Raw genomic sequence first — 57,671 nt, forward strand, 5'->3', positions numbered from 1 at the left:
GTTAATTGTTAAAGAACTCAATTCGGTTACTGCTTTCGCGCTATCGACAAAGCGTTGTGTTTGTCAGCTGCGAAGAAGGAAGAGTATGAAGCAATCCACTACGTCTGTCAACTCCTTCTTTTTCTCTACTTCACTCTGCATTTGCATGCGTCGTTCAGCGAGGGGGCGAATTATAGCCAAGGCCCGCAGTCGCCGCAAGGGCTATTTCAGGGACTGATCAATATTGCCTTGTGCTATCGTAGCGCTGGCAACTACGCCGCCTCTTCTATCTTGATCCCATGCCTATCCCACACATCTTCCCTACTGCCAATCCCGCCCTGGCCAGCGAACTCGAACACGCCATCAACAGCAAGACCAAACCCCTGGGTAGCCTGGGACTACTGGAAACACTGGCGCGCCAAATCGGACTGATACAGCAAAGCACACAACTAACCCTGCGCGATCCCGCCATCATCGTGTTTGCAGCGGATCACGGCGTGGTGGATGAAGGCATTTCCGCCTATCCACAAAGCGTGACCTGGCAAATGGTGGAAAACTTCCTGGGCAATGGCGCCGCCATCAATGTTTTCGCCCGCCAGAACAATAGCGCCTTATATATAGTCGATGCGGGCGTAAAGCACGACTTCGGCCCACGCGATGGGTTGATCGACCGCAAGCAAGGCCCTGGCACGCGCAACTTTGCCCAGGAACCCGCCATGAGCCACGAACAATGCCTGGCCGCCCTGCAGGCGGGCATGGATCTGGCCGCCACCTTGGACGGCAATGTGCTGGGCTTTGGCGAAATGGGCATCGGCAATACGACCGCCGCCGCCGCACTGATGCACAAGCTGACGCAAACGCCCGTCGTACACTGCGTGGGTGCAGGCACGGGCCTGTCTGCCGAAGGCATCCTGCACAAGCAAAAGGTGATCGAAGCAGCCGTCGCGCATCATGCAGGCGTTAGCGATCCGCTCGACGTGCTGGCTACCTTTGGCGGTTTCGAAATTGCCATGATGGCTGGCGCCATGTTGAAGGCCGCCGAGCGGCGCATGATCTTGCTGATCGACGGTTTTATCGTCAGCAGCGCATTATTGGTGGCGGCACGGCTGCAACCAGCCATCCTCGACTACTGCGTGTTTTCACACTGCTCCGATGAAAACGGCCATCGCCACTTGCTGGCCAGCCTGGCTGCACGGCCGCTGCTGCAGCTCGATTTGCGCCTGGGAGAAGGCACCGGTTCCGCGCTGGCCTTGCCGCTGCTGCACGCGGCCGTCAATTTCATGCGCGAGATGGCGACGTTTGCCTCGGCCCAGGTCAGCGAAAAGTCCACGCCAGACTGAACATGGCCAATCCCGTTTCTGCCGCCCTCCACCAGTGCCGATTGTTCTTTATCGCTCTGCAGTTCTTCACGCGCTTGCCGATACCGCGCTGGGTAGGTTTCGAGCCTGACTGGCTGCAGCACGCGTCGCGCTACTTTCCGCTGGTGGGCCTGGTGGTGGCGGCAATTTCCAGCGCCGTGTATCTGCTGGCCAGCTGGTGCCTGCCTTCGGGCGTGGCCGTGCTGCTGGCCGTCGCATCGGGCATCTACCTGACGGGCGCCTTCCATGAAGATGGCTTTGCCGACATGTGCGATGGTTTCGGCGGCGGTTATACGCGCGAGCGGGTACTGGACATCATGAAGGATTCGCGCATCGGCGCCTATGGCGCCATCGGTATCGTCTGCCTGCTGGCCATCAAATGCGTAGCACTGGCCTCATTGCCGCCAGCGATGGTAGTGGCAGCGCTACTGATCGCCCATCCACTATCACGCCTGGCCGCTGTCTCGCTGATCTGGTGCATGGATTATGCGCGCGATGAAGGCAAGGCCAAGCCGATGGCGCAATCGATGAGTACGGGCGAATTTATCATCGCCGCCATCTGCGGCCTGCTGCCCGCCATCGTGTGCGGCGCAATGGGGCTACTCGCCTGGAGTGCACTGCTCACCGCCGTACTGGTAGCGGCCGGCGCCGCCTGGTGGCTGGGCCGCACATGCCAGCGCCGCATCCAAGGCTACACGGGCGACTGCCTGGGCGCCGTGCAGCAAGTGGCCGAAGTGCTGATTTACCTGGCCATCCTGTCCGGCTTCCAGCCAACAGTACACTTGTATTAGCATGCGCCTGATTCTTGTCCGCCATCCTGCGCCGCAAGTGTCCAGCGGTATTTGCTATGGCCGCAGCGACGTGGCGGTAGCGCCCCATGAAAGAGAAAAGATCCGCGCCATTCTGCGGCATAACCTGCCGCCTGATATACCGATCTATACCAGCCCCTTGCTACGCTGCGCCGACCTGGCACAACAATTAGCTGAAGACTTGCCAGCCAGTACCCTGCATATCGACGCCCGCCTGGCAGAGTTGGATTTCGGCGACTGGGAAATGCTGTCCTGGGAAACCATTCCTCGCGCAGAAATCGATGCCTGGGCAGCCGACATGGCGCACTATCGGCCCGGTGGCGGTGAAAATGTGCTGGACATGACAGCCCGCATTCTGGCCTTCCTGCACGATCTGTTGCGCGAACAACACGCCGAGGCGATCCTGATTTGCCATGCCGGCACCATCCGCCTGTTATGCGCGTTGCAAGGGGGGTTGTCATTGGAGGAAACGGCCGCGCTGGCCGCTTCCTCCGCCCACAAAATCGGCTATGGCGCGGCAATGACTGTCATCTTTGATGATTAAGTGTCAAGTCTGACATTTCAGACCCACGGCACCCCACGTATAATGAAGGGGTTTTGGTGCCCGCGCTCATGTCCATGAGCGCAGTTAAACGGGAAACACGATACCGCCAGCGCGGTGAACGTGTGCTGCCCCCGCAACGGTAAGCAAGTGTCATTCATCTCAACAGGATGTAAATGACTAGCCATCCCTGACAACCACTGTGCCTATGACGGCATGGGAAGGTGGGATCGCCATACTTGCCAGCCCGGATACCGGCCAGAACAGGTGGAAGTGTGCGAACGGGAATATTCACGATCTGAATGGCCATGGCCATCTTCGATGATCATTCCCAGTTTCCCGCTTCTGTTCAATCTGGCCAACGGGGACCTGGGCCGGTTGCAAATTACTTACTGAAAATTATCATGACTCATGCTGTTTCCCGCCATGCGGCGCTCACGTCGCTGGCGCTAGCCATTGCTGCGCCTGCCGCCTTCGCCCAAACCACGCCCGACACTTTCGACCCTGTTGTCGTTACCGCCAACCGCTATCCGCAGCACCTGAGCGAAGTATTGAGCGATACCGTGACCATCAGCTCGGAAGAAATCGCGCGCTCGGGCGCCGGTTCACTGATCGATCTGCTGCAAAAACAACGCGGCATCGAGGTGACCCGCAACGGCGGCCCAGGCACGGCATCGAGCGTCTTTATTCGCGGTGCAAACAGTAACCAGAATATCGTACTGGTCGATGGCGTGCGTATCGGTTCATCCACCCTGGGTACCGCCAACTGGAGCGCCCTGCCGCTGTCGAGCATCGATCACGTTGAAATCGTCTATGGCCCAGCCAGCACCATGTACGGTGCCGATGCTATCGGTGGCGTGATCCAGATTTTCACTAAAAAAGGTGATGGTCCGGCACGCTTCTCCGCTTTCGCCGGCTACGGCAGCTACAACACCCGCCAGGCAGAAGCAAGCGTGGCTGGCAGCGCCAGCAACTTCAATTACTCCCTGACCGCAGGCAAGGAAAAATCGGACGGCTTCTCGGCTTCCAAGCTGGGCGCATCGTCGTTCACCTACAACCCGGACAAGGACGGCTACGACAAACAAAGCGCCAGCGGCCAGTTCAGCTACCAAATGGCCAAAGGCCAGGAAGTCGGCCTGGTCTTCCTCAATTCGCAACTGAAAGCACAATACGACGCAGGCCCAGGCTACGATGCACGCAGCAACCAGAAGCTGGAAAACGTTTCGGTCTTCACGAAGAACCAATTCCTGCCTAACTGGACCAGCGAACTGCGCTACGCTGAAGCACGCGACAAGTCGGGCGACGACAGCAGCGCGGCATCGTATGGCAAGAGCGAAATCGACACCAAGCAAACCGATATCACCTGGCAGCACGATATCCGTATCGGCAGCGACAACCTGCAATTGCTGGCGGACTATCGCAACGAAGACGTGACGTCGAGCAGCACGCCAGAAGTGAGCCGCGGACGCAATACCAAGTCCTACGCCGCTTCGTACAATATGGTACGCGGCGAGCACCTGGTCAGCATCAGTGCGCGCAACGACGATAACTCGAAATTCGGCTCCCATAACACTGGCAGCGTCGCTTACGGCTACCGCTTCAGCAATACCCTGCGCGCCAACGCCAGCTACGGCACCAGCTTCCGCGCCCCGACTTTCAATGAACTGTTCTACCCAGGCTATGGCCTGGCGTCGAACAAGCCTGAAACAGGCCGCAATGCGGAAATCGGCCTGCACTACAACGATGGCGTATCGCAGCTGAGCGCAAGCTACTACCACAACAAGGTCACCGACCTGATCGTCAATACCACCCCATGCCCTGATCCGACCTTCAACGGTGCGTTTGGTTGCGCCTATAACGTCAACAAGGCATTGCTGGAAGGCCTGACCCTGGCCGGCAGCCGCAAGTTCGGCGCGTTCAACGTCAGCGGCAACATCGACCTGCAAGACCCACGCGATGAAACCAAGGACAAGCAGTTGCAGCGCCGCGCCAAGAAACACGCTACCTTCAACGCCGACTATACCGCCGGCCCGCTGACCGCTGGCACAGAATGGCAGTTGTCGGACAAGCGTTTTGACGACGCCGCCAACAAAACTACACTCGGTGGCTATGGCTTGCTGAACCTGTACACCACCTACCAGTTCGCACGCGACTGGTCGGTGCTGGCGCGCTGGAACAACATCACCAACAAGAACTACGAACTGGCACGTTTCTATGCAACGCCACGTTCGAACTTGTTCGTCGGTGTACGCTACGGCATGAAATAAACACCTTGTAATGAGGTAAGCTGCGGGCGGTGGCATACTGCCATCGCCCGCAGCTGCAGTTCCCGATTTAAAGGCAGTACATGCATCCATTTTTTCGCAATCTGCGCCACCGCGCCATCCTGATACTCACGATGCTGAGCGTGTGCGCGATGGCCAGCCTGATTTTCTCCGGCATGACCGGCTCTGTAGCGATTCCGCTCGCCGACCTGCCTTCCGCCCTGCTCCACTTGATCCAGGGCAAAACCGATACCCTTGCCGCTACCCTGCTCGACCTGCGCCTGGGCCGCGCGCTGACCGCCTTCGTCACCGGCGCGGCGCTGTCGCTGGCCGGGGTGATGATGCAGGCCTTGCTGCGCAATCCACTGGCCGACCCGTATGTGCTGGGCATTTCAGCCGGCGCTTCCGTGGGCGCACTGGCTGCCCTGTTGTTCATGTGCGCGCTGTGGATGGTCGATGCGGCCGCCTTCGCCGGCGCCGTCGGTATTTCCATGCTGCTGTACCTGTTTGCCCGGCGCGACCTGCGCGGCGGTACGGCGGCAGAAGGCGGCACTTCGCTATTGCTGCTGACAGGCGTGATCCTGTCGTCGGCCTGCATGGCCATCGTCACGCTGATGCTGTCGATCGCGCCCGAGAGCCGCTTGCGCAGCATGGTGTTCTGGATGATAGGCGACCTGTCCGGCGCACCGGTGCGGCTGATGCCCTGGCTGGTACTGGCCGCCGCCCTGGTCTTCGCACTGCGCAGCGCGCGCGCCATGAATGTGATGGCCCTGCATGCGGAAGCGGCCAGCACCCTGGGCGTGCGCGTGGGCGCCCTGCGCAAAGGGCTGTTCTTTTGTTCAGGCCTGCTGACGGCCAGCGCCGTTACCAGCGCCGGCAGTATAGGTTTCGTCGGCCTGATCGTGCCGCATGCGCTGCGCTTTGCCTTCGGCCCCGACCACCGCCTCTTGACCCCGGCCGCGGCACTGGTTGGCGGTACTTTCCTGGTACTGGCAGACACCCTGGCACGCACCGTGCTGGCGCCGCTGCAGCTGCCCGTCGGCGTCATCACGGCGATGATAGGTGCCCCCGTCTTCCTGTACCAGCTGCACCGCTTGCGCCGTGGATGACACAGAGAATGAGCAAGCTATGATACGTACAGACCAACTGAATTTGAACGCGGGCACGCGCACGCTGGTGGACAAGCTAAACTGGGTCATCAACGCAGGCGAATGCTGGAGCGTGATCGGCCGCAATGGCGCCGGCAAGAGCACCCTGCTGCGCACCCTGGCTGGATTGCGTGAGCCAGACGCCGGCCACGTCACAATACAGGATCGCGCATTGAACGACTGGCCGTTGGCGGAACTGGCGCGCGAGCGGGCCTTTCTGGCGCAAGCGCGTCACGACGCGTTTTCGTATAGCGTGATCGAGACGGTGCTGTCGGCACGCCACCCTTATCACGACAACCATTACTGGGAAGGCAGCGACGACCAGCAGATCGCCCTCGCCGCCCTGGCTTCGATGGAAGTCGACCACCTGGCCGCGCGCGATGTGCGCAGCCTGTCGGGCGGCGAGCGCCAGCGCGTGGCGATCGCCGCCATGCTGGCCCAGGACACGCCACTGCTGCTGCTGGACGAACCGGCTAATGCGCTGGACCTGGCGCACCAGGTCAGCGTGATGGGCTTGCTGGCAAAATTGTGCCGCGAGCAGAACAAAACCGTGGTGATGGTGGGCCATGACCTGAACCTGGCGCACAGCGTCTCAACCCACGCGCTGCTGCTGATGGAAGATGGCGGCTGGCTGGCCGGCCCCGTGGCCGAAGTGATGCAGGCGTCCATCCTGGGTCACTACCTGGGCCACCCGATCGACATCATCGAACATGGCAAACGCAAGATATTCATACCGAAAGAGGACATAGCATGAGCGAGAACAAAATCATCGACGCCGAGACGGCGGCAATCAACGAACGCCACCGCGTGCGCATGGAACGCAAGAAGGCCATCATCGATGCAGCCATCGCCAAGGCCGACAAGGAAATCGGCATCATCATCGTCAACACGGGTAATGGCAAGGGCAAGAGCTCCAGCGGTTTCGGCATGGCGATACGCGCCATGGGCCATGGCATGAAAGTAGGCGTGGTGCAGTTCATCAAGGGCGCCATGTCCACCGGCGAAGAAAAATTCCTGCGCCGCTTCCCCGACGAAATCAGTTTTCACGCGATGGGCGAAGGCTATACCTGGGAAACCCAGAACCGCGAGCGCGACATCGAAAAAGCGGAACTGGCGTGGGAACAGGCAAAAACTTTTTTGGCTGACCCCAGCTACGGCCTGGTGCTGTTCGACGAACTCAATATCGCCCTCAAATACAAATACCTGGACGTACACAAGGTCATCGCCGACTTGCTGGAACGCCCGGCCATGCAGCACGTCGTCATCACGGGCCGCGGCGCGCCCGAAGAACTGATCGCGATTGCCGACACCGTCACCGAAATGGCCGTCGTCAAGCACGCCTATGCGGCAGGCATCGGCGCGCAAGCCGGCACCGAATGGTAACAGCAGCATGACGCGCACCCTGGTCTTCGGCGGCGCCCGTTCCGGAAAGAGCGCCTACGCCGAACAGCTGGCCCGCAGCTCGGGCAAGGAAGTCATCTACATCGCCACCGCGCAAGCCGGCGATGGCGAGATGGCCACACGCATCATCCACCACCGCCTGCAGCGCCCGGCCGAATGGATCACCTTGGAAGAACCGCTCTGCCTGGGCGAAGTCATCCTGCAACAAGCACACCCCAAGCGTTTGCTACTGGTCGATTGCCTGACTCTCTGGCTGACCAATCTGCTGTTTTCCAATGGCGAGACGTATCCGGAGGTGGGCGATATCGTCCTGCCCGAACGCTTTCACAGTGAGCGCGCATTGCTGCTGTATGCGCTGGCCGACCTGGAAGACACTGGCTGCGACATTGTGCTGGTATCGAATGAAGTCGGCATGGGTATCGTGCCCTACGGCGCCATTTCGCGCTGCTTCACCGATGAAGCGGGACGCTTGAACCAGGCGGTGGCGGCCATCTGCGACAAGGCCGTGTTGGTGGCGGCCGGCTTGCCGCTGCATCTGAAGGGTGGCCCATGCTGAGTGGCCTGTCCCTGCCCATGCTGGCCGCGCTGATGACGGCCGGCGTACTGCTCGACATCCTCCTCGGCGAGACGCGCCGCTGGCATCCGCTGGTCGGTTTTGGCCGCCTGGCCAACGCCATCGAACGTTTGCTGAACCGGGGCCGCGCACGCTTTATGCGCGGTGCGCTGGCGTGGACGCTGGCCGTACTGCCGATGACGGCGCTCACCGCCTGGCTATGCGGCTGGGCTGGCGCAGCGCTGCACGTATTTTTGCTGTATCTGTGCCTGGGACTGCGCAGCCTGCGCGACCATAACCAACCGATCGCCGATGCGCTGGCCCAAGACGACCTCGATAACGCGCGCCTGCTGACGGCGCGCATCGTCAGCCGCGATACAAATAACGCCGATGCGGCCAGCCTGGCCAAGGCCAGCACCGAGTCCTTGCTGGAAAACGGCAACGACGCCGTCTTTGGCACCCTGTTCTGGTTCGCGGTGGCGGGCGGCCCTGGCGCCGTGCTGTTCCGCCTGGCGAATACGCTCGACGCCATGTGGGGCTACCGCAACGAACGTTTTGACTGGTTCGGCTGCTGCGCCGCCCGCATCGACGATCTCCTCAACTACCTGCCAGCGCGCTTGACGGCCCTGTCCTATGTTTTGCTGGGTAAAACCATGGCGGACAAAAAACGCGCCTGGCTTTGCTGGTGCACGCAAGCACCTGCCTGGGGCAGCCCTAACGCAGGACCTGTGATGGCCAGCGGCGCTGGCGCCCTCGGTTTGGCGCTCGGTGGCGACGCCATCTACGACGGCGAGCTGGAAAGCCGCCCGCCATTGGGCATTGGCCGCCCGGCCGAAGCACGCGATATCGACCGCGCCTGGCGCCTGGTGGCCGAAACAGCCGTACTTTGGCTGATCTGGATGGGATTGCTGGCGGGCCTGGTTTATTTGCGCGGGGCAGTTCATGCTTGAACATGGCGGCAATCTGCGCGACGCGGCCCGCGAATATGGCCGGCCGCTGGCAGACTGGATCGACCTGTCGACCGGCATCAACCCGCACTGGTATGCAGCGCCAGCACCGAACGCCAACGCCTGGCACCGCCTGCCGGAAGCCGACCCGGCGCTGGCCGCCGCTGCTTGCGCCTATTATGGCGCGCCGGCCATGCTGCCGGTGGCAGGTACGCAGGCAGCCATCCAGGCCCTGCCCCGCTTGCGGCCACCATCGCGCGTGGTCGTGGCCGCACCGTCGTACGCCGAACATGCGCACCACTGGGGCCAGCACGGCCACCAGTTGCGGCAAGTGCCGTATGCGCAATTGGCCGGTGCCGTCGACAGCTGCGATGTACTGGTGATCTGCAACCCGAACAATCCCACCGGAGAACGCATCGCGCCCGAGCTACTGCTGGACTGGGCCGGCAAGCTGGCGACACGCGGTGGCTGGCTGGTCGTCGATGAAGCGTTTGGTGATACGGAATCGGCAGCCAGCCTGGGGCAGCACACCAACAGGCCTGGCTTGATCGTACTGCGTTCAGTCGGCAAATTCTTTGGCCTGGCCGGACTGCGCCTGGGCTTTGTCGCCGCCCATCCTACCTTGCTGGCAACGCTGGCCGACTTGCTGGGACCGTGGACGGTCAGCGGCCCTGCGCAGCAAGTGGCGCTGGCGGCGCTGTCGGACACGACATGGCAGGTGGCGATGCGGAGCCGCTTGCAGCAGGAAGCTGCGCGGCTACGGCAATTACTGGCTGCGCATGGCATCAGCAGTCAGGGCACGGATCTGTTTCAATGGTGGCCCGAAACGCATGCCGAAGACTTTTGGCGGCACATGGCGCAGCGCGGTATCTGGGTGCGGCTATTCCGCCATGCCGAACGCGGCATCCGCCTGGGTTTGCCACCGAACGACGCCGCCTGGTTAAGCCTGGAACAGGCACTCACCGCATGGAACAAGGACAACACATGAAACGCTCACATCTCGCAGCCCTGCTGGCCACTCTGACTACGTTCGCCTCGCTCAACGCGCACGCCGCCATCACGGTGCGCGATGACGATGGCAATGCCGTCACCATCGACAAGCCGGCGCAACGCATACTGGCGCTGGCGCCGCACATCACAGAATTGCTGTTTGCTGCTGGTGGCGGCGACAAGATCGCCGGCGTGGTCAGCTACAGCGATTATCCGGAAGCGGCAAAAAAACTGCCTCAGGTAGGCGATAACCGCCAGTTCGACATGGAGCGTATCATCGCCATGAAGCCCGACCTGATCGTGGTCTGGATGCATGGCAGCGCCGAGCGCCAGATCGCCATGCTGCGTCAATTAAAAGTGCCGATCTTTCACAGCGAACCGCGCAAGCTGGCCGACATTCCAGACAGCCTGGAGCGCCTGGGCCAGCTGATGGGCACGGAAAACGTGGCCAAGCCCGTCGCCGCCCAGCTGCGCAGCAAACTGGCCAGCCTGACGGCGCACTATGCGCAGCGCCCGCCCGTGCGCATGTTTTACCAGGTGTGGGACAAGCCGCTATACACATTGAGCGGTGCCAGCATCGTCAGCGACGCCATGCGCGTGTGCGGTGCGCAAAATATCTTTGCGACCTTGAAGGTGGTGGCGCCCGTCGTCACACAAGAAGGCGTGCTGCAGGAAGATCCGGAAGCGATTTTCGGCACCAGCGAAAAGAGCGATCCGCGCAGTGAAGGCGGACTGGCGATGTGGCGCGCCTTCCCGTCGATGAAGGCCGTGCGCAACAATAACCTGTTCCGCCTGAACGGCGATTTGCTGAACCGCGCCGGTCCGCGCATGATCGACGGCACGGCCGCCCTGTGCGAAAAAATCGAACTGGCGCGCCAGCACCGCACCAATCCGACGGCACAAAGCGCACCATGAGCAGACCATCGTTATTTTCCACCCTGATGGTGCAGGGCACGACCTCGGATGCAGGCAAGAGCACCGTGGTTGCCGCCCTGTGCCGGCTGCTGAAACGCCGTGGCATCTCCGTAGCGCCGTTCAAGCCGCAAAACATGGCCCTGAACAGCGCCGTCACGGCCGATGGCGGCGAGATAGGCCGCGCCCAGGCCTTGCAGGCGCTGGCCGCCGGCATTGCGCCACACACGGACATGAATCCGGTGCTGCTGAAACCGTCGTCGAACACAGGCGCACAAGTCATCATCCATGGCAAGGTGCGCGCGGAAATGAACGCGCGCGATTATCAGCAATACAAAACCGTGGCCATGGGCGCCGTGCTGGAATCGCATGGACGCCTGCGTTCACAATACGAGGCTATCATCGTCGAAGGCGCGGGCAGCCCGGCTGAAGTGAATCTGCGAGCGCGCGATATTGCCAACATGGGTTTTGCCGAAGCCGTCGATTGCCCGGTGATCCTGGTGGCCGATATCGACCGTGGCGGCGTGTTCGCCCATATCATCGGCACGCTGGCCTGTTTGTCCGACAGCGAACGGGCGCGCATCATCGGCTTCGTCATCAATCGCTTCCGTGGCGATATCTCGCTGCTCACGCCCGGCATCGACTGGCTGGAACAGCAGACGGGTAAACCGGTACTGGCCGTGCTGCCGTATCTGCAAGGCTTGTTCCTCGATGCGGAAGACGCCGTCGAAGCGATGCAGGCAGAACGGGGCGCGTTCAAGGTGGTCGTGCCGCAACTGCCGCGCATCAGCAACCACACGGATTTCGACGCCCTGCGTGCCCACCCAGGTATCGACCTGCAATTCATCCAGCAGGGACAAACGATACCGCCATCCGACCTGGTCATCCTGCCCGGCAGTAAAAATACCCGTGGCGACCTCGATTGGCTGCAGCAGCAAGGCTGGCCGGCGTACCTGGCCAAACACCTGCGCTATGGCGGCAAGGTGATCGGCATTTGCGGCGGTTTTCAGATGCTGGGACTGGCCGTGCACGATCCGCTGGGCGTGGAAGGCGCAGCCGGAAGCTCGCCGGCACTGGGCTTGCTGGAGATGGCCACTGAACTGACACAGGATAAACGGCTGGAACAGGTCGGCGGCCATTGCGCGTTTGCCAGCGCTGAGGTCAACGGCTATGAAATCCATATGGGCGTGTCGCAAGGCACGGCGTTGTCAATTCCCGCCTTTGTTATCGATGGCCGGCCAGAAGGCGCCATATCACAGGACGGGCAAATCCTCGGCAGTTATTTGCACGGCATGTTCGATACGCCCGGCGCCTGTTCGGCGCTGCTGCGCTGGGCCGGACTCGACTCGGAATATACGGTCGATACCGCCGCCTTGCGCGAAGCCAGCCTGGAGCGCATCGCCGATGCGGCGCAACCCTTGCTCGATGCACTGGACAAGTTAAACCAGGTTTAATGATCAAACGCGCACGGATGGCGGCGCGCAAGCGCCTTTTGTGTAACAATTCAGGGCACTGTTGGCTCCGTTCCAACCTACTCAGGCTCCGCATCCATGTCCAGTTCTGCCGTTAAAAGCTACCTTCCCTGGGTAGTCGCCACCGCCCTATTCATGGAGCAGCTCGACTCCACCATCGTCAACACCGCCATTCCCGCCATGGCCGCCAGCCTGAACGTGACGCCGCTGAGCCTGAAGGCGGTCGTCACCAGCTACATCCTGAGCCTGGCCGTGTGCATCCCGGTCAGCGGCTGGATGGCCGACCGCTTCGGCACGCGGCGCGTGTTTTCCGCCGCCATCGCCATTTTTACCGTCGCCTCCATCCTGTGCGGCCTGTCCGTCAATTCACCGATGCTGGTGGCGGCGCGGCTGCTGCAAGGCGTGGGCGCGGCCATGATGATGCCGGTTGGGCGGCTGGCCATCATCCGCACCTTCCCCAAGTCGCAATTGCTGGCGGCCATGAATTTCGTCATCATCCCCGCCCTGATCGGTCCCTTACTGGGACCGACCGTAGGCGGGCTGATCGTGCACTGGCTGTCGTGGCGCGAAATTTTCTTCGTCAACGTACCCGTCGGCCTGACGGCGCTATACCTGGCGCACCGCTACATGCCCGATTATTACGGCGACAAGCAGCGTCCGCTGGACTTGATCGGCCTGGTGCTGTTTGGCACCGGTATCGCCTTGCTATCCTGGCTGCTGGAAATTTTCGGCGAGCACAAGCTGGACCCCACCTCGGCCGCCGTGCTGCTGTTCATTTCCATCAGCCTCTTGGCCGCCTATGCCTGGCATTCGCGCGAAGTGCTGCATCCGCTGCTGCGCCTGACCCTGTTCAAGATCCGCACTTTCCGCGTTTCGGTGGTGGGCGGTTTCGTCACCCGTTTGGGCGTGGGCGGCCTGCCTTTTCTGCTGCCACTGTTGTACCAGCTGGGCCTGGGTTTGCCCGCCTGGCAATCAGGCTTGCTGATGATGCCGTCAGCGGCCGCCGCCATGTTCATGAAATTCATTTCCGCGCGCGTGCTGGCACGCTTCGGCTATCGCCAAGTGCTGGTCATCAACACGGTGCTGATCGGCGTCACGATCGCCATGTTTTCGCAGGTGGGCGCCAACACGCCGATTTATGTGATCGTCGCCATCAGCCTGTGCCTGGGCTTCTTCAATTCGCTGCAGTTTTCCAGCATGAACACCATCGCCTATGCAGACGTGGACAAGAGCGACTCCAGCATGGCCAGCACGATTGCCAGTTCGATGCAGCAACTGTCTATGAGCTTTGGCCTGGCCTTTGGTTCCCTGATCACGGGCTGGTTCCTGGGCGACATGCCACAATCGGACCGGGTCCAGCTCACCAGTGCCTTGCACCACGCCTTCCTGGCCTTGGCCGCGCTGACGATATTGTCCTCACTGACTTTCTGGACCTTGCGCCGCGACGATGGCGAAAGTATCAGCAAAGGTTCGGAGAGCGATGACGACGATGCGGACGAGGTCAAGGCTCAGGCCGTCGTGCAAACGGAAGTGCAGACAGCGAAGAACTGAACCACAAGCTGAGCCGCATCAAACCCGCCGGCGTACGCGCTGGCGGCGCCTATCGTACCAGTGCTAAGGTGAGCGCTGGGGGCGCACATGACGGGTGAACGGCAATTTGCGTGGGAGGGCACTGACCGCCACGGCAGGCGCGTGCAAGGCAGCCTGCGCGCCGCCGATGCCGCCGCCGTCACCCTGGCCTTGCGCCGCCAGGGCATACTCGCTACCCGTGTACGCGCCCGCCGCCATGCACCGGGCAAAGCCATCACGCACAAGGATATCGCCCTCTTCACGCGCCAGCTATCGACCATGATGGCGGCCGGCGTGCCCCTGCTACATGCTTTCGACATCGCCGGCAAGGGCCACGCCAAGCCGGCGATCACCGAGCTGATGGCAGATCTGCGCCACGATATCGAAGCAGGCAGCAGCCTGCAACAGGCATTCCGCCAGTTTCCCAAGCTGTTCGACAGCCTGTATTGCAGCCTGGTGGCTGCCGGCGAGCAAGCCGGCATCGTGCAGGAATTGCTGGCGCGCCTGGCCACGCATCAGGAAAAAACCATTGCCCTGCGCCGCCAGTTGCGCGGCGCCATCATGTATCCGCTGGCTATCGTACTCGTTGCCGTCTTCGTCACCGCCATCATCATGAGCTGGGTCGTGCCCGCCTTTCGGCAAGTCTTCGACAGTTTTGGCGCGCCCTTGCCCCTGCCAACCTTGATGGTAATGGCCATCTCGGCCTTTCTGGTGCGTTACTGGCTGACCATGCTGGCTGTGCTGGCCGCGCTTGCTTTGCTGTTGCATCTGGCGTGGCGGCGCTCACCCGCCCTGCGCAGGCAGGTGCAATTGCAGGCACTGCGCCTGCCACTATTCGGTCCGCTGCTGCGCCGCGCCGCCATCGCCCGCTGGACGCGTACCCTGGCCGCCATGTTTGCCGCTGGCGTGCCGCTGCTCGATTCGCTGTCACTGGTCGGGGCCGCCTCCAACCACCCGCTATATCAAGACGCCACCTTGCGCATCGAACGCGAAATCCGCGCCGGCGGCAGCCTGGCCCTGGCCATGGACCACAGCGGCGTATTTCCCGAACTGCTGACGCAACTGGCCCTGATCGGCGAAGAGTCAGGCGTGCTCGACACCATGCTAACGCGCGCGGCCGACATCATCGAAGCAGAAATTGCCGCCACCGTCGCCATCCTGTCCTCGCTGCTGGAACCGGCCCTGATGGTGGTGCTGGGCGTGCTGGTGGGCGGTCTCGTGATTGCCCTGTATTTGCCGATTTTCAAATTGGGGGCGGTCATTTAACGGATGCAGATGATTGATACCGATCAAGCTGCTTTTATCGTGGTGGCTGCATGGATGTATAAAATTTGATACAATCAAGGAGTTGTGATGGAAGAAAAAGCCATCGACTGGCGCGGCAGCTCCCTGGCCGACCTTAAAAATGATCATATTTTTACTATCGACGCGCGCAGGGAAGCTGGCCACCAGCTGAGCCAGGTGCAAGCCGGACTAGAACCGGATCGCTGGAAACCTTTTGACGAAGTCGGCACTGGCACCAAGGAAATCATCATCAATCTCGATGATGGCTGGTTCAGGGTAATGTATGTCGCCAAATTTCCCGAAGCTGTCTATGTCTTGCATTGTTTTAAAAAGAAAACAAACACCACCTCCAGACAAGACAAAGAAATCGCCAGCGTCCGCTACAAGGCCGTGGTCAACATGAGGACACAGCAATGAACACCAAGCTCAAGCCACACAGTGACAGCGAATCGGCGCACATCACGCCAGCCGGCGGCAATATCTTTGCCGACCTGGGCTTTGCCCCACAGGAAGCGGCCGCGCTGCAGGCGCAGTCCAGGCGCATCATCTCCGACAAGATCGCCATCAAGGAAAAGCTGATGGACGAACTGGCGCTGTGGATAGCTACAGAAAACCTGAAACAGGCCGATGCCGCGCAGATATTGGGCGTCAGCCGTCCGCGTGTTTCCGACGTGATCAACAAAAAAACGCCCAAGTTCACGATCGACGCGCTGGTCGATATGCTGGCCCGGGCAGGCCGGCGCGTGCAATTCCAGATTGCCTAGCTTTAAATCACGATATCTGCCGTGACATCCCCTGAAAAGATCGCCATGCCCTGGCGGATGTTTTACACTGCGGCAGTGCCAGGCAATGTCTGCGCGGCACTACTTCCTCGGACCACACCACCATGCTGCAAGACACCCTGCTGTTCGCCGCGCCCGGCAATTTGTTCGTCACCCTTGTCGCCGCCCTGTTCGGTCTGATCGTTGGCAGCTTCCTCAATGTGGTGATACACCGCATCCCGACAATGATGCAGCGCGAGTCTGATAACTATGTGGCGGTGGAAAGTGGCTTGCCGCCGCCGCATACCGGGCGCTATAACCTGATGCTGCCCCATTCGCACTGCGGCGCCTGCGGCCACAAGATCACTGCCATGGAAAACATTCCCGTCATCAGCTATCTGCTATTGCGCGGTAAATGCCGCGCCTGCCAAGCGCCTATCTCGGCCCGCTATCCCCTCGTCGAACTGCTGACGGCCGCCCTGTCGGCCGTGCTCGTCTGGCACTTCGGCAGCGGCTGGGCAGGACTGGCCAGCCTGGTGTTTCTGTGGCTGCTGATCGCCATGACCTTTATCGATGCCGATACGCAAATGCTGCCCGACGACCTGACCTTCCCCCTGCTGTGGGCGGGCCTGTTGGTTAATATCAATGGTACTTTCGTGCCGCTGCAAGACGCCGTGATCGGCGCGGCCGCCGGTTACCTGGCCCTGTGGAGCATTTACTGGGCCTTCAAATTGGCGACAGGCAAGGAAGGCATGGGGTATGGTGACTTCAAATTGCTGGCGGCACTGGGCGCCTGGCTGGGCTGGACGATGTTGCCCACAATTATATTATTGTCGTCCCTGGTCGGCGCCGTGGTCGGCATCGCCCTGATCGTCGTTGCCAAGCACGGCCGCGACAAGCCGATACCGTTCGGCCCTTACCTGGCGGCTGCAGGCTTGATTGCCCTGCTGTACGGCACGCCGTTATCGCACTTTACGTTAACCCTGATCAGCTAAGGGCATAGGGATGAACATGGATGCACCTTACTTCAGCATAGGATTAACCGGTGGTATCGGTTGCGGCAAGAGCACGGTGGCCGATATGTTTGCTACGCGCGGCGCCTCGATTGTCGATACCGACCAGATCGCCCACAGCCTGACGGCGCCCGATGGCGCAGCCATGCCAGCTTTGGTGGCGCAATTCGGTGCGGAGTATGCCGACGCGAATGGCGCGCTGGACCGGGCCAAGATGCGGGCACTGGTGTTTTCCGATGCCAACGCCAAGGCGCGGCTGGAAGCAATACTGCATCCGCGCATCCGCCAGGCGACCTTGACGGCAGCGGCCGAAGCGAAAGGCGACTATGTCATCTTTGCCGTGCCGCTCTTGGTCGAGTCCGGTGGCTGGGTGGAGCGGGTCAACCGCGTGCTGGTCATCGACTGCCTGGAAAGCTTGCAAGTATCGCGCGTGATGGCGCGCAATGGATTATCAGAAGAGCAAGTCAAGGCTATCATGGCGACGCAAGCCACGCGTGCCATGCGGCTGGCCGCAGCCGACGATGTGATCGATAACAATGGCGATTTGGCAGCGCTGGAGCCGCAGATAGCCCAGTTGCACGATGTATATCTGGCATTTTCAAAAAGAATCACTGGAATGGGCTCGCAACGTTTGTAATTTGTCGACGCTTGGTTCAAAATCACGGAATTGTTTGCGGGTCCATATTCACCGCATTTTCAGACGTACTTACAGCAACTGGCAACATATCGCTTTGCCAGCTGTTACCAAAGGGATGTTATTTTGATTGTCTACGAATACCCTTTCAACGAACGCATACGTACGCTGTTGCGGCTGGAAGACCTGTACGACAAATTCAAGTTCTTTATCCAGCAAGAACACGCCATGCAACACCATGTTGCCTTGGCAACAATCTTCGATATGCTCGAAGTGGCCGGCCGCGCCGACCTGAAATCGGACCTGCTGCAAGAACTCGAACGCCAGCGCCAAAGCCTGCTGGGCTATCGCAGCAATCCCAATGTGGAACCGCATACGCTGGACGCGATACTCAGCGAGCTCGACAGCGTGAGCGGCGCTTTGGTATCGGCGCAAGGCAAGACGGGCCAGAATATCCGCGACAATGAATGGCTGATGAGCATACGCGGACGCACCATCATTCCTGGCGGCGCCTGTGAATTCGATTTGCCGTCCTATTATGCGTGGCAACAACGCAGCTCCGAGCAACGCCTGGCCGATATCCATGCCTGGTTTGCCCCGCTGGCGCCGCTGTTTGCCGCCTTGGCCCTGGTGCTGCGCCTGCTGCGTGATTCGGGCGGTCCCGTCAAGTTGATCGCCAGCGCCGGCAGCTACCAGCAGATGCTGCAAGGTAAGGTTTACCAGATGCTGCGCCTGACCCTGGATGAAAGCAGCGGCGCCATCCCGGAAATCTCCGCCAACAAATACATGTTGTGGGTGCGTTTCACAACTCAGGGCGGCGACTTGAAACCGAAGCCGCTGGAAGAGGACGTGCCCTTCGAGCTGACGCTCTGTAATTTTTAATTGATTTTATTGCACTCTTTATGACCGTCGTTAATTGCCCTACCTGCGCCGCCAAAGTCGAATGGACGGAAGCCAATAAATTCCGCCCATTCTGCTCGGAGCGCTGCAAACAGATCGACCTGGGCGCCTGGGCCGAAGAAAAATACACGATTCCAGCGGCCAATCCGCTGGACGACCCTTTGGATGAAGATGGCCTGAAGGAATAGTCTCAAGGTCCCGTCTGTAAGGACAAACGGGACCGCACCGCCTTTCTGCGGGCCAGCCACAGATATACGCCGCTGCCCAGCACGATCATCGTGATCAAATCGAGCACCGCCCACAGTAGCTTCAGCGGTAAACCGCTATAATCGCCAAAATGCAATGGCCGCGCCAGTTCCAGCGCACGCAAATACCACGGCATCCGCACTTTCGCCGTCAACTCCCCCGTGCGCGCATCGATCATCACCGGACTGAATAGCCGCGACGTCAGCGGCGTCTTGCCCTTGGCCCAGATCAGATAATGGTAGGGCGTGGCAAACAGATTGCCCGGATACTCAACGCTGACGACGCGCATATCCGGCAAAGCCTTGCGGGCCGTGTCGAAAGCCGCGTCGAGCGAATACAGCGCACCGGGCGCCAAGGCTGGCTTGCCTTGCCACGGTTGCAGCATCGCTTCCACGTCTTGCCGCTGCCATAGGGCAAACAATGGCGTCGTCAGTTCATTGAGCGCCCCCGTCGCCCCCACCAGCAAGGCCCAGGCCATCGTCGTGATGCCCAGCAAATTGTGCAGATCCAGCCATTTCACCCGTGCCGAGCGGCCGTTGCGCACGGTGCCGAAGGCCAGCTTTTTCATGAAGGGGCCATATAGCACGATGCCGGAAACTATCGCTGCCAGGAATAGCAGCGCCATGGCCGCGAACAGCAATTCGCCAGTGATCCCGGCAAACAGGTCGGTATGCAAGCGCCGCACGAATAGCATGAACTTGAAACTATGCGTTGGCTTGCTGTGCAGCGAGTCTTCCAGCAGCATACCGGTACGCGCATCGAACTTCAGGGCATGTATGCGCTGCGGGGCATCGACCGCCAGCTGATACGACGGCGCCAAACGCACCCGCACTTGCGGTTCCGCATCATCCATGAAGGCAGACAGGATCACGTCGGCCGGATAACGCCGCCGGCTTTCCGCGATCAAGCCGTCGATGCTGGCCAAGGGTGTGTTGGCTGGTAGCACCGCGTACGGCGGCCCCTCATCCAGCCACTGTGCGATCTCCTCTGAAAAGATCAGGGGCAATCCCGTCAGGCAGACCAGCAGCAGGAACAGCGAACACAGCAAGCTGCTCCAGCGGTGCACCAGGCCCCAGGCGTGCAAACGGCTCATGTGTCCGCCCTATGGATCATGTTTACCATTTGTATTTCAAATTGGCCAGGATCGAGCGCTCCATGCCAAAGATGCAAGTGGCGCTGCTGGAACAGCTGGCAATGAAGTTCTTGTTGCTCAGGTTGCTAGCGCTCAAGGTCGCGCTCCAGCCTTGCCAGCCTGGCGACAAATGCGCCAGATCGTAGCGCAGCGACACATCCAGCAAGGTAACGCCCGGCACCTTGAAGGAATTGACGCTGTCGCCATAGCTGCTGCCCGAGTAACGCAGACCACCGCCCAGCTGCAAGCCGGCCAGCGGTGCAGCCGTGAAATCATAGTTCAGCCAGACTCCCGCCATGCTGCGCGGAATGCCAGCCGGCACCTTGTCCAGGTTATTCGTATTACTGCGGGTATTTTTCAAATCCGTGTAGGTGTAGCTGGCAATACCTTGCAGATTGGCCGTCAGATTGGTGCGCGCCTCGATTTCCAGGCCCTGGGAATGCACTTCGCCCGTCTGTATCTTGAAACCCAGCTTGTTTGGGTCATTGGTCAGCACATTGGTTTGCGTCAAGTCAAACACGGCAGCGGTGACCGAGCTGTCGGAACCGGGCGGCTGGTACTTCAGGCCTGCTTCGTATTGTTTGCCTTCCGTCGGCTTGAAAATATTGCCGGACGCATCCGTGCCGATGGCGGGCTGGAACGATGTCGCATAGCTGACGTAGGGCGAGACTCCATTGTCGAACAGGTAGACGGCGCCCGTGCGCCAGGTAAATGCATGGTTGTCCTGGCTGCTGGTCTTGCCGCTGGTATAGGCCAGCGAACTGCTGCTGACCTGATCTTGCCGTCCCCCCAGCAGGAAGGCCCAGCGTTGCCAACGGATCTGGTCTTGCGCATACACGCCCAGTTGCCGAGAGACATCGTCGGTGGAACTGCCATACATAAAGTCGGGCTCCCCTATAGGCTGGCCATATACCGGATTAGCGATACTGATGGACGGCGCCAGCGCATCGCCCTGGCCTATGTATTTGTGGTCGTAATGTACGCGCTGGTAATCGAGGCCGACAATCGCCGTATGCCGCACGGCGCCGGTATCAAAAGTCGCTTGCAGCTGATTGTCGGCCGCCACTGTATTGACGCTACCGTCATGGCGGTAGGCTTCCCGCCCTATCGACAAGCCGTCAGGATTCAAGCCATAGCTGGCGTCGAGCATGCGGATATGCAAGCTGTTGCGCAGCACGCGCAGGTTTTGGCGGAAGGTCCAGGTCTCGTTCAGCTTGTGTTCGAATTCGTAGCCGATGGATTCCTGTTCTTTTTTATACGAGTTGTCATCAGGGTCACCCACGAAAAAGTTGCGTGGCACTGTCACTTTGCCCGGCAATACCGTGCCGGCCGCCGGCACGAAGTTGTAGACGCCCGCTTGCGGATCTTGTTGATAATTTAAAAAGGCCGTCAGATGCGTGTCGCTATCGGGCCGCCAGGTTAGGGCCGCAGCAATCGCGGTACGCTGTTCGCGCACGAAATCGGTTTGCGTGCCCGTATCGAAAGTATCGGCCGTCAAACGGTAGGAAAACTTGCCGGCTTCGTCCAGCGGACCGCCGAAATCAAAGGCTGCCTGCTTGCGACCGTGGCTACCTGTCTGCAACATGATTTCATGCAAGGGCGTTGCCGTCGGGCGCTTGCTCACCAGGCTCAGCAAACCACCGGGCGAAGTCTGTCCATACAGTACCGAGGCTGGGCCGCGCAGCAATTCCACCCGCTCGAACATATACGGGTCCATGCTGGTGATATTGAAACCGTTGTTGGGCAGGCGCAAGCCATTCCAGTACTCATCGATCTGGAAACCGCGCGCGTAGATATATTCCAGCGAATCGGTATTCACGCCACGCTGTTCCGATACCACACCGGGCGTGTAGCGCAGTGCTTGCGGCACGCTTTGCACGTTTTGTCCATCCATCTGCTCGCGCGTGACCACCGAGATCGATTGCGGCGTTTCCAGCAGCGAACTATCGGTCTTGGTGGCGGTGGCGCTGCGCCGGGCTACATAACCGGCCGCCGGACCGGTGGCCGTTTCGCGCTCCGCACTGGCGTTGACCGTAATGCCAGGCAAGGTTTTCTCACGCCCTACCGCGTTGCCGTTGGCGGCACTGACCGGCACTTTTCTCAGCAGATAGCTGCCATTGGCTTGCAGGCTCGCTTGCAAATCGCTGCCCACCAACAAGGTTTCCAGTCCGACATTGACTGAATAGCCGCCCTGCAAGCCGCTACTGTGCAAACCGGCCGTCATTTCCGGCGCAAACGACAGGGTGATGCCCGCTTCGCGGCCAAAACGGCTCAAAACGCTTTCCATGCTGCCAGCAGGTATGGTGTAGAGACGCTGCGGCGCCGCTTGCGCCAGCACCACTTGCGGCAGAGCAAGCAAGGCGACGGCGGTCAAAGTGCCGGCACTGAAACGGCTGATGGCAGACGCCAGTGTCTTGCGGACCAGCAATTGTTGGGATGGGCGCTGTGGCGCGCTAGGGTGGCTCATGTTCAACCTTTCGTGGATACTCAGCATGGGATAAGGAGTGCTTACCTGCCATGTCCCGCGAAAAATCCAAAAGGGCCACCTCGGCGGCATTTTTTTGAAAAAAAACTGAAACAGCGGTTGGCGCGCTTAACTTATCCTGCTGCGCGGGCGCAAACGGATGCCCGTCACTTGCCGGCCCCAGAAGCGGGTAATGATTTCCTGTTCCAGTTGTAGCATGGCGCTGACGGTATCAAGCAATTTATCGATGTCGGCCAAGGCGTACGAGCCAGATACGCGCCGACCGGCAATAGTTGGGTCACAACTGAGCGCGTAAGAACAATAGCGGCCGACGTCTGCCAGGAAGTCATCGAGGCGCAGGCCCAGCGCGACGATAAAACCGTCGGTCCAGGCCGTGCTGCCTTCGCTCACTGGCAATACCGGCAAGATGGTAGATGTCGTAAAACTGGCTTGCTGTCCCGCCTGCAGGGTCACAGTGGGACTGCCTGAAACAGGGGCAATTTCTACCGCGCTATGCAAGACCTTGACGCAGGTCGCGTCATCCAATTGCTGCACGCTGAAGCGCGTACCCAGTGCCCGCGCCCGACCATGCCGGGTTTGCACCAGGAAAGGCCGGGGACTGTTTTGCCTATCCTTGGCAGTAGTGACCAGGATTTCGCCTGCAATCAGCTCGACCAGGCGCCGCTCGGCATCGAAACGGATGTTCACGGCGCTATTGGTATTCAAGATCATTTGCGTGCCATCGGCCAGCACCACCTTGCGACGTTCTCCCACGGCCGTGCGGTAGTCCGCTGACCAGCGCCGCCATGGCGTTTGTTCCTGGACCACCCAGCCCGCGCCGCCGGCAAAAATCAGCACAGCCAGGGTCTTGACGGCCTGGCGCCTTTTGGCCGTCGCGGGACGCGCCAGGGTAGCGTGGGTAATCGCTGAATGCACGGGCGAGGATAAGTCGTGCAACTGGCCATTGAACGCTTCGATGCGTTGCCAGGCACGCTCATGGTCGGGATGTTGCGCGCGCCAGCGCTGGAAGTTTTCCAGCGCCCTGGGCGGACGGGGCGTGCTTTGCAAGTCGACCAGCCATTCCAGCGCGCGCTGGGCTACCGCCTGCGGTATCGGCCCGTGCCCGCTTACCGCAACCATCAGATCAGCTCCGCGGCGGTCGAACCGAAATAGCATTGCAAGCCAGCCTTGACGATATGGCGCTTGACGGTACGCACGGAAATACCCAGCAAATCGGCCGTCTCGGCATGTCCCAGGCCATCGAGCTGGGTCAGCAAAAAAGCCCGTTTAACGAGTACCGGCAAGCCATTGAGCATCTGATCGAGTTCGATCAGCGCTTCGAGCAAGATACTGCGTTCTTCGGAGGAGAGTTCAAACTGCGGCGGGGCCAGCGCCAAGGCTTCCAGATACGCCTGTTCCAGTTTCTGGCGCCGCCAGTAATTGGACAGTACGCGCTGGGCGATGGTGGTCAAAAAGGCGCGCGGCTCATTGAGTGCCGGCAAGGCTTGCTGCGATGACAAGACACGCAAAAAAGTGTCTTGCGCCAGATCGGCAGCCTGATCGACACAGCCGAGTTTCTTCCGCAACCATGCACGCAGCCAGGGATGATGGTCGGCATACAGAGTGCCGATGGCCTCTGGCCGTATGGCGCTGGAAATGGTCACGATGGAAGCCGATCTGTCGAATATAAATGAGAATCAATCTCATTCTATAGTGATCGACTTCCGTTTGCAATGCGCGAAAACGGCGTCAGGACCGGATTACACCGTTGCGGGATTACATTTCCCGGCGCACCTCGTCCAGCCATTCCAGCAACGGTATGGTGGCTGGCAACAAGGGTTCCACACCCACCGTACCTTGCCAGGCGAACGCTTGCCCTTCCAGGCTTTGCGGCTCGCCGCGCCAGTCGCGGCTGATATAGAAATGCAGGCGCACGTGGGCGTGCGGATACACATATTCCACGCCACACCAGGCTTCGGCACTGTCGATATGCAAGCCCAGTTCCTCGACAAACTCGCGTTTCAAGGCGTCGAGGATGGTTTCATCGGGTTCGACTTTTCCGCCAGGAAACTCCCAATAACCGTCATAGGGCTTGCCAGCCGGGCGCTGACCCAGCAATACATCGCCATTCGGCTTCATCAGGATGCCGACGGCCACGTCGACCGGTTTGATGATTTTATCGTTCATTGTGGCAACTTTCCTGCGTAATCACGTGCAAATTGCCAGGCCACCCGGCCCGAACGCGAACCGCGCTGCAAGGCCCAGCGCAGGGCGTCGCCGCGCGCCTCCACGACTTGTTCCGGCGTGCAGCCGAACGAAGCGAGCCAATGGGCCACGATATCGAGATAATCGTCTTGCTTGAATGGGTAGAACGATAGCCACAAGCCAAAGCGTTCGGACAGCGAGATTTTCTCTTCCACCGTTTCGCCCGGATGCAAATCGCCATCGTCGTCGGTCTTGTAGCTGCTATTGTCGGACATGCGTTCCGGCATCAGGTGGCGCCGGTTCGAGGTGGCGTAGATCAGCACATTGTCCGATTGCGCGGCGATGCTGCCGTCGAGCGCCACTTTCAGCGCCTTGTAGCCACTCTCGCCTTCTTCGAACGACAGGTCGTCGCAAAAGATGATGAAGCGCTCGGGGCGCGCCGCCACCAGGTCGACGATGTCGGGCAAATCGGCCAGGTCGGCCTTGTCCACTTCGATCAGGCGCAAGCCCTGGCTGGCAAACTGATTCAAACAGGCTTTGATCAGCGACGATTTGCCGGTGCCGCGCGCACCCGTCAGCAGCACATTGTTGGCCGGACGGCCAGCGACGAACTGGCGCGTGTTTTGCTCGATCTGCGCTTTTTGCGTGCCGATATTGTGCAAATCATCGAGCGCGATGGATGACACGTGAGCCACCGCCTGCAAATGGCTGACGGCGCCCTGGCGGCGGCGCCAGCGGAACGCAAAGCTGTTCCAGTCTGGCGCAGGCGCCGCCTGCGGCAAGATCGCTTCCACGCGTGCCAGCAAAGCTTCGGCACGGATCAGGAATTGATCGAGGTTGCTCATGAGCGGTAGTCGGCGTTGATCGACACATAGTCATGCGACAGGTCGCAAGTCCACAAGGTCGCTTGCGCATCGCCGCGCGCCAGTTTCACGCGGATGGTGATTTCGCTTTGCTGCATCACGCGCTGGCCATCCTGCTCTTTGTAGTCGGGATTGCGGCCGCCATTCTTGGCTACCCATACATCATCCAGGTACAGGTTCAGTTTTTCCACTTCCAGGTCGTCCACACCGGCGTAGCCGATGGCGGCCAGGATGCGGCCCAGGTTAGGGTCGGACGCAAAGAAAGCCGTTTTCACCAGCGGCGAATGGGCGATCGAATAAGCGATCTTGCGGCACTCTTCCACGTTGCGGCCGTCTTCCACGGTCACCGTCATGAACTTGGTCGCGCCTTCGCCATCGCGCACGATGGCTTGCGCCAGGAAGGTCGACAGCTCGGTCACGGCAGCGGCCAGGGCCGCGTATTCAGGAGAGTCGATGCTATCAATCTTCAGGCTACCGGCACCGGTGGCGATCAGCATGAAGGAATCGTTGGTCGAGGTGTCGCCGTCGATGGTGATGCAGTTGAACGATTTGTCGGCTGCCTGTTTCACCAGCTGGTCCAGCACAGGCTGGGCCACGGTGGCGTCGAGCGCCAGAAAGCCCAGCATGGTGGCCATGTTTGGCTTGATCATGCCGGCGCCCTTGCTGATGCCCGTCAAAGTGACCGTGTGGCCGGCGATGGTCACCGTGCGCGAGCCGGCTTTCGGCTGCGTGTCGGTGGTCATGATGGCTTCGGCGGCCGAGAACCAGTTATCCGTCGTCAGCGCGGAGACGGCTTGCGGCAAGCCGGCGACCAGGCGCGGCACCGGCAGCGGTTCCAAAATCACGCCGGTGGAAAACGGCAAAATCTGTTGCGGCGTGCAACCCAGCAACTCGGCCAGCGCGGCGCAGCTTTCCTGCGCGGCCGCCAGGCCCTGCTCGCCCGTGCCCGCATTGGCGTTGCCCGTGTTGACCAGCAGCGCGCGGATAGGCGCGGCGCCCTGGGTCACGGCCGCCAGGTTGGCCTTGGCCACTTGCACCGGTGCGGCGCAGAAGCGGTTCAGGGTAAACACGCCAGCGACGGTGGCCGTCGGCGCCAGTTTCAATACCAGCAAATCCTTGCGGTTCGGTTTCTTGATGCCTGCTTCGGCAACACCGATTTCAATGCCGGGAACGGCTTTCAAGTCGGCGGCGACGGGCTTGGGAGAATTGACGGCCATATGAGTTCTTCTGCTAGGGGGAAATGGAAGCGCTATTGTAGCGCCTTCATAGTGTCATGGAAAATGCGGGGCGCAAAATGTGCAGGCATAAAAAAAACGGAGACCGCAGTCTCCGTTTTTGTTCAAGCCGGCGAAGCTGGTTTAAGCCAGTTTACCGTGGCAAGCTTTGTACTTTTTACCGCTGCCGCAAGGGCATGGGTCGTTACGGCCCACTTTGACGCCCATGCTCAGGCTCAGGTCATCCACATCCTGATTGCCGCCACCGGCCGTCGGCGCCAGCAGTTCTTCCGGCGCTGCGTTCGGGTCGAACTCGGCGTGCTGGTAGTGCACGTTTTCCACGTGCGACTGCTGCAGCGCCTGTTCGGCCGCATCGACTTCTTCGCGCGACTGGATGCGTACCGTCATCACGTGCTTGGTGACGTCGTTCTTGATCATGTCGAGCATCTGGCCAAACAGTTCAAACGCTTCGCGCTTGTATTCCTGTTTCGGATTCTTTTGCGCGTAACCGCGCAGGTGGATACCCTGGCGCAGGTGGTCCAGCGCCGCCAGATGTTCGCGCCAGTGGCTGTCCACGCTTTGCAGCATGACATTGCGCTCGAAGCCGCCAAACGATTCCTTGCCCACGATATCGATCTTCGACTGGTACACCGCATCGGCAGCCACCAGTACTTTTTCAACGATCTCTTCATCGTTCAGGGTCGGATCGGCTTCCAGCATCGCTTGCAAAGGCATGTCGATCAGCCATTCGCCGGCCAGGACTTTTTCCAGGCCCTTGATATCCCACTGCTCTTCCACCGATTCAGGCGGCACATAGCCATGTACCAGGTCGGTGAATACGCCATGGCGCAGGGAAGCGATCATTTCCGAAATGTCGGTGGTTTCCAGCAGCTCATTACGCTGCTGATAAATCACTTTACGCTGGTCGTTGGCCACATCATCGTATTCCAGCAATTGCTTGCGGATGTCGAAGTTGCGTGCTTCCACCTTGCGCTGGGCCGATTCGATCGAGCGCGAGACGATGCCCGCTTCAATCGGCTCGCCTTCCGGCATTTTCAAACGGTCCATCACAGCGCGCACGCGGTCACCGGCGAAGATCCGCAGCAGCGCGTCGTCCAGCGACAGGTAGAAGCGGGATGAACCCGGATCGCCCTGGCGGCCGGCACGGCCACGCAGCTGGTTATCGACCCGGCGCGATTCGTGGCGCTCGGTGCCGATGATGTGCAAGCCGCCTGCCTCGACCACGTGGTCATGCAAGGACTGCCATTCGTCGCGCAGCTTTTGCGACTGGGACGACTTGTCGCCATCGCTCAGTTCAGCATTCGCTTCGATGAACTTGATCTGGTTTTCCACGTTACCGCCCAACACGATGTCGGTACCGCGACCGGCCATGTTGGTGGCGATGGTGATGGCTTTCGGACGGCCTGCCTGGGCGATGATTTCCGCTTCGCGTGCATGCTGCTTCGCGTTCAGCACGTTATGCGGCAGTTTTGCCTTGTCCAGGATGCCCGACAGCAGTTCCGAGTTTTCAATCGAGGTGGTACCCACCAGCACCGGCTGGCCACGCTCGTAGCAATCGCGGATATCGATCAGCATCGCATTGTATTTTTCGGCCGACGACTTGTAGACCTGATCCTGGCGGTCCTTGCGCTGCAATGGACGGTTTTGCGGGATCACGACCGTTTCCAGGCCGTAGATTTCCTGGAATTCGTAGGCTTCGGTATCGGCCGTACCGGTCATGCCGGCCAGCTTGGCGTACATGCGGAAGTAGTTCTGGAAGGTGATCGAGGCCAGGGTCTGGTTCTCGTTCTGGATCTTCACGCCCTCTTTCGCTTCGACAGCCTGGTGCAGGCCATCGGACCAGCGGCGGCCCGTCATCAGACGGCCCGTGAATTCATCGACGATCACCACTTCATTGTTCTGCACCACATAGTGCTGATCCTTGAAGTACAGCGCGTGTGCGCGCAGGGCGGCGTACAGGTGGTGCACCAGGGTGATGTTAGCCGAGTCGTACAGCGACGCGCCTTCGGGCAGCAAGCCCATTTGCATCATGATGCCTTCGGCTTTTTCGTGGCCAGCTTCGGTCAGCAGCACCTGGTGCGCTTTTTCATCCTTGGTGTAATCGCCAGGTACTTCAACCTTGCCCTTGCCGTCCGGCGTTTCTTCGCCGATTTGCAGGGTCAGCAGGCCTGGCACTTCATTGATCTTGTGGTACAGGTCCGTATGGTTCTCGGCCTGGCCGGAAATGATCAGCGGCGTACGGGCTTCATCGATCAGGATCGAATCGACTTCATCGACGATGCCGAAGTTCAGGGCACGCTGCACGCGGTCGCGCGCTTCGTAGACCATATTGTCGCGCAAGAAGTCGAAACCGAATTCATTGTTGGTGCCATAGGTGATGTCGGAGTTGTACGCCTGCTGCTTGGCGCTGTGCTCCATTTGCGACATGTTCACGCCGGTCGACAGACCCAGCCAGCCATACAGGCGGCCCATGGTTTCCGCATCGCGCTGTGCCAGATAATCATTGACGGTCACGATATGCACGCCCTTACCCGACAGTGCGTTCAGGTAGGCTGGCAGGGTTGCCATCAGGGTCTTGCCCTCGCCGGTACCCATTTCCGCGATCTTGCCGTAGTGCAAGACCATACCGCCTATCATCTGTACATCGAAGTGGCGCATGCGCAAAACGCGCTTGGACGCTTCGCGGCAGACTGCGAACGCTTCAGGCAACAAGGCATCGAGCGATTCGCCAGCGGCGATGCGTTCCTTGAAGGCTGGCGTCTTCGCTTGCAGCTCGGCATCCGACAGCTTTTCGATGACCGGCTCGAGCGCATTGATCTCGCGTACCGTTTTTTGGTATTGCTTGAGCAGCCGCTGGTTGCGGCTACCGAAAATCTGGGTCAGTAATGACATGCTTGAATTCTTGAAAAAACGCCGTTAAAAAAAGCTCGGTAGCTGACAGCGAGGTGATAATCGCGTGACCGCACGGAGTTCGACTATGGCAAAAGACGATGATTTTATCATGCGTTCCCGCCAAGGTTGGGGTAATGCACCATATAACAATAGCGGAAAGACAAACAAATACGGGAAAATACGGACATTTTCCATACTGTAAGGAAATATGCTGGCGCTCCGCACTCGCCGCCGCATCCACCGCAGTCCTCGCCATGCGCAGGCCAGTATGCTATGTTTCGGCCATGCGAACTCCCACTTACTCTCCCGCGCCGCGCCGCAGCTACGGCTTTGCCCGCTCGGGCCCGGCCGTCACGGGCGCGACTGACTTTTTGCGCGGCAATGCGACGATGGCGGCATTGATGCCCACCGTCACGCGCCTGGCCGCCCTGCAAAAAGATTGCGCCAAGGCATTGCCAGTGATGTTCGAGCATTGCGACATCCTGCAATTCGAGAGCGGGCAACTGGTGCTGGCCACGCCCAACGCGGCACTGGCTGCCAAGCTAAAACAGCAGCTACCGAAACTGCAGACGGAACTGGAAAAAAAGGGTTGGCAAATTTCAGGCATCAAGCTGAAAGTGCAAGTCATCAAGAGTATCGCGCCCATCGTGCATACGCGGGCGCTGGTCTTGCCTGAAAAAGCCATGTCGGCGCTGGAAGACCTGAGCACGGCCCTGCCCGCGTCGAAACAGAACGAGCAATTGATCGCGGCGCTGCGCAATATGGTATTGCGCCACCGCGAACCGAAGGATTAAATCAGGTCAGCGACCACTCACGTTCCATCTGGCGCAGGTAAGATTGCGGCGCTTCCTCGTTGGTGGCAAACGAGACAATTTCATAAGAGTCCGGCTGTTCCAGCAACGCCAGCAGCAGCAGGTTATTGAGCGCGTGGCCCGATTTGTGCGCCGTGTAATAGGCCAGCAGCGGGTGGCCCACCAGATACAGGTCGCCGATGGCGTCGAGAATCTTGTGGCGCACGAACTCGTCTTCATAGCGCAAGCCGTCGGCGTTGAGGATGCGGTACTCATCCATCACGATGGCGTTTTCCAGCGAACCGCCACGGGCCAGGCCCATGCCGCGCAAGCTTTCCACATCCTGCATGAAACCAAAGGTGCGCGCACGCGCCACGTCGTGGATATACGACACGTCGCCGAAATCGACGGAAGCGCGCTGCATCGTGCCATCGACGGCCGGGTGGTTGAATTCAATGAAGAAATCAAGCTTGAAGCCGTCATATGGCGTCAAGCGCGCCCATTTCTCGCTATCGCCCTTGCCCTGGCGTACTTCCACCGGCTTGATGACCTTGATGAATTTCTTCGCCGCCGCCTGCTCTTCCACCCCAGCCTGTTGCAGCAAATACACGAAGGAGGAGGCAGAACCATCCATGATGGGAATTTCTTCCGCATTCACGTCGATATACATATTGTCGATACCGAGGCCGGCCGCAGCCGACATCAGGTGTTCCACGGTGGAAACCCTGGCGCCATCCTTGATCAGGACTGAAGCCATGCGGGTATCGCCGACCGCCATCGCGCTGGCAGGAAACTCCACCACGGGGTCGAGGTCGATGCGGCGAAACACGATGCCGGTGCCGATGGCGGCCGGGCGCAAGGTCAGTTCCACCTTGGTGCCGGAGTGCAAGCCGACACCGATGGTGCGGACCAATTGTTTGATAGTGCGTTGTTTTAACATCCCTCGATTATAGCGATTTGCCGGATTATCGTTGCGGCGCGGCCTGGTCCACGCCAAAAAAGCCACACTCGCGGCTCAAGGATGCTCGCTTTCCGCATGGACTGCTTCCCGGCGCACCAGGTAAATGCCGCTGCCGATAATGATGGCGGCGCCGACCAGGGTGTATTGGTCGGGCAAGGTGCGCCACAGCAGCCAATCGAGGCCCATGCCCCAGGCCAGGGCCGAATATTCAAACGGCGCCACGCTGGAGGCCTTGCCGATACGAAACGCTTCCGTGATGGCCAGTTGTCCCAGGAAACCGCTGACCGATAGTCCCAGCAACAGCAGCCAGTCTGCACGGCGGATGTCCACCCACTCATGCGCCGACAGCGCTACGCCACCGATGGCCATCATCACCATCAGCCAAAACACCATGCTTTCGCTGGCGTCCGTGCGGCTGAGGATACGGCCCGTAATGGCCGAAACGGCATAACAGCTAGCTGCACCCAGCACGGCCAGGCCGGCGATCGAAAAGAATTCACCGCCATCGGGACGCAGCACTACCAGCACGCCGCCCATGCCGACGGCGATCGCGCACCAGCGCGCCAGGTCCACCCTTTCCTTCAGGATAAAAACGGACAAGGCCGTAATCAGCATTGGGGCAATAAAAAACAGGGAATACGCCTCGGCCAGCGACATGCGCTTCAAGCCAAACGCAAACAGGGTGATCATCGCCACGCCCAAGGCACCGCGCAGCAAGTGCAGCGGCCAGCGCACCTTCAGCACATTTTTAAACGCGCCGCGGTACAGCAAATACAGGCAGACCAGCGGCAAGGACGACAGCGCGCGCAAGGCCGTCACCTGCATGGCGGGATAATGTTCGGATAGCAGCTTCATGGCTGTATCCATCAGGGAAAACATGCCGGCGGCCGTCAGCATCGCATAGACGCTGCGCAAATTTTGGGAACGGGAAGTCAGGGAAACTCCTGGCGAGGTGACAGAAGATCGTCATCATGGCGACGACCGGAGCCAGGACACGCTGGCAAGAAAAGCACACGCGGTCGTGGCGATTATAACAAGCGCGACTTCCTTATGGCACAGGCAGCAGCATCACCAATTTAAGCTCATGCTGGCGCGCCAGGTGCAAGGTCACCTGGTGAAAGGCCAGCGGACCTTGCTGCGGATGCAGGAAACGGCGCAGGCCGCCATCACGCCCCTGCACCTGCTGCGCTAGCCACCACTGGCGAAATTCACCGCTCGCGTGCGACAGTTCGGCGATCAGGCCAGCCAGCGGGACCTGGTCTGCATGGCGGCCGATATCGGCCCGAAACTCGGCCACCAGCCGCCGCGCGCGCTCGGGCCAATCGTCCACCAAGATGCGCGCACAAGGCTCCAGAAACATGAAACGCAGCTGGTTGGGCGCCTCCGCCTCTGTGTTCAACCAGGTTGAAAACAGGCTGGCCGCCTGCGTATTCCAGGCCACGGCATTCCACGTCCGGTCGAGGATATAGGCAGGAGCATCGATGGCAGCCACGATGGCAGACAACTCACTGGCAGCGGCGCCATCGCCCTCGCCTTCCCTATGGTGCGGGTCAGCCTTGTCGGCCACTTCGAACAGATAGGCGCGCTCGGCCACGCTCAGCTGCAGCACCTGCGCCAGGCGCGTCAGCATCTTGGCTGAAGCTGACACGGGCCGGCCCTGCTCCAGCCACGTCAGCCAGGTGGGACTGACCTCGCACAGCTGCGCCAGCTCTTCGCGGCGCAAACCCGGCGTACGGCGCCGTCCACCACCGGGCAAACCGGCCATGGCCGGTGTGACGGCTTCGCGCCGGGCGCGGATGAATTCAGCAAGTTTGCTCGACATGGCCGCCTCTTATTTTTCGTTCATGGTAGTAGTTATACCAGTATAAGTTCTTGTCTTGTTACAGGATAAAAATGCTTCTATTCTGCATGAACTCATCCATCCACAGGAGAAAACCATGCAACAGCACGATGTCGTCGCCGAACAATTTGGCCAGACCGCCAACGCCTACCTGAGCAGCGCGGTCCACGCGCAAGGCGCCGACCTGGTGCTGATGCAGGAGTGCGCGCGCCGCCATGGCAAACCGCAAGTGCTCGACCTCGGTTGCGGCGCCGGCCACGCCAGTTTTGCCATCGCGCCCGTGGCGGCATCGGTAGTGGCGTACGACCTGGCGCCACAAATGCTGGACGTGGTCGAGCACGCCAGGGTACAGCGCGGCTTGCACAACATCAGCACGCAACAAGGGAACGTGGCCACACTGCCGTTTGCCGATGCCAGCTTCGATATGGTGGTCACGCGTTTTTCCGCCCATCACTGGAATGATGTGGCCGGTGCGCTGGCCGAAGTGTGGCGCGTGCTGCGCCCGAACGGCAGCTTGCTGGTGATCGATATCGTGGCGCCAAAAACAGCGCTGTTCGACACCACTTTGCAAGCGGTGGAATTGCTGCGCGACGCCTCGCACGTGCGCGACTACCGCACCTGCGAATGGGGCGCCAAGTTCGACAACGCGGGGTTCACGCACCAGTTGCGCAGCGTGTGGAAACTGCCCATGCGTTTTGACGACTGGGTAGCGCGCATGCGCACGCCGCTTGACCGCGTGGCGGCCATCCGCAACCTGTTCGACGCCGCGCCCGAAGAAGCGCGCCGCTACTTTGCGCTGCAGGATGACTATTCGTTCAGCATTGATGCGGCCATGTTCGAGGCGACCAAACCGCAAGTACAATAAAAAAACGGCACCGAAAGGTGCCGTTTTTCATACGAACGAAAAACGCTTAAGCCAGCTGGCCCAGCAGGGTTTCTGCGTTCGATACTTCAAATTTGCCGCCTTGCTCGATATTCAATTGCGTCACGACGCCATTGTCGACCAGCAGCGAGTAGCGCTGCGAGCGCGTGCCCATGCCGAACTTCGAGAAATCAGCGTCCAGGCCCAGCGCCTTGCTATAGGCGGCGTTGCCGTCAGCCATCATGCGTACCACGCCGGTGGCTTTCTGATCGCGGCCCCAGGCGCCCATCACGAAAGCATCGTTGACGGAGATGCACCAGATTTCATCGACGCCTTTGGCTTTCAGGTCGGCAGCGTGCTGCACATAGCCTGGCACGTGCTGTGCGGAGCAGGTTGGGGTGTAAGCGCCTGGCAGGCCGAAGATGGCGATCTTCTTGCCTTTGACCAAGTCTTGTACATTGAACGTGTTCGGGCCCAGTGCGCAGCCTTCGGTTTCGTTTTCGATAAATTCAGCCAGGGTGCCTTCTGGCAGGGTGTCGCCGATTTTGATGGTCATGTTTGACTCCTGTAAGTCGAGGTTCATGGAAGCGCGCCCGTGCATTGCACGGACACGCGTGGAAAGGGTTTTGCCGGACTATGCCAGCACTGCGCGATAGTATGCCTGACTTGCCACCTTTGTGCAGAAAATAGCCAGGAAGACAAAGAAAAACACAAAGGCAGAGATCAAGGAAATACAAAAAAAACGGCGGCCCGAAGGCCGCCGCTAGTATTGCTGACATCAGATCACCTCATCAGGCAATCAGTCTGCCTGCTTGCGCAAGAACGCTGGAATATCGTACGTTTCCATGCCATTTTTTTCCATCGCGCGTACTTGCTCCGAGGCCGATTCACGACGCCATACTGCCGGCGCCTTCATGCCATCAAAGCCAGCCGCTGGCGTCGCCGCGCCCACCGAAGTGGCCACGGTTTGCGCGCCGCCCAGTGCAGCCGATGGTGTCAACGGGCTGTTGTGCGTACCGGTGCGCAGCACTTGCTGCGGTACCAGCTGGATGTTTTTCTTGGCACGGCCCAGGCCCGTCGCCACCACGGTGACGCGGATATCGTCGCCCATGGCGTCGTCGTAGGCGATACCTTGCGCGATCGACGCGTCCGGAGCGGCAAAGGCGCGCACGGCAGCCATGACTTCCTTGATTTCCTTGCCCTTCAGGCCACGGCTGGCAGTGACGTTGACCAGCACGCCGCGCGCGCCAGACAAGTCGATGCCATCCAGCAGCGGCGAAGCGACTGCCTGTTCGGCAGCGATGCGTGCGCGGTCCACGCCGGACGCCGTTGCCGTACCCATCATGGCCTTGCCCTGCTCGCCCATGATGGTTTTCACGTCGTTGAAGTCGACGTTGATATGGCCAGGGACATTGATTATTTCAGCGATACCCGCCACCGCGTTGTTGAGCACATCGTCGGCGTGCTGCATCCACTCCAGCATGCTTTCATCTTCGTAGATCTCTTCCAGTTTTTCATTGAGGATGATGATCAGCGAATCGACGTGCAGGGACAGCTGCTCCAGGCCTTCGTCGGCGATGTCCATGCACTTCTGGCCTTCGTACGAGAATGGCTTGGACACCACGGCCACCGTCAGCGCGCCCAGTTCCTTGGCCACTTCGGCCACGATAGGCGCCGCGCCCGTACCGGTGCCACCGCCCATGCCGGCCGCGATGAAGACCATGTGCGCGCCGCGCAGCGAATCGGCGATGCGCGTGCGCGATTCCTCGGCCAGCTGGCGGCCAACAGCAGGCTTCATCCCTGCGCCCAGGCCGGTATCGCCGATCTGGATGATGTTGTGGGCCTTCGATGTCGACAGGGCCTGTGCGTCGGTATTGGCGGCAATGAACTCCACGCCCGACATGCCTTTGTTAATCATGTGTTGGACTGCATTGCCACCCGCACCGCCGACGCCAACGACCTTGATGACGGTACCTAAAGCTGTGTTATCGACCATATCGAACTCCATGATGTGCTCCTATCAGAATGCGGTTTCCAAGCGCCAGGCCTCATATTAGGTAGGAGAACTGGAGATTGAAAACTGCGGTTAAATATAAAATAAAATATGTTTGTATGTACCTGCGATGCTGCTGAAAAGCCTGTCCTGCCGGGCGAAACAACTGCCCTTAAAAATTCCCTAAAAACCATTCCTTCATGCGCTGCCAGACTGCCTTCACCGAGCCGTCCTGACGCGTCACGATGTGACCGCGCAGGTACTGCTTTTTCGCTTCCAACAACAAACCCAGCACGGTGGCGTAGCGCGGGCTGCGCACCACGTCGGCCAGCTGGCCGCGATACTCCGGCGTGCCCAGGCGCGCCGGTTTCAAAAAGATGTCTTCCGCCATTTCAACCATGCCCGGCATGATGGAAGTGCCGCCCGTGAGCACGATGCCCGACGACAGCACGCCCTCATAACCGGATTCGCGCACCACCTGGTGCACCATCGCGAACAGCTCTTCGACACGCGGTTCGATCACTGCCGCCAACGCCTGGCGCGACAGATTGCGCGGGCCGCGGTCGCCCAGGCCAGGCACTTCCAGCGATTCGCCCGGATCGGCCAGCACCTGCTTGGCCACGCCATAACGCATCTTGATTTCTTCCGCTTCCGCGGTCGGCGTGCGCAAGGCCATGGCGATGTCGTTGGTGATCTGGTCGCCGGCAATCGGGATGACGGCCGTGTGGCGGATCGCGCCATCGGAAAACACTGCCACGTCGGTGGTGCCGCCGCCGATGTCGATCAAGACCACGCCCAGTTCTTTTTCATCGGCCGTCAGCACGGCATCGGCCGAGGCCATCGGCTGCAGGATCAGGTCCGATACTTCCAGGCCGCAGCGGCGCACGCACTTGACAATGTTCTGCACGGCAGACACGGCGCCGGTGACGATGTGCACTTTCACTTCCAGGCGGATGCCGCTCATGCCGATCGGCTCGCGCACATCTTCCTGGCTGTCGACGATGAATTCCTGCGGTACCGTATGCAGCAATTGCTGGTCGGTCGGAATGTTAACCGCTTTGGCCGTCTCGATGACGCGCGCCACATCGGTCGCCGTCACTTCCTTGTCCTTGATGGCCACCATGCCGCTGGAATTGAAGCTGCGGATATGGCTGCCCGCAATACCCGCATACACATTGCGGATCTTGCAGTCGGCCATCAGCTCGGCCTCTTCCAGCGCGCGCTGGATAGACTCCACCGTGGCTTCAATATTGACCACCACGCCTTTTTTGAGGCCCTTCGATTCGTGCTGGCCCAGCCCGATCACTTCGTGGCGCCCGTCGGACATCACTTCGGCTACCACCGCCACCACTTTCGAGGTGCCGATGTCGAGACCGACGATCAGGTTTTTCGCGTCTTTTGTCATTTCTGTCGCCTAATGTATGGGCTATTAATGTGTTAATTGCTTGTTCGAATTAATTATTCGGTCAAGCCGGTTTCTTGATCGGACTACTCGTTTTCTTGCGCATCACGGGCCGGCCATCCTTGCCTTCCGGCGGTATCACCAGCCCGGCGGAACTCAGTGCCAGGCCATTCTGGTAACGCATATCGATCGTGTCGATATTTTCCAGCCTGCTCGCCAGTTGCGGATAAATCCCCACCAGGCGGTCGACCCTTTCCTTCAGGGTCGTATGATTCTGTTCGCGTCCCAGCGCCACGCTCATGCCGTTATTGAGCTTGACGGTCCACGCATAGCGGCTCGACAGGGTCAGCTCTTCGAGCGACATTTTCAGCGGCGCAAACCACTTCTGCAGTTCCCAATACGTGGACAGCACCTCTTTCTCGCTGCCGTCCGGTCCCGAAAAAGCGGGCAACACATGGTCGTCCTCCGCCTCGGCCACGTTGGCGGTAAACACATCGCCCTTGACCGACAGCAAACGGCCATCCTCACCCCAGGTGCCCAGCGCGTCGTGTTCTTCCAGCGCCACGATCAGCTGGTTCGGCCATTCGCGGCGTACGCTGGCGCGGCGTACCCAGGGTACAGCCTCAAACACGCTGCGCACACTCTCCAGGTTGGCCGTGAAAAAATTGCCCTTGATGCGGCCCAGGGTACCGCTGCGCAAGGTCAGGTAATTCACATGGCGCAGTCCCTTGTCGTCCACGCTCTCGACCTTGATCGAACGCAGGTCGAACATGGGCCGCTGCGACACCCACCAGACGCCGGCGGCCACGCACACGACCAGAACCGCGGCGAGCAGGCCGTTGGCTGTCGTATTGAGGCTTTTAGCGTCGTGCCACATATCAGTTCTGTCCCTTGACCATTTTCAGGCGCGCCGCCGCCACGATTTCCAGGCACAGCTCTTCATAGCTGATACCCACCGCGCGCGCCGCCATCGGCACCAGCGAATGCGTGGTCATGCCAGGCGAGGTATTCACCTCGAGCAGGAACAGCTTGCTGTCCGCATTGCGCATCAGGACATCCACCCTTCCCCAGCCTTCGCAACCGAGTGCACGGTAGGCTTCCACCGCGATGCGCTCCATCTCGGCCACGATCGCCGCGTCCAGCTGCGGCGGGCAGAAATACTTGGTGTCGTCCGTGAAGTACTTGTTCTGGTAATCGTAATTGCCTTGCGGAGCGACGATTTCAATCGGCGGCAGCGCGCGCGCCGTGGCGCCCTGGCCCAGGATCGCCACCGTGAATTCACGGCCCGTGATGAATTCCTCGGCCAGCACGGAGTCATCGAGACCAGCCGCAATATCGTAAGCAGCCTGGAAGGCCGAGCCTTCATGGACAGTGGTGATGCCGATGCTCGACCCTTCATGCGGCGGCTTGACGATCAGCGGCAAGCCCAGTTCAGCGGCGACCTTCGACAAATCGGCGCTGTCGTTCAGCACTGCATATTTCGGCGTCGGCAACTGGTGCATCAGCCAGATCATCTTGGTATAAACCTTGTCCATGCCGACCGCGCAAGCCATCACGCCGCTGCCCGTGTACGGAATACCCAGTTGTTCCAGCGCGCCCTGCAGGCTGCCGTCTTCGCCGTAGCGGCCGTGCAGCGCGATAAAGACGCGGTCAAATTTTTCAGCGGCCAGTTCGGCCAGGCTGCGCTCGCCCGTGTCGAACGCATGCGCGTCCACGCCACGGCTCAGCAAAGCGGCCAGCACGCCGGTGCCGGACATCAGCGACACTTCGCGCTCGGCAGAGCGGCCGCCGAACAGCACGCCGACTTTACCCAGTTGTTTTACATCGATAGCTGAAGCTGCGTTCACGTCAGGCCTTTACAGTGTTGGTTTGGTACTTGGTCAATTGGTTCGGGATGCCGCTGATCGAGCCGGCCCCCATGGTCAGCACGACGTCGCCGTCGTGCGCCACACTCATGATGGTGTCGGCCATGTCCGTCATGGACTCGACAAAAATCGGTTCGATCTTGCCGCGCGCGCGCAGCGCATGCGCCAGCGAACGGCCGTCGGCAGCCACGATAGGCGCTTCGCCAGCCGCATAGACTTCGGACAGCAGCAATACATCGGGCGCACCGAGCACCTTGACGAAATCTTCGAACAGGTCGCGCGTACGGCTGTAGCGGTGCGGCTGGAACGCCAGTACCAGGCGACGGCCAGGATAGGCGGCGCGCGCGGCGGCCAGGGTCACTTCGGTTTCCACCGGATGGTGGCCGAAGTCATCGACCAGCGCGAAGCTGCCGCCATTCGGCAGCGCCACGTCGCCATAGCGCGTGAAGCGGCGGCCCACGCCGGAAAACTCGGCCAGGCCTTGCTGCGTGGCGCTGTCGGCAACGCCGATTTCACGCGCGATCGCCACCGCCGAACAGGCATTCTGCACATTGTGCATGCCAGGCTGATTGAGTACGATGTCGAGGTCGGGATAACCTTCCTGCAGCACCGTGAAATGCATTTCCAGTCCCACGGCGCGCGCATTGATGGCACGCACTTCCGCGTCTTCGGCGAAACCGTAGGTGGTCACCGGCTTGGTGACAAACGGGATGATGGCGCGCACGTGCGGGGCATCGATGCACAGCATGGCGCGGCCGTAGAATGGCAAGCGGTGCGTGAACTGCACGAAAGCCTGCTTGAGCTTTTCAAAATCGTGTTCGTAGGTATCCATATGATCGGCATCGATATTCGTGATGACTTCGATCATCGGCGCCAGGTTCAGGAACGAGGCGTCCGATTCGTCGGCCTCGGCCACCAGGTAGTCGCCCGAGCCCAGCTTGGCGTTCGCGCCGGCGCTGGTCAAACGGCCACCGATCACGAAGGTAGGATCGAGCCCGCCCTGCGCCAGCACGGAAGCGACCAGGCTGGTGGTGGTGGTTTTGCCGTGCGTGCCGGCGATGGCGATACCGCGCTTCAGGCGCATCAATTCACCGAGCATCACGGCGCGTGGCACCAGCGGGATCTTGCGCGCGCGCGCGGCCGCCACTTCCGGATTGTCTGCCGGGACGGCGCCCGACGTGACGACTGCATCGGCGTCGCCGATGTTTTCTGCCGCGTGACCGAGCATGACGGTCGCGCCCAGGCTCGCCAGGCGCTGCGTTGCCGCATTGCTGCCCAGGTCGGAGCCCGACACCTTGTAGCCCAGGTTCACCAGCACTTCGGCGATGCCGCTCATGCCGCTGCCGCCGATGCCGACAAAGTGGATATTGTTTACTTTATGCTTCACAGAGCTAACCTCATGCCAATTTTTCCAATACGTTTGCGATCGCCGCATTGGCGTCGCGCTTGCCTGCTGCCAGTGCCGCCTGCGCCATCTGCTGGCAGGTGTCACGGCCCAGCGACGCCAGCAAGGTGCTCAGCGACGCTGCACTCATTTCATGTTGCGGCAAATGAATCGCCGCGCCTTGTTTCGCCATCCATTGCGCGTTATTGCGCTGATGGCTGGTGGTCGACGCCACCAGCGGCACCAGCACGCTGGCGACGCCGGCAGCCGTCAATTCCGACAGGGTGATCGCGCCAGCGCGGCAAATCACCACATCGGCGTCGGCATATGCCCTGGCCATGTCGTCGATAAAATCGACCACATTGGCGCTCACACCCGCCTGCGCATACGCTGCGCGCAAGGCTTCGATATTCTTTTTGCCCGACTGGTGCGTCACCTGCGGACGTTCGCCTGCCGGCATCAGCGCCAGCGCGGCCGGCAAGCTGTCGTTCAGCGCTTTGGCACCCAGGCTGCCGCCCACCACCAGGATGCGCAATGGGCCGCTGCGGCCAGCGTAGCGTTCGGCCGGTGGCGCCATGTCGAGGATTTCCTGGCGTACGGGGTTGCCCGTGACGACAGCCTTGCCGGCAGCAGCACCAAAGTCGGCAGGAAAACCGAAGCATACGCGCTGCGCCAGGGGAGCGAGCGTCTTGTTGGACAACAGCAGCGCCGCATCCGCATTGACCAGTACCAGCGGCACGCCTTTCAGGCGTGCCATCAAACCACCCGGCACCGTCACATAACCACCCATGCCCATCACCACGTCGGGCTTGCGGCGAGCGATGAAACCACGGATGGCAAAGAAGCTGGCCAGCATCTTGAAGCCGCCCTGAATGGTATGGGCCAGGCCCTTGCCGCGCATGCCCGAAAAAGCGATGGCGTCCATCGGGATGCCGCTTTTGGGCACCAGTTCCTGCTCCATGCCGTGCGTGGTGCCCAGCCAGCTCACTTCCCAGCCGCGCGCGCGCATCGTCTGCGCAATCGCCAGGCCGGGGAAAATATGGCCGCCGGTACCGGCCGCCATGATCATCAGTTTTTTCGCGGGTTTCAAATTCGTTGCATTCTTTACGTCAGTCATAGCCGGCCTCCACGCATCAGGATCCGGTTTTCATAATCGATGCGCAGCAAGATCGCCAGGCCAACGCAGTTGATCAGCACACCCGTGCCGCCATAGCTCATTAACGGCAAGGTCAGGCCCTTGGTTGGCAGCAGACCCAGGTTCACACCCATATTAATAAACGTCTGCACGCCGATCCAGATGGCGATGCCCTTGGCGGTCAGGCCGGCGAAAGTCTGGTCGATCGCGATCGCCTGGCGGCCGATATCGAAGGCGCGCTTGATAATCCAGTAAAACATGCCAATCACGATCAGCACGCCGACCAGGCCCAGTTCCTCGCCGATCACGGCCAGCAAGAAGTCGGTGTGCGCTTCGGGCAGGTAGTGCAGTTTTTCCACGCTGCCGCCCAGGCCAACGCCAAATATTTCACCGCGTCCGAAGGCGATCAGCGAGTGCGTCAGCTGATACGCCTTGTTCAGCGCATTGTCTTCCTGCCATGGATCGAGATAGGCAAAAAACCGCTCACGGCGGAATTTCGACAGCGCGATGATGGTGACGAAAATCGCCGTCAGCATGGCGCCGATGCCGCCGAACCAGATGGCGTTCACGCCACCGAGGAACAAAATACCCATGGCGATGCACACGATCACGCCGAAGGCCCCCAGGTCGGGTTCCATCAGCAGCAGCAAGCCGACAAAGCTGACGGCCAGCGCCATCGGCATGAAGCCCTTGGTCAGCTTGTGCATGTATTCCTGCTTGCGCACCGTGTAATCGGCCGCGTACAGCACCATCACCACTTTCATCAGCTCTGACGGCTGCGGGCGCAGCCCCGGCAAATTGAGCCAGCGGCGTCCACCGTTCACGGATACGCCCAGTCCCGGCACCAGCACCATCACCAGCAGCACCAGGGTGCCGATGAACAGCCACGGCGCGATCTTTTGCCAGGTCGCCACGGGAATGCGGAACACCAGCGCGCCGACGATTACCGAGATGGTGATGAACAGCGCCTGGCGGACAACGAAGTAATTGTTGGTGTAGGCGGCGAACTTGCGCGCGTCGGACAGCGAAATGGAAGCCGAATACACCATCACCATGCCCAGCAACATCAGCAGCAGCACCACCCACACCAGCGGCTTGTCGTACTCCATCATCTTCGATTGCCGCGCGCGGCTATCGAGCGGCTTGCCAGCCGATGGGGTACCGAATCCGAAGGGCAGCTGGAAGGCCATCAGATATCCTGTCCGTTTTCCAGGGCGATGTCGCGCACGGCGTCGACAAACACCTGCGCGCGATGCGCATAGTTCTTGAACATGTCCAGGCTGGCGCACGCCGGCGACAGCAGGACGGCATCATGGGCTTGCGCCAGTTCGCTGGCGCGCTTGACCGCGCCGGGCAAGGTGGCGCAATCGAACAGCTCCACGCCGGCTGGCTCCAAAGCTGCGCGCAAAGCTGGGGCATCGCGGCCGATCAGCAGCACGGCGCGCACATAGCGCGACACGGGTTCAGCCAGCGGCGAGAAATCCTGGCCCTTGCCATCGCCACCGGCGATCAGCACCAAACGCTGCTCTGCACCGCCGAAGGCCTTGCCCAGGCCATACAAGGCCGCCACCGTGGCGCCCACGTTGGTTCCCTTGCTATCGTCGTAGTATTCAACATCATTGACGGCGGTGATCAATTCCACGCGGTGCGGCTCGCCCTGGTATTCACGCAAGCCATGCAGCAGCGGCGCGAATGGCAAGCCGATGGCGCGGCACAGGGCCAGCGCCGCCAGCGCGTTGGCGGCATTGTGCTGGCCGCGGATTTTCAACGCGTCGGCCGGCATCAGTTTTTTCGCCAGGGTCGGCACCGGTTCCGGCGCCGGATCATTCTTGCGGCGTTTTTTCTCGATCACTTCTTCGCTGAGCACGGCTTGCGACAGCCAGAAAATGCCGCGCTCATTGACCAGGCCAAAGCTGTCCACCTCCACCGGCTCGCCCGTGCCGAACGTAACGGTTTCGCGCAGCGGATCGGCCATGCGCATCACCGCCGCATCGTCGCGGTTCAGCACGCGCACGGTCTCGTCGCCGAAAATGCGCGCCTTGTCCTGGCCGTAGGCGGCCATGTCGCCATGCCAGTCCAGATGATCCTGCGACAGATTCAACACCGTGGCCGCATCGGCTTGCAGGCTGAACGTCGTGTGCAGCTGGAAGCTGGACAACTCCAGCACCCATGCTTGCGGCAAGGTGCTGGCGACCGGTTCGGCAGGTTCAGCAACAGCCGTACCCTCTTCTTCCAACACTGCTGCCGGTGCAGGCTCGGCGTCGAGCACCTCGCGCAGCACATCCAGCGCGGCAGGGCTGATATTGCCGGCCACGCGCACGGACAGGCCCGCGCGTTCGCACAGCAGGCCGACCAGGCTGGTGACCGTGGTCTTGCCGTTGGTGCCCGTGATGGCGATGACTTTCGGCGCATAGCCGCGTTCTGCCTTCAGCGCTGCGAGCGCCTGCGCAAACAGTTCGATCTCGCCCCACACGGGGATATTTTTCTCGGCAGCTGCCGGCGCAATCCCGGCCAGTTCGCGCTGCGGCGCCAGGCCGGGGCTGACGGCGACAAAATCGACGCCGTCGAGCAAGTCAGCGCTGAAGGGACCTGCAAAAAATTGTGCTTGCGGCACAGCTGCTTGCAGCGCGCCCAGGCGTTCGGGCGCCTGGCGCGTGTCTGCCACGCGCACGGAAGCGCCGCTGCGGGCCAGCCACAGGGCCATCGCCAGTCCCGACTCACCGAGACCGAGCACCAGTGCAGTTTTAGCGTCGTACATCTTCACGGCGGCATCCATTAACGCAGCTTCAAAGTAGTCAGTCCCAGCAGGACCAACATCATGGTGATGATCCAGAAACGCACGACCACTTGCGTCTCTTTCCAGCCTTTTTGTTCAAAATGGTGATGCAAGGGCGCCATCAGGAAAACACGGCGGCCTACGCCATAGCGCTTCTTGGTATATTTGAACCAGGCCACCTGGATGATCACGGACAGGGTTTCGACCACAAAGATGCCGCCCATGATGAACAGGACAATTTCCTGGCGCACGATGACGGCGATGGTGCCCAGGGCGCCACCGAGGGCCAGCGCGCCCACGTCGCCCATGAAGACTTTGGCGGGGTGCGTGTTATACCAGAGGAAAGCCAGGCCGGAACCGGCCAGCGCGCCGCAGAAAATCACCAGTTCGCCGGCACCCGGAATGTGCGGAATGAACAGGTAGCGCGCATAGGTCGCGTTGCCGGTCAGGTAGGCGAACAGGCCGAGGGCGGTGCCCACCATCACGGTTGGCATGATGGCCAGGCCATCGAGGCCATCGGTAAAATTGACGGCATTGCTGGTGCCGACGATGACGCAATAGGTCAGCGCAATAAAGCCCCACACGCCCAGCGGATAGCTGATGGTTTTAAAGAAGGGCACGATCAGGTCGGCCTTCGGTGGCAAGTCCATCGCAAAGCCCGACTGCACCCAGGCGTAGATCAGGTTCCACACCTGGCCCGCGTTCGGCTCGGAGATGGAGACGGAGAACGCCAGGTAAAACGCGGCGACGATGCCAATCAGCGACTGCCAGAAGTATTTTTCGCGCGAGCGCATGCCTTCCGGGTCTTGATGCACCACCTTGCGGTAGTCATCGGCCCAGCCGACGGCGCCAAAGCCCAGGGTGACGATCAGCACGGGCCAGATGAAACGGTTCGACAGGTCGGCCCACAGCAAGGTGGAAATGCCGATGGCGATCAGGATCAGCACACCGCCCATGGTCGGCGTGCCGTGTTTTTTCAGATGCGTTTGCGGTCCGTCGGTGCGCACAGCCTGGCCGACCTTCATGCGGGTCAGCATGCGGATCACGGCCGGACCGGCGCACAGGCCGATCAGGATCGCCGTCAGGGTCGCGAACACGGCGCGGAACGTGATGAAGTTAAAGACCCGTAGCGGGCCAATGGCGTCCTGGAAATACTGAGCGAGCCAGAGCAGCATGATTAGTGAGTTTCCTTGTTACTGTTATTTGAACCAATCAAATGCTGCACGGCCCGTTCCATCTTCATGAAGCGGGAGCCCTTGATTAATACTGTTGCATCCGAGCGGCCAGCCAGACGCGCATCGAGCGCCGCCAGCAAACCGTCGAACTGTTCGAAATACTCCACGACCGTGCCCGAGTCCGGGCTTGCGCCGGCCTTGACCGCATTGACTGCATAGCGCGTCAAGCCGCCCGTCGCCAGCACATGTTCTATGCCTTTGGCGGCGGCGTATGCGCCGATCTCTTCGTGGAACTGCTGCCCCTGCGTACCGACTTCGCCCATCTCGCCGAGCACCAGGATGCGTGGCGCGGCGCTGGCCGCCAGTACATCGATGGCCGCCCGCACCGAATCCGGATTGGCGTTATACGTGTCATCGATGATGGTGGCGCCATTGGCCGCGCGTTTTTTCTGCAATCGTCCCGCCACCGGCGAAAACGCTTCCAGGCCCTGCCTGACCTGTTCAAGCGCAATGCCGGCGCCGATGGCGCATGCCGCCGCCGCCAGCGCATTGCGCACATTGTGTTCGCCTGCCGCTTGCAGCGCGACGAAGAACTGGCGCACGCCGCCATCCTGGGCCCGCACGCTGACAAACATGTCGCTGCCAAAGTCTTCGGCGGCGCGATGGGTGCAGCTCACATCTGCCTCTTTCGACAAGCCGAAAGTGATCACGCGGCGGGTACCAGCCAGTTCGCGCCACAGTGGTGTGAATTCATCGCCGTGCGGGAAGACGGCTACGCCATCGGCCGGCAAGGCCGACAGCGCGGCGCCATTTTCGCGCGCCACCGCTTCCACGGTATGCATGAATTCCTGGTGCTCGCGCTGGGCGTTATTCACCATCGCCAGGGTCGGCGCGGTGATCGCCGCCAGGCGGCCGATTTCGCCAGCATGGTTCATGCCCATTTCAATCACGGCCGCCTGGTGGCTGGCATCGAGACGGAACAGGGTCAGCGGCACGCCGATTTCATTATTCAGATTGCCGCGCGTGGCCAGGCGCCCTTCTTCGCCAAAGGCGGCCGCCAGGATCGAAGAAATCATCTCCTTGACGGTGGTCTTGCCATTGCTGCCGGTGACGCCAATTACGGGCAGGCTGAAACGGCGGCGCCAGGCGTTGGCGATGCGGCCCAATGCCGCCAGGGTGTCTGACACCACGATAGCGGGCACTTTTGCGCTGTCCCAGCCTTCCGGCAAGCGCTCGACCACCACTGCGGCCACGCCTTTATCGGCGACCTGGGCCAGGAAATCGTGGGCGTCGAAGCTTTCGCCTCGCAAGGCGACGAACAGCGAACCGGGCGGCGCGCTGCGGCTATCGGTGGACACGCCGGCAAACGCCCGGGCGGCATCGCCCGTCAGCTTCGCGCCGTCCAGCACTGGCAGCAGTTCTGACAAAGTAGCGTGCATCATCAATTCGTCCTCATCATGGTGAGGCGAGCCGACAAGGCCAGCTGCGCGTGATCGGTATCCGAGAACGGCAGTTTCTTGCCCTTGATTTCCTGGTACGGTTCATGGCCCTTGCCTGCCAACAGGATCACGTCCGGCTTGGCGGCATGCTTGATGGCCGACAGAATGGCGGCGGCACGGTCTTCGACCGCCTGCGGCTGCGGGCCATCGGCGCGCATGCCTGCCACGATCTGCTTGATAATGGCGTGCGGATCTTCACTGCGCGGGTTGTCGCTGGTGACCAGCACGTGGTCGGCCAGCTGGGCGATGGCGCCCATTTGCGGACGCTTGCCCGGATCGCGGTCGCCGCCGCAGCCAAACACGCACCACAATTCGCCACCGCGCTCCTGCGCCACCTGGCGCAAGGCGACCAGGGTTTTTTCCAGCGCATCGGGCGTATGGGCGTAATCGATCACCACCATCGGCGCTTCCTGGCCGCCCACCTGCTGCATGCGGCCGGGGGCCGGCTGCAGCGATTCGATCGCCTCAATGGCCGCGCGCAAGCCGCTGCCGTGCGCCAGCAAGGCGCCCAGCACGGCCAGTGCATTGCTGATATTGAAGTGGCCGACCAGCTGCGTCTTGACCAGCGCCACACCGAGCGGACATTCCAGGTGGAAGTCGGTGCCCGCGTTACGGCTGCGGAACTGGCTGGCGCGCAGCATCAATATGCCCGGCAAATCCGGCACCGCCGCAGCGTCTTGCAAGGTATATCCGATAACGGGAATCTCGCCTGCCAGCTTGCCCGCCACGTGCGCCGCCAAACGTTGACCCATGGCGTCGTCGAGATTGATCACGGCCGTCTTCAGCCCGGGCCAGTCGAACAGCTTGACCTTGGCGGCCTCGTAAGCTGCCATGTCGCCGTGGTAGTCCAGGTGGTCGCGCGTCAGATTGGTAAACATCGCCACATCGAAATGCATGCCGGCTGCGCGCTGCTGATCCAGGCCGATCGACGACACTTCGATCGCCACCGTCTGGGCGCCGGCCTCACGCAGGGCTGCCAGCTTGTGCGCCAGCAGCACGGCGTCGGGCGTGGTGTAGCCGGTGACGTCGAATTCGATCTCGCCGCGCGGCTTGCACAGGCCGACGCCCAGCGTACCGATCACGGACGCGGTCTCGCCCAGGTGCGCGAGCGCCTGCGCCAGCCACAGTGCGCAGGAAGTCTTGCCATTCGTGCCAGTCACGCCGGCGCTGAACATGGCGCTGTCGGGCATGCCGTAAAAAGCGTGCGCGATCGGACCAGCCTGTGTTTTCAGGCCGGCCACGGCCAGGTGCGGTACGTTCCAGCTGGCGTCCCAGGCAAAACCGGTATCGTCATAGACGATGGCGGCCGCGCCCTGGGCGATGGCGGCGCTAATAAAATGCGTGGCGCCGGCATAGGCGAAAAACACGTCGCCGCGCTGCACACGGCGCGAATCGGAGGTCAGCTGCCCCGAGGGCGCAGCTGCCTTGATCCACAAATTGATATCTTGTATGGTCATGAGTGACTTCACATGGCCTCCGGGCCGCCATTGGCCGGGACCACGATTTCGGTAACGGAAGAATCGGGCGGCACGTTCGCTGCACGCAGCGCGTTCGTTGCAATCGCCGCGAACGCGGGTGCGGCAACCTGGCCGCCGTAATGGGCAGGACCCGTCGGTTCATCGATCATCACCGCAATGATGAAACGCGGCGCAGACAGCGGCGCCAGACCGACGAAGGAGCCAATATATTTGCGCGGCATGGCGTACTTGCCGTTTTCAACCTTGTACGCCGTACCCGTCTTGCCGCCCACGCGGTAGCCAGCGACCTGCGCCCGCTTGGCCGATCCATGCGGACCCGATACCACCAGTTCGAGCATGGCGCGCATGTCGGCGGCGGTTTGCGGCTTGATGATTTGCTGGCCCACGGGAAGCTCGGTAACCTTCTGGAAGGACAATGGAATCGTGTCGCCATTGCGCGCAAACATCATGTAGGCGCGCGCCAGCTGGATCAGCGATACCGAGATGCCGTTACCGTAGCTCATGGTGGCCTGCTCGACCGGACGCCACGATTTATACGGACGCACGCGCCCTGCCACGGCGCCAGGGAAACCCCATTTCGGCTGCTGGCCGAAGCCCACCTTGGTAAACATTTCCCACATATCCTGCGCCGGCATGCTCAGCGCGATCTTCGAAGCGCCGATATTGGACGACATCTCGATCACTTCCGAGGCACTGATAACGCCATGCGCCGAGGTGTCGGTAATGGTGCGGTCGGCAATCGTATAACGCCCCTTGCCCGTGTCGATCAGGGTGGTTGGCTTGATCCGGCCCTCGTCGAGCGCCAGCGCCACCGTGAATGGCTTCAGGGTCGACCCCGGCTCGAAGGTGTCGGTCATCACGCGGTTACGCAATTGCTGGCCGGTCAGGGTGCGCCTGTCGTTCGGATCGTAGCTGGGGTAGTTGGCCAGGGCCAGCACTTCGCCCGTGTGCACGTCCAGCACCACGGCGCCGCCGGCCTTGGCGTTGAATTTTTGTACCGCTTCCTTCAACTGCGTAAACGCGATGTACTGGATCTTGCTGTCGACGGACAGGGTCAAGTCCTTGCCGTCATGCGGTTCGTGGATGAAACCGATATCTTCGACGATATGGCCCAGACGGTCCTTGATCACGCGGCGGCTGCCATCGCTGCCGGCCAGGGTTTTCTGCTGCGCCAGTTCCATACTTTCCTGGCCCACGTCTTCCACGTTGGTGAAGCCGACCAGATGGGTCATGACTTCGCCCTGCGGATAATAGCGCTTGTATTCCTTGCGTTCGTCGATGCCGCCGATGCGCAGCTTGGCGATCTTGTCGGCCACGTCCATGTCTACCTGGCGTTTCAGATAAACGAAGCTGCGGTCGGAATCGAGCTTCTTGCGCAATTCGGTGACGTTCATTTCCAGCAGGGCCGCCAGCGCATTGATTTTTTCGGGTGGCGCCTGCAGCACGTCGTCGGGAATCGCCCAGATGGCTTTCACGGGAACGGACGAGGCCAGCACCTGGCCATTGCGGTCGGTGATCTTGCCGCGCGTGGCAGGCAAGTCGAGGGTGCGTTCATAGCGGGCGGCGCCCTGCTTTTGCAGGAACTGCGTCGACACGCCTTGCAGCCACATGGCGCGTGCGCCCAGGCCGACGAAAGAGAAGAACAGCAGGAACAGCACGACGCGCGAACGCCATACGGGCAGGCGTACCGCCAGTACAGGGTTCTTCGAGAATGGCACGCCTTTCGACGCCGCCACCCGGCCATTGCTGTTACCACCCAACTTCATTATTCGCCCTCCGTCAGATACTGGGTGCGCGACGCCGTCAGCGGCGTCATGCTCAGGTCGCGCCGTGCAATCGCTTCGATGCGCTCATGCTTGCCCAGGGTCGACTGGTCCAGCTGCAGCTGCGCCCAGTCGATGTCGAGCTGGCGCGACAGCTGCTGCGCGCGGTCCAGGTCGATCAGCAAATGGCGCGACTGGTACTGCGCATTCACATGCGAGAGGCCGCACACGACCAATAAGGCCGATAGCACGGTGCACAGCTTGCCGGTCATCGCGCGCCACCTGTCGTTGACACCAGCGGCAGGCGCTGCGCCACGCGCATCACGGCCGAACGCGCGCGCGGGTTGGCCTCGATCTCGGCGTCGGACGGCTTCATCTTGGCAATCAGCTTCATTTCCGGCTGCGGCAGGTCGGCCGCGCGGATCGGCAGGCGGCGGTCAGGCTGCTCCACGTTCGCTTTCGAAGCGAAGAAGCGCTTGACCATGCGGTCTTCCAGCGAATGAAAACTGATCACGGCCATGCGCGCGCCGGGCGCCAGGCTGGCATACGCCTGGCTCAGGCCGATCTCGAGATCCTCGAGCTCTTTGTTAATGAAAATGCGTATGGCCTGAAAGGTGCGGGTAGCGGGGTCCTTACCCTTCTCGCGGGTTTTGACGGCGCCTGCCACGATGCTGGCAAGCTGTCGTGTGCTTGAAATTGGCTGGACTGCCCGGCCAGCAACAATCGCCTTTGCAATCTGAAAAGCAAACCGTTCTTCCCCATAATCGCGTATCACCTTTTCTAAATTCTGCTCGGTTTCCACGGCCAGCCACTCGGCTGCGGAAATACCGCGCGTGGTATCCATGCGCATGTCCAGCGGTCCGTCGTTGCGGAAGCTGAAACCGCGCGCCGCATCGTCGACCTGCGGCGAAGAGATGCCCAGGTCAAGCAGGATGCCGTCCACCTGCCGTACTCCACGCGCGGCCAGGCTGGCCGTCATGGTGGCAAAGCTGTCATGGACGATGTCAAAACGTGGATCGGCTATCTGTTCGGCGGTGGCGATGGCTTGCAAGTCCTTGTCGAAGCCGATCAGGCGAGCGTCGCTGGCCAGGCGCGACAAAATCAGGCGGCTATGACCGCCGCGGCCAAACGTGCCATCGACATAAATGCCGTGCGCGCGGTCGCCCGACAGGTCGAGCGCATCGACCGCTTCATCGAGCAGCACCGTGCGATGCTGAAATTCCGGCACCGTGAGTAGTGTCATTACGGAGCCTTAGAAAGAAAAATTGGAAAGTACATCGGGAGTGCCACCGGCGATGGCCTGCTGTTCCTGTTCGGCCAGTCGGGCGGCATCCCATATTTCAAAATGGCTGCCCATGCCGATCATCATCACTTCGCGCGACAGCCCGACGGCGTTGCGCAATTCAGGAGAAATCAGCACGCGGCCGGCCGAGTCCAGCTCGACATCAACGGCGTTGCCGAGGAAGATGCGCTGCCAGGCACGCGCAGACATGGGCCAGGCGGCGATTTGCTGGCGGTGGCTTTCCCACACGGGACGGGGGAAAAACAGCAGGCAGCCATCGGGATGTTTGGTCAGGGTCAGGCGGCCTTCGCATTGAATCGCCAGCGCGTCACGGTGCTTGGCGGGGATAGACATCCTGCCTTTGGCATCGAGATTGATTGCGGACGCGCCTTGAAACACGGAAGACCTTTTTGAGCTTGGTTTGCGACACCGTCGTATCGCGCTGCAGAGGGAAAAATTCCCACAAAAACACACTTTTTCACACAGTTGCCCACTTTAGAGTAAGCAAAGATAGTGGTCAAGCGGTTTCCGATTGGCAAAACAGGAATTTTGTTAATGAAATTAAGGACTTAGCGCATATCGTTGAAGGAGTCTCAAATAAAAATATATCGATAAATTAGATACTTATGGAAGATACTGAATGTGCTACCTCATCTGCACACATGTGTTTTCCTACTATAAACAGCAAAAAATGCGAAATCAAAAAATTGAAATTTTTACAGTTAATTGATACATGACAACATTTGCGTCGTACGAGCACAACGGCAAATACGGCAATGAAAAGTCATGATTAACAGCCAATATTTTGACCCATTCTGTCCACAGCCCAGTCATTCCCGGGGCTGGCTCCGCAGCAGGAAAAATATTTTGCATTGCAGCAATTAATTAAATCTTAGAAACTTTAAGCAATTGTCCATTTTAATTGTATAGACAACTTATTTGTAAACAGTATGCATTTGAAAACAAAAAAGCCCCGCTGCGGGGGCTTTTTGGCATCACAGCGGACTCATCATTCCGCTACGATGGCGTGCATCCTGGCTTGCCAGGATGCTCAGTATTCAAGTGAAGCAGGCCGGTAGGCCGGATTTTGTTACGGCGCTTTTTCTTGCGAATCAGCGCTATGACAGTCATTCCTCTAGGCGCCAAATTACTCGGGCGCTCAAGCTTTCTACCCGCACGCTCCGCGAGCAGCATCATCGCGTGCCTATTTGAAATTGCACCAGGTGGAGGTTACCGCGTTTCACCGTAACTTAATACGCTCGTCTCTGTGGCCCTATTCCTCGCCTTATACCATGGGCTTGCGCTTGCGGCTTTCAGCGGACGGCCGTTAACCGTCACCCCGCTCTATGGAGTCCGGACCTTCCTCCCGCCAGTGCATTGCTGCACCGGCCAGCGACTGTCTGGCCTGCTTCACCCGCCATTGTACCGCGCCGCAGCATGATTCTGCAAAAGCTGCGTGCCATGCGGCTGCCGGGCGATTGTGAAATTCGGTGTCGCCATTTCAAAAGCCGCCATAAATCACCTCACATAGAATGGCCCAAGCTGCGCGTCCACACGCGCCCGCCCCGCGCTTGATCCTGTTTTTTTTGACGATACAACCAGAATAAAGAGCCAACCATGACGCAACAATCCCGTACCGGCGGCCAGATCCTGGTCGATGCCCTGCAGATCCACGGTGTCGACACCGCCTTTGGCGTACCTGGCGAAAGCTACCTCGACGTGCTCGACGCCCTGCACGACTCCGGCATCCGTTTCATCATCAACCGCCAGGAGGGTGGCGCCGCCTTCATGGCCGAAGCCTACGGCAAGCTGACGGGCAAACCGGGCATCTGCTTCGTCACGCGCGGCCCGGGCGCCACCAATGCCTCGATCGGCGTACATACGGCGTACCAGGATTCGACGCCGATGGTCCTGTTCATCGGCCAGGTGGGCAACGATTTCATCGACCGCGAAGCGTTCCAGGAAATCGATTACCGCCGCATGTATGGCCAGATGGCCAAGTGGGTGGCGCAGATCGACCGCGCCGAACGCATCCCCGAATACCTGGCGCACGCTTTCCAGGTGGCCACCAGCGGCCGCCCTGGCCCGGTGGTGCTGGCCTTGCCTGAAGATATGCTGACCTCGCTGGCGACCGTGGCCGATACGCGGCCCTACCAACCGGTGCAGGCCGCGCCATCGGCGCCACAGATGGCGCAGCTGCGCAGCATGCTGGCATCGGCGCAGCGCCCCCTGTTGCTGCTGGGCGGCGCCACCTGGACACCGCAAGCCTGCGCTGACTTGCAACGGTTTGCCGAAGCCAACCATTTACCGGTCGCCTGCGCCTTCCGCTTCCAGGATTTGCTCGACAATGCACACCCGAACTATATCGGCGACGTGGGCATCGGTATCAACCCCAAGCTGGCTGCGCGCGTGAAACAGGCTGACCTGGTGATCGCCATCGGTCCGCGCCTGGGCGAGATGACGACTGGCGGTTACACGCTGTTTGCCTCGCCCGTGCCGCGCCAGCGCCTGGTGCATTTCCATACGGATGCGCTGGAACTGGGCAGCGTTTATCAGGCCGAACTGATGATCAACAGCGGCATGCCGCAAGCGTGCGCCATGCTGGCCGCGCTGGAACCGGTCGATGCATCAGCCTGGCAGCATACGCCAGCCGAAGCCAGGGCCGAACTGGCCGCCTGGCAGCAACAGCCGCCCGTCTTCCAGGATGGCCAGGCGCCGCTGGACTTGTGGCAAGTCACGCAAGACATCATGGCGCACGTGCCGCACGACACCATCGTGACAAATGGCGCCGGCAATTACGCCTCGTGGGCGCACCGCTTCCACCGCTACGGTGGCCTGCGTACGCAACTGGCGCCCACCAACGGCGCCATGGGTTATGGTCTGCCATCGGGCGTTGCCGCCAAGATCGTGCACCCGGAACGCACCGTGATTACCTTTGCCGGCGATGGCGAATACCTGATGAATGGCCAGGAACTGGCCACTGCCGTGCAATACAAGGCGGGCCTGGTGATCATCGTCTTCAACAATCAGATGTTCGGCACCATCCGCATGCATCAGGAACGCGATTATCCGGGCCGCGTGTCGGGCACCACCCTGCACAACCCGGATTTCGCGGCACTGGCGCAAGCGTATGGCGCGCACGGTGAAATCGTCAATACAACGGCAGAGTTCGCCCCTGCCCTGCAACGCGCGCTGGCCCATGCAACGGCGCACAGCCTGCCCGCCCTGATCGAGTTGCGCTATGACGGCAACCTGATCACGCCAAACACGACACTGGCCGCCATCCGCGCCACGGCGGAAAAGGCCAGGGCGGAAAAGTAAGCTTGCAAGCATCGCAAAAAAACAAAGGCCCGGTCAATACCGGGCCTTTTTCCTGAGCATGACGGACTCAGCCGACAGGTGCGCTGGCATTCTCGGGCTCTACCGGCCCAGCGGGAGCAACCGGGCAAGGCGTGCAGTTTTTCAATGCACGGCCAAAGTCGCGTATGCGGCTCAGTTTCATGGGCATATGCACATTGCCGCCGCAATAATCGCCTTCCAGCGTCAGGGTTTGTCCATCCTTGGAAAATTTGCCTGCCAGCTTGCGTTCTTCGCCATCGGCAGCCTGGATGGTGAAGTCCAGGGCGCCCGTGGCCGCATCGAGGTTGACGTCGTTGGCAACGATAGGCCAGCTCAGGGAACCTGCCGTGAATTCATAGATGACCGTATCGGCCTCGGCAAAACGGTGCAGGGTGACGCGCTGTCCGCCGATCTCGCCGCTATCCTTTTGCACGCACAGGTCCGAATACACGGCCACGCCATAGCGCTCCAGGCCGGCCGGCTTCTTTACCTTGGCGCCCGCGTTCGCGAGTGCGGCGCCCGCGGCGCCGGTCAGCAACAGGGCGGCCAGCATGGCGGCGGCGCGCGGCGATTTCATTTGGTACATGGGATTCCCCCTACTTTAGTAACAGCAACATTGTAAGCGAAATGCAGATGCAAAAACGCGCCACCAGACTATAGCCTGGTGGCGCGTTTTTTTTGCTGACAAACATCCCCGGAGGGATGTTTGTGGCAGATCTAAGCTTCGTATAAACGAATATTAGAACGAGTGACGCAGACCAACGTTGAAGGCTTTGTCGCCCGAACCAGCGTCGCTGTTGCCACCAACGGTGTAGACTGCACCGTTTTTGTTTTTGATTTTAGCGTACGAAGCGTAGGTGCTGGTGCGCTTCGACAGAGCGTAGGAGTAACCCAGTGCCCATTGATCAGCATCAGCGTTAGCGATACCTTTGTCGTTGGCTTTGATGTACGAAGCCATCACGGTGCCCGACTCGCCCACTGGTACGGTGGTACCGATCAGGAAGGTGGTGCTGTCAACGCTAGGAGCAGCAGCTTGGTAAGCGTAGGCGTTCAGGCTGCTCGAGCCGGTGTTCGCGCCACCGTTAGCAGCGAAGTTGGTGTTGCTCAGGCCCGAGTTGTAAACATTGCTGTTCACGCCTTTGTTCACGCCGTATGCCAGGTAAGCCTTGGCAACAACGAAATCGTAGTTAGCAGCTGCCAACAGGTTACGACCACTGCCGATGGTGCTAGCAGCCGAAGTTTGGTTGTTGACCAGGTTGTACACCAGGCGTGCGTTCAGAGGACCGTTCGAGTAGCCAGCCGATGCGCCGATTTGACGACCGGATTTGTTCGAATCAGCTTGTTCGCCGAAGGTGTAAGCCACGTCAGCGTCAAAGCCGTTGAACTTAGGCGTGGTGTAGTACACGGTGTTGCTGGTGCGGGTGTTCGATGGGAACAAGTTTTTAGCGGAACCAGCGTAGCCAACTGCGAACGGGTCAGCAATTTTCGACAGCGTGTTGTAGTACGGGGTGTATTGACGACCCAGGGTCAGCGTACCAGCATCTTTGCTGCTCAGGCCAACGTAGGCTTGACGATTGAACAGGGAACCTGCTTTGTCTTGTGCGCCGGTGTCAACGCTGAAACCCGATTCCAACAGGAACAGAGCCGACAGGCCGTTACCCAGATCTTCATTGCCTTTGAAACCGATACGCGAAGCCGAAGCCGTACCGCTGCTGATTTTGTTAACCGTGCCTTGAGCACCGCCACGCTCGCTGACGAAAGCTGCGTCAACGGTACCGTAGATGGAAACGCTCGATTGAGCGTGAGCGATGCCGGTGCTAGCTGCTGCCAGAACTGCCAGGGAGATCAGAGTTTTTTTCATTGCATGTTTCCTTTAATTTTGAAGCAAAAAGTAATACGGCCTATGCATCTCGTGCTGCGTTCTACAAGAACGCTTTTTATGAGTGAGGGCAAGGTCTCCACCTGCCGCTGTACTGTTCCGGTCAGAGGAACATTCATATTGGTATCGGCACGCTATTGCACCGATAAGCAAGAAGGCTGCATGACGACCGTATTTCGTGCGCCGGTTCGGTGCTCAAGTGGCACCGGAAGCGGCACTATAACGACCGTTTCACATTCCATCAAGTTCCAACATGTTACTTCCAGTACCAGGCCAGGGGCCATTTTCAAGCATCCCGACCATCGCTAACCAGACTGCACGACAGACCCAGTGCCCCTTGCCAAACTATGCATTGGCCTGATTGACCCTTCCATCATAACGCAAGCCATGTCGGCGTCCGTTGTATTAGCGCAACAGTAACACGGTCATGATCAAAAAGCCAATATGCTTAAGCCATCATTTCCTTTACACAATTTACGCGACAAAGCACACAATTTGTAAGCTGATAATGGATAAACGGAACGAAGCATACACCGCATCCCGAATCTTTGCTGCCGAGCGCTCAAAAATGGCCAACAGTATGCCCTAATTTGGTGCAAGTCCGCATTGTTCAGGGGCGTAGTGCGCGATTTTGGCGTTGACTCAAGGAGTGTATATATAGACAGAGTCGCAATT

At 60.3% G+C, this 57,671-nt stretch carries 52 protein-coding genes, 1 other RNA gene and 1 riboswitch; of the genes, 23 read left to right on the forward strand and 30 right to left on the reverse strand.

Translation table 11 applies throughout. From position 1 onward, the window contains the following. The first annotated feature begins 278 nt into the window (after positions 1–278). The 20 genes from cobT (at position 279) to yacG (ending at position 18,723) form a co-directional block, all read left to right on the forward strand. Positions 279–1,319, forward strand: a complete 1,041-nt coding sequence (cobT, locus tag HDE75_RS20380; RefSeq protein ID WP_183679909.1) for a nicotinate-nucleotide--dimethylbenzimidazole phosphoribosyltransferase — start codon at positions 279–281, stop codon at positions 1,317–1,319. A 2-nt stretch (positions 1,320–1,321) separates the two neighbouring features. Then, on the forward strand, positions 1,322–2,128 hold the full coding sequence (locus tag HDE75_RS20385; RefSeq protein WP_183679911.1) for an adenosylcobinamide-GDP ribazoletransferase: 807 nt from the start codon (positions 1,322–1,324) through the stop codon (positions 2,126–2,128). Position 2,129: 1 nt separating this feature from the next. Next, the gene (gene cobC, locus HDE75_RS20390; protein WP_183679913.1) at positions 2,130–2,690 is read left to right on the forward strand and encodes an alpha-ribazole phosphatase family protein; all 561 of its coding nucleotides are present in this window, start codon (positions 2,130–2,132) and stop codon (positions 2,688–2,690) included. Between the two features lie 37 nt (positions 2,691–2,727). After that, positions 2,728–2,964, forward strand: a riboswitch (cobalamin riboswitch). Between the two features lie 127 nt (positions 2,965–3,091). Then, on the forward strand, positions 3,092–4,954 hold the full coding sequence (locus HDE75_RS20395; RefSeq protein WP_183679915.1) for a TonB-dependent receptor domain-containing protein: 1,863 nt from the start codon (positions 3,092–3,094) through the stop codon (positions 4,952–4,954). An 80-nt stretch (positions 4,955–5,034) separates the two neighbouring features. After that, positions 5,035–6,060 (forward strand): FecCD family ABC transporter permease, encoded by a 1,026-nt coding sequence (locus tag HDE75_RS20400; RefSeq protein WP_183679917.1) that lies wholly within the window; start codon positions 5,035–5,037, stop codon positions 6,058–6,060. 19 nt (positions 6,061–6,079) lie between these two features. Next, the gene (locus HDE75_RS20405) at positions 6,080–6,853 is read left to right on the forward strand and encodes an ABC transporter ATP-binding protein (protein WP_183679919.1); all 774 of its coding nucleotides are present in this window, start codon (positions 6,080–6,082) and stop codon (positions 6,851–6,853) included. Beyond that, a complete protein-coding gene (cobO, locus tag HDE75_RS20410; protein WP_183679921.1) occupies positions 6,850–7,482 on the forward strand; it encodes a cob(I)yrinic acid a,c-diamide adenosyltransferase in 633 nt (210 codons plus the stop codon). The genes HDE75_RS20405 and cobO overlap by 4 nt, the downstream gene beginning before the upstream one ends. A 7-nt stretch (positions 7,483–7,489) precedes the next feature. Further along, on the forward strand, positions 7,490–8,056 hold the full coding sequence (cobU, locus tag HDE75_RS20415; protein WP_183679923.1) for a bifunctional adenosylcobinamide kinase/adenosylcobinamide-phosphate guanylyltransferase: 567 nt from the start codon (positions 7,490–7,492) through the stop codon (positions 8,054–8,056). Further along, on the forward strand, positions 8,050–9,003 hold the full coding sequence (cbiB, locus tag HDE75_RS20420) for an adenosylcobinamide-phosphate synthase CbiB (RefSeq protein ID WP_183679925.1): 954 nt from the start codon (positions 8,050–8,052) through the stop codon (positions 9,001–9,003). Before cobU ends, cbiB begins: the two co-directional genes overlap by 7 nt. Continuing rightward, the gene (gene cobD, locus HDE75_RS20425) at positions 8,996–9,988 is read left to right on the forward strand and encodes a threonine-phosphate decarboxylase CobD (protein WP_183679927.1); all 993 of its coding nucleotides are present in this window, start codon (positions 8,996–8,998) and stop codon (positions 9,986–9,988) included. The genes cbiB and cobD overlap by 8 nt, the downstream gene beginning before the upstream one ends. Beyond that, a complete protein-coding gene (locus tag HDE75_RS20430) occupies positions 9,985–10,905 on the forward strand; it encodes a cobalamin-binding protein (protein ID WP_183679928.1) in 921 nt (306 codons plus the stop codon). Before cobD ends, HDE75_RS20430 begins: the two co-directional genes overlap by 4 nt. Continuing rightward, on the forward strand, positions 10,902–12,356 hold the full coding sequence (locus HDE75_RS20435) for a cobyric acid synthase (protein WP_183679931.1): 1,455 nt from the start codon (positions 10,902–10,904) through the stop codon (positions 12,354–12,356). Before HDE75_RS20430 ends, HDE75_RS20435 begins: the two co-directional genes overlap by 4 nt. A gap of 96 nt (positions 12,357–12,452) precedes the next feature. Further along, the gene (locus tag HDE75_RS20440) at positions 12,453–13,925 is read left to right on the forward strand and encodes a DHA2 family efflux MFS transporter permease subunit (RefSeq protein ID WP_183679933.1); all 1,473 of its coding nucleotides are present in this window, start codon (positions 12,453–12,455) and stop codon (positions 13,923–13,925) included. 87 nt (positions 13,926–14,012) lie between these two features. Beyond that, the gene (locus HDE75_RS20445) at positions 14,013–15,209 is read left to right on the forward strand and encodes a type II secretion system F family protein (RefSeq protein WP_183679935.1); all 1,197 of its coding nucleotides are present in this window, start codon (positions 14,013–14,015) and stop codon (positions 15,207–15,209) included. Positions 15,210–15,296: 87 nt separating this feature from the next. Next, positions 15,297–15,644, forward strand: a complete 348-nt coding sequence (locus HDE75_RS20450) for a type II toxin-antitoxin system RelE/ParE family toxin (RefSeq protein ID WP_221291956.1) — start codon at positions 15,297–15,299, stop codon at positions 15,642–15,644. After that, positions 15,641–15,991, forward strand: a complete 351-nt coding sequence (locus tag HDE75_RS20455; RefSeq protein ID WP_183679939.1) for a helix-turn-helix domain-containing protein — start codon at positions 15,641–15,643, stop codon at positions 15,989–15,991. Before HDE75_RS20450 ends, HDE75_RS20455 begins: the two co-directional genes overlap by 4 nt. Positions 15,992–16,113: 122 nt before the next feature. Then, the gene (locus HDE75_RS20460; protein ID WP_183679941.1) at positions 16,114–16,983 is read left to right on the forward strand and encodes a prepilin peptidase; all 870 of its coding nucleotides are present in this window, start codon (positions 16,114–16,116) and stop codon (positions 16,981–16,983) included. A 16-nt stretch (positions 16,984–16,999) separates the two neighbouring features. Further along, on the forward strand, positions 17,000–17,638 hold the full coding sequence (coaE, locus tag HDE75_RS20465) for a dephospho-CoA kinase (protein WP_183679943.1): 639 nt from the start codon (positions 17,000–17,002) through the stop codon (positions 17,636–17,638). Positions 17,639–17,761: 123 nt separating this feature from the next. Further along, positions 17,762–18,517 carry a cell division protein ZapD gene (gene zapD, locus HDE75_RS20470; protein ID WP_183679945.1) on the forward strand — a complete coding sequence of 252 codons (756 nt, stop codon included), beginning with the start codon at positions 17,762–17,764 and terminating at the stop codon, positions 18,515–18,517. A gap of 20 nt (positions 18,518–18,537) precedes the next feature. Next, the gene (yacG, locus tag HDE75_RS20475; RefSeq protein ID WP_183679947.1) at positions 18,538–18,723 is read left to right on the forward strand and encodes a DNA gyrase inhibitor YacG; all 186 of its coding nucleotides are present in this window, start codon (positions 18,538–18,540) and stop codon (positions 18,721–18,723) included. A 2-nt stretch (positions 18,724–18,725) separates the two neighbouring features. Here yacG and HDE75_RS20480 read toward each other — a convergent pair whose 3' ends face one another. The 8 genes from HDE75_RS20480 to secA form a co-directional block, all read right to left on the reverse strand. After that, the gene (locus tag HDE75_RS20480; RefSeq protein ID WP_183679948.1) at positions 18,726–19,874 is read right to left on the reverse strand and encodes a PepSY-associated TM helix domain-containing protein; all 1,149 of its coding nucleotides are present in this window, start codon (positions 19,872–19,874) and stop codon (positions 18,726–18,728) included. Between the two features lie 22 nt (positions 19,875–19,896). After that, entirely contained in the window at positions 19,897–22,380 is a 2,484-nt protein-coding gene (locus tag HDE75_RS20485) for a TonB-dependent siderophore receptor (RefSeq protein WP_183679950.1), read from the reverse strand. A 126-nt stretch (positions 22,381–22,506) separates the two neighbouring features. Continuing rightward, positions 22,507–23,517: a FecR domain-containing protein gene (locus tag HDE75_RS20490; RefSeq protein ID WP_183679952.1), complete on the reverse strand. Its 1,011-nt coding sequence runs from the start codon at positions 23,515–23,517 to the stop codon at positions 22,507–22,509. Next, positions 23,517–24,041 carry a sigma-70 family RNA polymerase sigma factor gene (locus HDE75_RS20495; protein WP_311735148.1) on the reverse strand — a complete coding sequence of 175 codons (525 nt, stop codon included), beginning with the start codon at positions 24,039–24,041 and terminating at the stop codon, positions 23,517–23,519. Before HDE75_RS20495 ends, HDE75_RS20490 begins: the two co-directional genes overlap by 1 nt. A gap of 112 nt (positions 24,042–24,153) precedes the next feature. Further along, entirely contained in the window at positions 24,154–24,564 is a 411-nt protein-coding gene (locus HDE75_RS20500; RefSeq protein WP_183679954.1) for an NUDIX domain-containing protein, read from the reverse strand. After that, positions 24,561–25,427 carry an ATP-binding protein gene (locus tag HDE75_RS20505; protein WP_183679956.1) on the reverse strand — a complete coding sequence of 289 codons (867 nt, stop codon included), beginning with the start codon at positions 25,425–25,427 and terminating at the stop codon, positions 24,561–24,563. The genes HDE75_RS20500 and HDE75_RS20505 overlap by 4 nt, the downstream gene beginning before the upstream one ends. Further along, positions 25,424–26,662: a bifunctional glutamate N-acetyltransferase/amino-acid acetyltransferase ArgJ gene (gene argJ, locus HDE75_RS20510; protein ID WP_183679957.1), complete on the reverse strand. Its 1,239-nt coding sequence runs from the start codon at positions 26,660–26,662 to the stop codon at positions 25,424–25,426. Before argJ ends, HDE75_RS20505 begins: the two co-directional genes overlap by 4 nt. 141 nt (positions 26,663–26,803) lie before the next feature. Next, positions 26,804–29,572: a preprotein translocase subunit SecA gene (secA, locus tag HDE75_RS20515; protein ID WP_183679958.1), complete on the reverse strand. Its 2,769-nt coding sequence runs from the start codon at positions 29,570–29,572 to the stop codon at positions 26,804–26,806. A 284-nt stretch (positions 29,573–29,856) separates the two neighbouring features. Here secA and HDE75_RS20520 point away from each other — a divergent pair, with 284 nt between their 5' ends. After that, the gene (locus HDE75_RS20520) at positions 29,857–30,366 is read left to right on the forward strand and encodes a DciA family protein (RefSeq protein ID WP_183679959.1); all 510 of its coding nucleotides are present in this window, start codon (positions 29,857–29,859) and stop codon (positions 30,364–30,366) included. A 1-nt stretch (position 30,367) separates the two neighbouring features. Here the strand turns inward: HDE75_RS20520 and lpxC are convergent, their stop codons facing one another. The 3 genes from lpxC to HDE75_RS20535 form a co-directional block, all read right to left on the reverse strand. After that, positions 30,368–31,303: a UDP-3-O-acyl-N-acetylglucosamine deacetylase gene (lpxC, locus tag HDE75_RS20525; RefSeq protein ID WP_183679961.1), complete on the reverse strand. Its 936-nt coding sequence runs from the start codon at positions 31,301–31,303 to the stop codon at positions 30,368–30,370. Between the two features lie 75 nt (positions 31,304–31,378). Further along, positions 31,379–32,221 (reverse strand): DMT family transporter, encoded by an 843-nt coding sequence (locus tag HDE75_RS20530; protein ID WP_183679963.1) that lies wholly within the window; start codon positions 32,219–32,221, stop codon positions 31,379–31,381. A gap of 151 nt (positions 32,222–32,372) precedes the next feature. Continuing rightward, the gene (locus HDE75_RS20535) at positions 32,373–33,146 is read right to left on the reverse strand and encodes a helix-turn-helix transcriptional regulator (protein WP_183679964.1); all 774 of its coding nucleotides are present in this window, start codon (positions 33,144–33,146) and stop codon (positions 32,373–32,375) included. Positions 33,147–33,261: 115 nt separating this feature from the next. On the opposite strand from HDE75_RS20535, the gene HDE75_RS20540 reads away from it, so the two are divergent. Next, the gene (locus HDE75_RS20540) at positions 33,262–34,029 is read left to right on the forward strand and encodes a class I SAM-dependent methyltransferase (protein WP_183679965.1); all 768 of its coding nucleotides are present in this window, start codon (positions 33,262–33,264) and stop codon (positions 34,027–34,029) included. A gap of 46 nt (positions 34,030–34,075) precedes the next feature. Here HDE75_RS20540 and HDE75_RS20545 read toward each other — a convergent pair whose 3' ends face one another. From HDE75_RS20545 to rnpB, 17 genes are all read right to left on the reverse strand, one after another. Beyond that, the gene (locus HDE75_RS20545; RefSeq protein ID WP_183679967.1) at positions 34,076–34,582 is read right to left on the reverse strand and encodes a peroxiredoxin; all 507 of its coding nucleotides are present in this window, start codon (positions 34,580–34,582) and stop codon (positions 34,076–34,078) included. Between the two features lie 243 nt (positions 34,583–34,825). After that, positions 34,826–36,034 (reverse strand): cell division protein FtsZ, encoded by a 1,209-nt coding sequence (ftsZ, locus tag HDE75_RS20550; protein ID WP_183679969.1) that lies wholly within the window; start codon positions 36,032–36,034, stop codon positions 34,826–34,828. A gap of 157 nt (positions 36,035–36,191) precedes the next feature. Further along, positions 36,192–37,424, reverse strand: a complete 1,233-nt coding sequence (gene ftsA / locus HDE75_RS20555) for a cell division protein FtsA (RefSeq protein WP_183679971.1) — start codon at positions 37,422–37,424, stop codon at positions 36,192–36,194. 61 nt (positions 37,425–37,485) lie between these two features. Continuing rightward, a complete protein-coding gene (locus tag HDE75_RS20560) occupies positions 37,486–38,298 on the reverse strand; it encodes a cell division protein FtsQ/DivIB (RefSeq protein ID WP_183679973.1) in 813 nt (270 codons plus the stop codon). 1 nt (position 38,299) lies between these two features. Beyond that, positions 38,300–39,268 carry a D-alanine--D-alanine ligase gene (locus HDE75_RS20565; protein ID WP_183679975.1) on the reverse strand — a complete coding sequence of 323 codons (969 nt, stop codon included), beginning with the start codon at positions 39,266–39,268 and terminating at the stop codon, positions 38,300–38,302. 1 nt (position 39,269) lies between these two features. Next, positions 39,270–40,673 carry a UDP-N-acetylmuramate--L-alanine ligase gene (murC, locus tag HDE75_RS20570; RefSeq protein WP_183679977.1) on the reverse strand — a complete coding sequence of 468 codons (1,404 nt, stop codon included), beginning with the start codon at positions 40,671–40,673 and terminating at the stop codon, positions 39,270–39,272. Between the two features lie 10 nt (positions 40,674–40,683). Then, positions 40,684–41,739, reverse strand: coding sequence for an undecaprenyldiphospho-muramoylpentapeptide beta-N-acetylglucosaminyltransferase (gene murG / locus HDE75_RS20575; protein ID WP_183680363.1), 1,056 nt, complete (start codon positions 41,737–41,739; stop codon positions 40,684–40,686). Positions 41,740–41,783: 44 nt separating this feature from the next. Continuing rightward, the gene (gene ftsW / locus HDE75_RS20580; protein WP_183679979.1) at positions 41,784–42,995 is read right to left on the reverse strand and encodes a putative lipid II flippase FtsW; all 1,212 of its coding nucleotides are present in this window, start codon (positions 42,993–42,995) and stop codon (positions 41,784–41,786) included. After that, positions 42,995–44,563: a UDP-N-acetylmuramoyl-L-alanine--D-glutamate ligase gene (murD, locus tag HDE75_RS20585; protein ID WP_183680365.1), complete on the reverse strand. Its 1,569-nt coding sequence runs from the start codon at positions 44,561–44,563 to the stop codon at positions 42,995–42,997. Before murD ends, ftsW begins: the two co-directional genes overlap by 1 nt. Before the next feature lie 17 nt (positions 44,564–44,580). Further along, on the reverse strand, positions 44,581–45,756 hold the full coding sequence (gene mraY / locus HDE75_RS20590; RefSeq protein ID WP_183679981.1) for a phospho-N-acetylmuramoyl-pentapeptide-transferase: 1,176 nt from the start codon (positions 45,754–45,756) through the stop codon (positions 44,581–44,583). Positions 45,757–45,758: 2 nt separating this feature from the next. Next, complete coding sequence (locus HDE75_RS20595) at positions 45,759–47,195, reverse strand: UDP-N-acetylmuramoyl-tripeptide--D-alanyl-D-alanine ligase (protein WP_183680367.1); 1,437 nt, start codon at positions 47,193–47,195, stop codon at positions 45,759–45,761. A 2-nt stretch (positions 47,196–47,197) separates the two neighbouring features. Further along, positions 47,198–48,712: a UDP-N-acetylmuramoyl-L-alanyl-D-glutamate--2,6-diaminopimelate ligase gene (locus tag HDE75_RS20600; RefSeq protein ID WP_183679983.1), complete on the reverse strand. Its 1,515-nt coding sequence runs from the start codon at positions 48,710–48,712 to the stop codon at positions 47,198–47,200. 8 nt (positions 48,713–48,720) lie between these two features. Continuing rightward, positions 48,721–50,499 carry a peptidoglycan D,D-transpeptidase FtsI family protein gene (locus tag HDE75_RS20605; protein ID WP_183679985.1) on the reverse strand — a complete coding sequence of 593 codons (1,779 nt, stop codon included), beginning with the start codon at positions 50,497–50,499 and terminating at the stop codon, positions 48,721–48,723. Beyond that, positions 50,499–50,768 carry a cell division protein FtsL gene (ftsL, locus tag HDE75_RS20610; protein WP_183679987.1) on the reverse strand — a complete coding sequence of 90 codons (270 nt, stop codon included), beginning with the start codon at positions 50,766–50,768 and terminating at the stop codon, positions 50,499–50,501. Before ftsL ends, HDE75_RS20605 begins: the two co-directional genes overlap by 1 nt. After that, complete coding sequence (gene rsmH, locus HDE75_RS20615; protein ID WP_183679989.1) at positions 50,765–51,739, reverse strand: 16S rRNA (cytosine(1402)-N(4))-methyltransferase RsmH; 975 nt, start codon at positions 51,737–51,739, stop codon at positions 50,765–50,767. Before rsmH ends, ftsL begins: the two co-directional genes overlap by 4 nt. 9 nt (positions 51,740–51,748) lie before the next feature. After that, positions 51,749–52,177, reverse strand: coding sequence for a division/cell wall cluster transcriptional repressor MraZ (gene mraZ / locus HDE75_RS20620; protein ID WP_183679991.1), 429 nt, complete (start codon positions 52,175–52,177; stop codon positions 51,749–51,751). 661 nt (positions 52,178–52,838) lie between these two features. Further along, positions 52,839–53,190, reverse strand: an RNA gene (rnpB, locus tag HDE75_RS20625) — RNase P RNA component class A. A gap of 205 nt (positions 53,191–53,395) precedes the next feature. Between rnpB and HDE75_RS20630 the strand changes: the two genes are divergently transcribed. After that, positions 53,396–55,099, forward strand: coding sequence for a thiamine pyrophosphate-binding protein (locus HDE75_RS20630; RefSeq protein ID WP_183679993.1), 1,704 nt, complete (start codon positions 53,396–53,398; stop codon positions 55,097–55,099). Positions 55,100–55,166: 67 nt separating this feature from the next. Here the strand turns inward: HDE75_RS20630 and HDE75_RS20635 are convergent, their stop codons facing one another. Together HDE75_RS20635 and HDE75_RS20640 are read right to left on the reverse strand one after the other, a co-directional pair. Beyond that, positions 55,167–55,703: a hypothetical protein gene (locus tag HDE75_RS20635; RefSeq protein WP_183679995.1), complete on the reverse strand. Its 537-nt coding sequence runs from the start codon at positions 55,701–55,703 to the stop codon at positions 55,167–55,169. Positions 55,704–55,856: 153 nt separating this feature from the next. Beyond that, positions 55,857–56,978 (reverse strand): porin, encoded by a 1,122-nt coding sequence (locus HDE75_RS20640; protein WP_183679997.1) that lies wholly within the window; start codon positions 56,976–56,978, stop codon positions 55,857–55,859. Between the last annotated feature and the right edge of the window lie 693 nt (positions 56,979–57,671).

Origin of the sequence: Janthinobacterium silvisoli (genome assembly GCF_014200725.1) — a bacterium.
Lineage (GTDB): Bacteria > Pseudomonadota > Gammaproteobacteria > Burkholderiales > Burkholderiaceae_D > Janthinobacterium.

Coding starts and splice junctions, on each gene's coding strand:
- HDE75_RS20430 (WP_183679928.1), top strand. CDS start 9,985: ATGAAACGCTCACATCTCGCAGCCCTGCTGGCCACTCTGACTACGTTC.
- HDE75_RS20520 (WP_183679959.1), top strand. CDS start 29,857: ATGCGAACTCCCACTTACTCTCCCGCGCCGCGCCGCAGCTACGGCTTT.
- HDE75_RS20450 (WP_221291956.1), top strand. CDS start 15,297: ATGGAAGAAAAAGCCATCGACTGGCGCGGCAGCTCCCTGGCCGACCTT.
- HDE75_RS20405 (WP_183679919.1), top strand. CDS start 6,080: ATGATACGTACAGACCAACTGAATTTGAACGCGGGCACGCGCACGCTG.
- HDE75_RS20600 (WP_183679983.1), bottom strand. CDS start 48,712: ATGACCATACAAGATATCAATTTGTGGATCAAGGCAGCTGCGCCCTCG.
- HDE75_RS20530 (WP_183679963.1), bottom strand. CDS start 32,221: ATGCTGACGGCCGCCGGCATGTTTTCCCTGATGGATACAGCCATGAAG.
- HDE75_RS20535 (WP_183679964.1), bottom strand. CDS start 33,146: ATGTCGAGCAAACTTGCTGAATTCATCCGCGCCCGGCGCGAAGCCGTC.
- cobU (WP_183679923.1), top strand. CDS start 7,490: ATGACGCGCACCCTGGTCTTCGGCGGCGCCCGTTCCGGAAAGAGCGCC.
- HDE75_RS20560 (WP_183679973.1), bottom strand. CDS start 38,298: ATGTGGCACGACGCTAAAAGCCTCAATACGACAGCCAACGGCCTGCTC.
- rsmH (WP_183679989.1), bottom strand. CDS start 51,739: ATGACACTACTCACGGTGCCGGAATTTCAGCATCGCACGGTGCTGCTC.
- ftsZ (WP_183679969.1), bottom strand. CDS start 36,034: ATGGAGTTCGATATGGTCGATAACACAGCTTTAGGTACCGTCATCAAG.
- HDE75_RS20640 (WP_183679997.1), bottom strand. CDS start 56,978: ATGAAAAAAACTCTGATCTCCCTGGCAGTTCTGGCAGCAGCTAGCACC.
- HDE75_RS20480 (WP_183679948.1), bottom strand. CDS start 19,874: ATGAGCCGTTTGCACGCCTGGGGCCTGGTGCACCGCTGGAGCAGCTTG.
- HDE75_RS20500 (WP_183679954.1), bottom strand. CDS start 24,564: ATGAACGATAAAATCATCAAACCGGTCGACGTGGCCGTCGGCATCCTG.
- ftsW (WP_183679979.1), bottom strand. CDS start 42,995: ATGGCCTTCCAGCTGCCCTTCGGATTCGGTACCCCATCGGCTGGCAAG.
- argJ (WP_183679957.1), bottom strand. CDS start 26,662: ATGGCCGTCAATTCTCCCAAGCCCGTCGCCGCCGACTTGAAAGCCGTT.
- cobT (WP_183679909.1), top strand. CDS start 279: ATGCCTATCCCACACATCTTCCCTACTGCCAATCCCGCCCTGGCCAGC.
- HDE75_RS20595 (WP_183680367.1), bottom strand. CDS start 47,195: ATGCACGCTACTTTGTCAGAACTGCTGCCAGTGCTGGACGGCGCGAAG.
- cobC (WP_183679913.1), top strand. CDS start 2,130: ATGCGCCTGATTCTTGTCCGCCATCCTGCGCCGCAAGTGTCCAGCGGT.
- HDE75_RS20545 (WP_183679967.1), bottom strand. CDS start 34,582: ATGACCATCAAAATCGGCGACACCCTGCCAGAAGGCACCCTGGCTGAA.
- HDE75_RS20435 (WP_183679931.1), top strand. CDS start 10,902: ATGAGCAGACCATCGTTATTTTCCACCCTGATGGTGCAGGGCACGACC.
- ftsL (WP_183679987.1), bottom strand. CDS start 50,768: ATGACCGGCAAGCTGTGCACCGTGCTATCGGCCTTATTGGTCGTGTGC.
- HDE75_RS20485 (WP_183679950.1), bottom strand. CDS start 22,380: ATGAGCCACCCTAGCGCGCCACAGCGCCCATCCCAACAATTGCTGGTC.
- mraY (WP_183679981.1), bottom strand. CDS start 45,756: ATGCTGCTCTGGCTCGCTCAGTATTTCCAGGACGCCATTGGCCCGCTA.
- lpxC (WP_183679961.1), bottom strand. CDS start 31,303: ATGTTAAAACAACGCACTATCAAACAATTGGTCCGCACCATCGGTGTC.
- HDE75_RS20395 (WP_183679915.1), top strand. CDS start 3,092: ATGACTCATGCTGTTTCCCGCCATGCGGCGCTCACGTCGCTGGCGCTA.
- HDE75_RS20400 (WP_183679917.1), top strand. CDS start 5,035: ATGCATCCATTTTTTCGCAATCTGCGCCACCGCGCCATCCTGATACTC.
- cobD (WP_183679927.1), top strand. CDS start 8,996: ATGCTTGAACATGGCGGCAATCTGCGCGACGCGGCCCGCGAATATGGC.
- ftsA (WP_183679971.1), bottom strand. CDS start 37,424: ATGACAAAAGACGCGAAAAACCTGATCGTCGGTCTCGACATCGGCACC.
- HDE75_RS20385 (WP_183679911.1), top strand. CDS start 1,322: ATGGCCAATCCCGTTTCTGCCGCCCTCCACCAGTGCCGATTGTTCTTT.
- HDE75_RS20460 (WP_183679941.1), top strand. CDS start 16,114: ATGCTGCAAGACACCCTGCTGTTCGCCGCGCCCGGCAATTTGTTCGTC.
- yacG (WP_183679947.1), top strand. CDS start 18,538: ATGACCGTCGTTAATTGCCCTACCTGCGCCGCCAAAGTCGAATGGACG.
- HDE75_RS20455 (WP_183679939.1), top strand. CDS start 15,641: ATGAACACCAAGCTCAAGCCACACAGTGACAGCGAATCGGCGCACATC.
- HDE75_RS20635 (WP_183679995.1), bottom strand. CDS start 55,703: ATGTACCAAATGAAATCGCCGCGCGCCGCCGCCATGCTGGCCGCCCTG.
- HDE75_RS20605 (WP_183679985.1), bottom strand. CDS start 50,499: ATGAAGTTGGGTGGTAACAGCAATGGCCGGGTGGCGGCGTCGAAAGGC.
- murD (WP_183680365.1), bottom strand. CDS start 44,563: ATGTACGACGCTAAAACTGCACTGGTGCTCGGTCTCGGTGAGTCGGGA.
- HDE75_RS20505 (WP_183679956.1), bottom strand. CDS start 25,427: ATGAGCAACCTCGATCAATTCCTGATCCGTGCCGAAGCTTTGCTGGCA.
- secA (WP_183679958.1), bottom strand. CDS start 29,572: ATGTCATTACTGACCCAGATTTTCGGTAGCCGCAACCAGCGGCTGCTC.
- HDE75_RS20540 (WP_183679965.1), top strand. CDS start 33,262: ATGCAACAGCACGATGTCGTCGCCGAACAATTTGGCCAGACCGCCAAC.
- murG (WP_183680363.1), bottom strand. CDS start 41,739: ATGATCATGGCGGCCGGTACCGGCGGCCATATTTTCCCCGGCCTGGCG.
- HDE75_RS20445 (WP_183679935.1), top strand. CDS start 14,013: ATGACGGGTGAACGGCAATTTGCGTGGGAGGGCACTGACCGCCACGGC.
- cobO (WP_183679921.1), top strand. CDS start 6,850: ATGAGCGAGAACAAAATCATCGACGCCGAGACGGCGGCAATCAACGAA.
- cbiB (WP_183679925.1), top strand. CDS start 8,050: ATGCTGAGTGGCCTGTCCCTGCCCATGCTGGCCGCGCTGATGACGGCC.
- HDE75_RS20490 (WP_183679952.1), bottom strand. CDS start 23,517: ATGGTTGCGGTAAGCGGGCACGGGCCGATACCGCAGGCGGTAGCCCAG.
- HDE75_RS20440 (WP_183679933.1), top strand. CDS start 12,453: ATGTCCAGTTCTGCCGTTAAAAGCTACCTTCCCTGGGTAGTCGCCACC.
- HDE75_RS20630 (WP_183679993.1), top strand. CDS start 53,396: ATGACGCAACAATCCCGTACCGGCGGCCAGATCCTGGTCGATGCCCTG.
- coaE (WP_183679943.1), top strand. CDS start 17,000: ATGGATGCACCTTACTTCAGCATAGGATTAACCGGTGGTATCGGTTGC.